Consider the following 54,172-nt stretch of genomic DNA (forward strand, 5'->3'; position numbering starts at 1 on the left):
CCATAGGTTCCATTGAACACCCACTACAAATTTGAAGATATTGATAAAGAATAATGCATAAAAGCCCCTACATTTTAGCAAATATAAGGGCTTTTTGGGAAAAAAATGTGTCTAAAATTTTGAAGACGTTGTTTCAGACTGGCTGGGTAAGTGAAGACCAGGCCTGATTCATTGACTTTTCAATGCCTTGAGCATCAAGTCCTGCCTGTTGCAGCATCTGTGCATGGGTCGCTTGCGCCATAAAGGTATCAGCAAGACCAAGATTTAAAATTGGTTTTACGATCTGCGCTTCAGCCAGATATTCATTGACTGCACTGCCCGCACCTGCCATCACTGCATGTTCTTCGACCGTCACGAACAGAGTGGTACTTTGCGAGATATTATCCAGCATTTGGGTATCCAGTGGTTTGATGAAACGCATATTCACCACACGTACTGCCACATCATGTTTTGCAGCAAAGGCTTGGGCTGCATCGATAGCGGCCTGCACTCGGCTACCAAATGCCAGTACAGAGATATAGTCATCATGCTGACCATTAAAGCTCGCTACGATTTCAGCCTGACCCATTGGTAATTCAACCATGTCTTGCTGAATCTCAACACCCAGACCACTCCCACGCGGATAACGTACTGCTGCCGGACCTTTATAGAGATACGCAGTATGTAGCATTTGGCGACATTCATTTTCGTCTTTTGGCGCCATGATCACCAGGTTTGGAATAGTACGCATATAAGCATAGTCATATGCTCCAGCATGAGTCGGACCATCTTCACCAACCAGACCAGCACGATCGATAGCAAACGTCACATCCAGATTTTGTAGCGCCACATCATGGACTAGTTGGTCATAGCCACGTTGCAAAAACGTTGAATAAATCGCTACAACTGGCTTCAGACCTTCACAGGCCATACCCGCTGCTAACGTTACCGCATGCTGTTCTGCAATCGCGACATCAAAGAAACGCTCAGGATATTGCTTAGCAAATTCTACCATGCCTGAGCCTTCACACATGGCTGGGGTAATGGCCAGCAAGCGGTCATCTTTCGCCGCTTCATCGCACAGCCACTGACCAAAGACATCAGAATATTTTGGTGCTGGATTTGCAGTAGATCCTGCATTTAAACGACTAATCGCGTGATATTTAATTTGTTCTGCTTCTGCCGGAGCAAAGCCTTTGCCTTTTTTGGTATAGACATGAATCAGGCGTGGACCTTTACGCTTTTTCAATGCATTAAACACATGCACCAATTGATTCAGATCATGGCCATCATAAGGACCAAAATAATCAAAACCAATTGCCTTAAACAGGTTATCGGCAGCATCAGTCGCAGCACAATGCAGACGTGAGTTATACACCCATTCTGGATGCGGCTGAACGAAGGCTTCACCCTCTTCAGTAATATTCACCGACTCACCACGTTCCCACAGTGCAGCGAGATGCTTGGCAAAACCACCAGTGCTGCAGGAAATCGACATGTCATTATCATTCAGCACCACCATCAGATCTGCATTGTGCGCGACGGCGTCATTCATGGCTTCAAAGGCCATACCTGCCGTCATTGCACCATCACCAATAATGGACACCACTTCACATGGATTCTTTTGATAGCGACGCGCCAAGGCCATGCCCAAGCCTGCTGAAATCGCAGTAGAAGAATGCCCTACCCCGAAAGTATCAAATTCAGATTCATCACGCGCCGGGAATGCGGCCAAGCCATCTTTAGCACGAATCGTGGTTAATTGCTCACGGCGACCAGTTAAGGCTTTATGCGGATATGCCTGATGACCTACATCCCAGATCAGGCGGTCGTCTGGGGTATTGAAGCAGTAGTGCAAAGCCACAGTCAGCTCAATCACTCCCAGATTGGCACCAAAATGCCCACCACTTTGTCCTGCAGCATACAAAATGTACTGACGTAACTCATCGGCCACCTGCTCAAGCTGATTTTGCTCAAGTGAACGCAATTGCTCTGGATGATCGATCGCATCAAGCAACGGTGTTACAGGGCGTTGAGTTGGTATTTCTGTATACAGCATAAATGGCAAAGCCTTCAAAAGCCTGGCAAATCCTAAGCTAGGTCTGTCTATGGGGAGTCCCGATCATATAGTCGAATTGTAGCAGCTTCAATTGACTAAAGCTGTTAACGGCGCAATATTAAACAATGAGCTTGATCAGGGTAAAATTTGCAGAATACGATTATCCTGAATAATCTTACTGTTTATCAACTATTATCGTTCGCTTTATACAAAAAAGAAAATGTTCTCCAGAAAATCATCTATGCAACCCTACTAATGTCCAATCATTACGCTATACTTTGAGCAATTTCAGGATTTAACGGGTTCAGCTGTGCCTATCGAGTTTGTCGCAACATCAAGATTACCTACCGCTCATGGTGAATTTAAAATTACTGTTTTTCAAGACCCTAAGACTGGCGAAGAACATGTCGCGTTATCTAAAGGACTGGAAGAATCGAGTGATGAACCCGTGCTGGTACGTGTACATTCTGAGTGTTTGACGGGTGATGCTTTTGCCTCACTGAAATGTGATTGTGGACCGCAACTTCAGGCGACACAAAAGCTGATTAATGAAGTCGGTCGTGGTGTGATTCTGTATTTGCGTCAGGAAGGCCGCGGGATTGGTTTGACCAATAAAATCCGTGCCTATGCCCTGCAGGATCAAGGTCATGACACCGTAGATGCCAACCTGATGCTGAACCTGCCAGCCGATGCACGCCAATACGATATGTGTAGCATCATGCTGGATCATTTAGGTATAAAAGCAGTACGTTTGATTACCAACAACCCTACAAAAATCAATGCACTTAAAGATTTGGGTATTAATGTGGTGGATCGTGTACCGCTGACGGTTGGTCTAAATCCATTTAATGAACAGTATCTTAAGACCAAGCATGAACGTATGGCGCATCTGTATCGGAAGGATGATTTTTGATTTTTATTTAATCTCCCCTAACCCCTCTTTGAAAAAGAGGGGGAAACTCCTTCATTTTAGTAAGAATCGGAAGCCTCCCTGAGCGAGACTTAAGTATTGCTTTAAGTCGAAGTGCAAGAAAGAGAGGTTTGGTGGGATTCTAAATCGTCATCGAAAAAATCCGATTCTCCGGCATCTTGCGCTTGAGTCTCAGGTCAAAAGCCATACAGATATTACGTACAAAAGGTTTCCCTTTCTCCAAAATTGTGACTGATGAGTCTGCAATTTTAATTAACTGATCCTGTGATATTTCTTTGAGCTGTTCTAGTACTGCGTCAATTTCAGCAAATTGCATGTGCTCATCTGCCCAGGAAGTGGTGAAACTGCACATCAGATTCAGGATATGCTTACGGATGATTAAATCTTCCTGACTTAATACATGCCCTTTAACGACTGGAATCTCATTCTGTTCCAGACATTCATAATATTCTTCAATGGTTTTTACATTCTGGGCAAAGCTGTACCAGCTATCACTGATTGATGAAATCCCTAGCCCGATCATGACTTGGGTTTTAGATGCGGTATACCCCATAAAGTTACGGTGCAAAGACCCTTCCTTAAAAGCCTGATACATGCTGTCACTTTCTAGCGCAAAATGATCCATGCCAATTTCATGGTAGCCATGTGCCAACAGTTTCTTCTTGCCTTCTTCATAGCACTGACGCTTGATTTCATCTTTAGGCACATCGGCATCTTTAAAACCGCGCTGGCCATTGCCCTTGATCCATGGCACATGGGCATAGCTATATAAGGCTAAACGGTCCGGCATTAAGGTATTGGTTTGACCAATAGTATTGAGTACATCATCTAGGCTCTGAAATGGTAAGCCAAAGACCAGATCATGCGAAATCGAGGTGTAACCTATTTCACGCGCCCATTCGGTGACCTGTTTGACATTTTCATAAGGCTGAATGCGGTGAATGGCTTTCTGCACAGTTTCATTATAGTCCTGCACGCCATAGCTGACCCGGCGAAAGCCCATGTCATATAAGCCTTGCAGATGCTCACGCGTGGTATTGTTTGGATGGCCTTCAAAGCTGAATTCATGCTCAGACGCTATTTCAGCCTTAGCCAAGATACCTTTAATCAGTTGAGTTAAGTGCTCAATCGAGAAAAAAGTCGGTGTACCACCACCAAGATGGATTTCCTTGATCATTGGCTTTTCTTCCAATAATTCACAGTACAGATCCCATTCCTTCAGCACCGCCTGAATATAGGGTTGCTCAACTTCATGCCGTTTGGTGACACGTTTATGGCATCCACAGAAAGTGCACAGGCTTTCACAAAAGGGCAGATGGATATATAGACTGATGCCTTCTTTCTGATTCGATTCAGCAAAAGAGCGCTTTAAAGTCTGTTTCCACTGTTTCAGAGAAAAGTACTGTTCTTCCCAATACGGTACAGTTGGATAACTGGTATAGCGTGGACCTGGGACATTGTATTTTTGAATGAGGGAAGTAGCCTGAACCGACATAATATCCACCTATGACCATTGAAAATTTACCCAAGCATGGGCCATCTAAAGCTATTGTGTGGGGCTCGGAAAAAGAATTCAACCTAGCATCTCGGTCGGATTTAATACGCTACCCTGCTTTAATTTACTGGAACAGAAAGTCTTTTTAGATCATCAGTATCGGCAAATACATCTTAATTTTTATGCCATTTTATGCTTTGATGTAGAAAGTCTTTCTTTCTCCCCATGAGGGCTTTGATGCAGCATCCAACTTCTGCGGATATTCAACGCGTACGCGAATTCCTCCTCGACTTACAGACGCGCATCTGTGCGGCTCTCGAACAACAAGAACGTGCTGGTAGTGGCTCAGCTGAGTTTATCATTGATGACTGGGAGCGACCTGAAGGTGGGGGTGGCCGTTCACGTGTGCTGCAAAATGGGACAGTGATTGAAAAAGGCGGGGTGATGTTCTCGCACATCAATATTTCTAAACTACCGGCTTCAGCCACTGAACGTCATCCACAAATTGCCGGGGCTAAGGCACAGGCGATGGGCGTCTCACTGGTGATCCATCCCAAAAATCCCAATGTGCCGACCTCACATGCCAATGTGCGCCTATTTGTTGCTGAAAAAGAAGGTCAAGATCCGATCTGGTGGTTTGGCGGTGGTTTTGACCTGACACCGTTCTATCCGAATGATGAAGATGTGCTTTCATGGCATCAGACGGCGCATGACCTGTGTGCGCCATTTGGCGAAAAAGTTTATGCACAGCATAAAAAATGGTGTGATGATTATTTCTACTTAAAGCACCGTGATGAACAGCGCGGTGTCGGTGGCCTGTTCTTTGATGACCTGAACCAATGGGATTTTGAAACCTGTTTTAAATACATGCAGGCGGTAGGCAATGGTTACTTAGATGCCATCATTCCGATTTTCCAGCGCAATCAGAACAAACCTTATAGCGAAGCACAGCGTGAGTTTCAACTGTATCGTCGTGGTCGTTATGTTGAATATAATCTGGTCTATGACCGTGGCACTTTGTTTGGCTTACAGACCGGTGGCCGGATCGAGTCCATTCTAGTGAGTCTGCCCCCACTCACTGGCTGGTCTTATCGTCCGGAATGGGCCGAAGGTTCACCAGAGAAACAACTCACCGATTATTATCTAAAGCCACGAGATTGGCTGCAAGAGTTAAAGAAGTAGGTGTACGCTTAACCAAAATGCTCTCACTTTGAGGGCATTTTTTATAAAACTGTTCCAATTATTTTTTGCTTACAATACCTCTAATTTTTTTCTCCTGAAAACTTCATGCAATTAATTCGTTCCCAAATTTACAAAACTAATTCTTCAAGAATATTAATTTGAACGAAAAATTTTCCTATAAACATTTAGAAACTTTTCTTTATATAAATAAGCAGAAATGTCCTCACTTCGTCACAAGCTCTGCTGTATAGTAAAATCTTAAAAAATATTGGGTAAAAATATATGCAGCTACGACATTTCAAAAGTCATGTGCTGATGATGTGGGTATTTCTGGCCGTTACAGTCAGTGCAATTACCACAACATTCTTAACCAAGGATCTTATCTTGGACAGTCTGGCAATCAGTGTCAGCATTATTATGATTATCGGTATTATCTTAAGTGGTGCCCTGCTTCTGACTGAACGCATTATTAAAACCTGTAATTCCTAAAATAAGCCCCTAGAATTAGACCTTTCAATACTTTAGTCCCTACCTGTTTTCACGTATATTGTTGAGCATTTCAGCACATGGACACTGTGAAATGAGCAAACAATTTGCTGTTGTTGGCAACCCGATTGAACAATCACGTTCTCCAGAATTGCATCATGCATTTGCCGCTAAAACCGGTATTGATCTCACCTATAGTAAACGTCTGGCTCCGCTGGATGGCTTTGAAGCCAATATTCAGGACTTCTTTGCCCAAGGCGGTATCGGTATGAATGTCACGGTCCCGTTTAAAGAACAAGCTTATGCTCAGTGTCAAGTGCTGACTGAACGCGCTCGTATTGCCGGTGCAGTAAATACACTATGGATGGAAAATGGCGTCCTGCATGGTGATAATACCGATGGTCAAGGTCTGGTTGAAGCTATTCGTGCTTTAGACTGGAACCTGGAAAATACCGATATTCTGATTATTGGCGCTGGTGGTGCGACTCGTGGCGTGATCTATCCACTGGTACAGGCAGGTGTGAAGAAAATTGTCATTGCCAATCGTACCCTCACCCGTGCCGAACAGCTGATTGCGGATTTAAAAGATGCAGTACCACAAGCTGAACTGCAAGCGATTGCCTTGACTGATCTGGCGGGTGAGTTCGATCTTATTATCAATGCAACTTCTGCCAGCTTGAGTGGTGATGCCTTAATCCTGCCGGAAGCACTGCAGTTTAAACACGCATATGAAATGGCCTATGGCAAACCATCTACTTTTCTAGATCAAGCCCGTGCGCGTGGTGTTCCTAGCGCTGAAGGTTTTGGCATGCTGGTCGGTCAAGCGATTGAATCTTTCGCGATCTGGAATGGGGTCAAGCCACAGCTCAAAGATTTCCTTTAAGCTCGTTTAAGCTTTTAATATGATTCAAGAGTCTCTACGGAGGCTCTTTTGATTTTCCGACAGAAGGCAATATACAGAGCAATAAGTGGATTTAATGACAGCACTTCTGTTTATTTTCGAACAATAACATTTGTGTACAATTCACCCAAAAAATCACCTAGACAAACAGAATAATTATCTATTAAAGTCGTTTCATATAAGTCTTTTTTATTTTTCAGCTATTTATTATTAGCCCATATCTTTAACCTGAATCACCCTAATTTTCCTATCTCCTCGATTCGCCTTTCTGACATTTTTATTTGCTTGCCTTATCAATGTATTTTTAGCCGCAATGTGAATAATCAAAGAATCGATACAGATAATCCAAAACTATTAATCAGGATTAAAACGCATGCCAGCATATAAAGCCCCGTTACGTGACATTCGCTTCCTTATGAATGAAGTGCTTGATTACCCTGCACATTACCAGACACTATCAAATGGTGAATATGCCGATGCTGATACCGTGGACATGATTCTGGAAGGTGCAGCAGATTTCTGTGAAAACGTACTTTCTCCATTGAATCAAAGTGGTGATCTGGAAGGCTGTCATTTTGAAAATGGTGAAGTCACTACGCCTAAAGGCTTCAAGGAAGCATACGAACAGTTCGTACAAGGCGGCTGGCAAGGTCTTTCTTATCCTGAAGAATTTGGCGGTCAAAACCTTCCACAATCTTTGAATCTGGTTAAGTCTGAAATGATGGGCACTGCAAACTGGTCATTCCAAATGTATCCAGGTTTAAGTGTCGGCTGTATCAATACCATTATGCAGTTTGGTTCAGATGAACAAAAAAATCTATACCTGCCTCACCTGGTAGCAGGTACATGGTCTGGCACCATGTGTTTGACTGAGCCGCAATGTGGTACCGACCTGGGGCAGGTAAAAACCAAAGCTGAGCCAAATGCAGATGGCACGTATGCCATTTCAGGTACCAAGATCTTCATCTCGGCGGGTGAACATGATCTGACTGAAAATATCATTCATATTGTACTTGCACGCCTGCCAGATGCACCTGCGGGCACTAAAGGTATTTCCCTGTTCATCGTACCGAAATTTATTCCGGCAGCTGATGGCGGCATTGGTGAACGCAATCCTGTCACTTGTGGTTCGATTGAACACAAAATGGGAATCCGTGCATCTGCAACAGCTGTACTGAACTTTGACAATGCGGTTGGTTACCTGATTGGTGAAAAGAATAAAGGTCTGCATGCAATGTTTACCTTTATGAATACGGCACGTATCGGTACTGCAATTCAGGGTATCTGCCATGCAGAACTGTCTTTCCAAGGTGCTCTGCCTTATGCCAAAGAACGTATGTCGATGCGTGCCCTTTCTGGCAAGAAAGATCCAGAAAAAGTAGCTGATGCCATCATTCACCATGCTGATGTTCGCCGTATGTTATTGACACAAAAAGCAATTGCTGAAGGCGGTCGTGCAATGATTTATCATGCAGCACAAATTGCAGACAAAATGAATGATGCTCTGGTTCGTGGCGATACAGCAGCTTTCGAGGCGCATGATGATCACTTAGGTTTCTATACCCCTATTCTGAAAGGTTTCCTGACTGAACTGGGCTATGAAGCAGCCAATCACGGTATGCAAGTCTTTGGCGGTCATGGCTATATCAAAGAATGGGGCATGGAACAGATCGTACGTGACTCGCGTATCTCTACTCTTTATGAAGGTACAACAGGTGTACAGGCACTAGATCTGATTGGCCGTAAAGTGCTGTTAACTTCTAAAGGCAAAGTGATTCGTGATTACACGGCAGAAATCCTGAAATTCTGTGGTCAGCATGCACGTAACAAATACATGCGTCTTTTTGCTTGGGACTTAACCAAACTTTGCGCACAATGGAATGCCTTGACGGTTCGTATCATGCTGGCTGCACGTAAGGACCGTGATATTGTTTCTTCTGCATCTGTAGATTTCCTGATGTTCTCAGGCTATGTGATGATGGCATACTTCTGGGCACAACAGGCTGCGGTAGCTTCCGCAAAACTGGCTGAGGGCAACGGTACTGAAGTTCCTGAGTTCTATAAGGCAAAAATCAAGACAGCTGATTTCTACTTTGAGCGCATGTTGCCGCGTACTCAAGGTCATGCTGAAGCCATGGTCAACCCATCTAAAACGATGACTTCACTGGCATCTGAGCACTTCAGTTTCGATTACTAAGTTTTCACTGACTTTGAAAGTCAAATAACAAAAAGAGAGCCACGGCGCTCTTTTTGTTAAAGCATATTAAGTCCTTGATTTTTTAATTCTGTATAATTTTTCTACAATTTTATTTTGAGTGATATCAACTGCATAAAAAATAATAGTGATATACAGCTTGAATATCTCTGAATTCAGGGTATGATGGTTGCAACTAGAAAAATTCTTGTTTTGGTTAGTCTTCTTTAAGTATCGCAGTTTTAGTCATAAACCTCCGTTTTTATAGATCAAAAGCTCCATCCAGTCTATTTTTCCAAGTTACATCTTAGTCATCCCATAGATTGACTATAAATCAATAAAACTCAATAGGTTATATTATGTCTAATACAGTTACTGGTACAGTAAAGTGGTTCAACGAAACTAAAGGTTTTGGCTTCATTCAACAAGACAACGGTCCAGACGTTTTCGCTCACTTCAGCGAAATCCAAGGTTCAGGTTTCAAAACTTTAGCTGAAGGCCAAAAGGTTTCTTTCAGCGTTGCTCAAGGTCAAAAAGGCCCTACAGCGACTAACATCACTGCAATCTAATCGTTGCTAAGATGAAAAAAAGCACTCATTAGAGTGCTTTTTTTGTGCCACACATAAATAGATACTTATCTTAGGTCCATTAATTAAGGTCTTACTTTTCTTTAATCCCTAGTCTTTCAATTCAAAATACTCTGTCTAATTTCTTCATCTGATTACAGTCATGTAAAAAATTACACTAAGTCATAATCATCACAACAGCCCATATTACAAAATATCGCCTAAGCCTCGTTAATATGAATGACTTGAAGGAAAAGTCGAAATAGAAGAAAAGCCCTAGGTAATCCATCGGGCTTTTTTATTTTTAAAAAATCAAAATGATATCAAAGGTTAATCTATTGCTTACTCTAACTTGAAACTGATATCGGCACTGTGATTATCTAAAAATACATGCTGCCGATGCCAAGCTAAAAAGTTTTGATCGGGCTGATAGCTCTTTGGCACCTGTAATCTCTGCCCCTCATACTGTTTTAAATAAATATATAAAGACTGGTCGTGTAGTGCTTTATTCGCAATACAAACTTTAAACTTTTCATCAATAGCAATAAAACCAGTATCAAAAGCTTTATCTAACAGAGAAGACAAGCAAATTCCATTCCGTGGGTTAGTTCGTTGCGCATAATTTTCTGACCAAGGAATGATATGGGAAGCTACTAGAAAATCTTTGGTTTTGATCCCTGAAATTGCACATTGATATTGATAATTGAGCTTTACTTTTAAAGCAAATTCTCTTTGTTCAACGCCTCGGATTTTGACATGGGCACGCTTATCTTCAACAAAATAATGAGCAACTTCTTGCTCTACACGAGTTTGGGATGCATTGAATTCATAAGTATTACCTTGCACCCCAATATTCAGCAATCGCCAAAAATCATCAGCATGGATTTCATTCATACCATATTGCTGGAAAAAATATTCCCAAGTTGGGCCACGGGTCTTAAAGCTCCACTAAAAATTTTCCAAATCGGATTGCAGGATGGGATTTTCAAAAGCAATGCCTTGTTCAATAGTGGCATAGACTGGCTTTTGACGAACTTTATCGGGCCCAGATTCATTCGGAACTTCAATCATCTGACCAATGCGGCCAGCACCGTAAATATAGAATTGGTTTTTTATTTCTGAAGCTTTTTGTGGTCGACGATAGAGAAAGAAATCACCTGGACGAACTTTATTAAATTTTGCCTTGTCCCAATGATATTCCTCAAAATCCAAGTCACCATACACCAAATGATCACTTTTACTATCAAAAATAAAAAAGCGTGCATCGCCTAATTCTACTTTGTAGAAATCTAATAAAGGACTCACCCGCCCCTCGCAATATTGTTATGTTATTCAAATGACTTAATATTTGAATAATCACAAAATTATTGAGAAATTAATAGAGACGAATGGAATTAAACTTTATTAAATAGAAATCCACAGGCTTATAAAAACTCTTCCAGTACTGAATTTAAGAACACATGCCCCTGCTCGGTACAAGCCAGACGTTCTGGATCTTCAACCATGAGTTTACGTTGACGCAGTGAAGTCAATAATGCATTCAGACCATTCAGACTGAGGCCAGTACGCTCTGCATACAACTTCGCTGCTACACCGTTATTTAAACGCAAGGCATTCATCATAAATTCAAACGGCATATCTTCAGCTTCAATCCGTTTAAACTGCAAATGTTCTGCTGGCACCTTCGCTAAATAGTCTTTTGGCAAACGGGTTTTCTGGAAACGATAGATCCCATCAGCTTGAGTCACTTTTCCATGCGCCCCTGCCCCAATCGACAAATAATCGCCAAACTGCCAGTAATTCAGGTTATGTGCTGACGGTAACTCTTTACGCCAAGCCGAGACTTCATAATTAATAAAGCCCTGAGCTTTTAAATAAGCCTCACCCTGTTCCTGAATATCTTCCAAGACATCATCCACAGGTAAAATAGGCTGCGTACGGAAAAATACCGTATTTGGTTCAATAGTGAGCTGATACCAGGAAATATGAGTCGCTCCATTTTCCACAGCTAATTTCAAGTCATTTAAAGCCTGTTCTAAAGTCTGTTCTGGTAATCCATGCATCAGATCAATATTAATGCGCTCAAAACCTGCCTCTTTCGCATGCGCAATTGCCGAGATCGCATCTTCATTGCTATGAATACGCCCCAGCTTTTTCAAATGCTCAGTATTAAAGCTTTGTACACCGATCGAAAGACGGTTAATACCCGCTGCCAGATAACCGGCAAATGGATCATGCTCTACTGTGCCCGGATTGGCTTCCAAGGTGATTTCACAACCTTCTTCAAAAGGAAGCAGTGCTTTTAATTGACTAAATAACCACTGATAACCTTGAGCAGAAATCAGGGATGGTGTACCCCCACCAATAAATACACTATGAATCTGACGTCCCTGAGCAAAGTCAAGCTGGGTCTTAAAGTCTTCAACCAAGGCATGCAAATATTCCTGCTCGAGATCCAGAGACAGTTTGCCATCTGGTACCGCATGCGAATTAAAATCACAATATGGACATTTACGCATACACCATGGCATATGAATATACAGGGACAAGGGAATAGCGGCAGGATTTAAATCAGTCAAGGACAGTGCTCAGAACATCAGATGAATTTTGTTGTATTTTAGCATGACAAAAGTACCCTGCTTATGAATTCTCATCCGCTTTACAGTAGACTCAGTTTAACTTAACAAAAACAAGACCCTGAGAATGAAAATATCTTCCGAGATCCTGCTGTTTATCCCTTTGGCAATGGCAATTGGTATTGGCTTAAGTTTTCAGACCGGTATCAATACCCAGCTACGGGAATATTTATATTCTCCCTTACAAGCTGCCCTTTTCTCCTTTCTGATTGGTACAATATTGCTTGCTGTGTTGGTATTTTTTCAACAGGTGGATAAACCGAGCCTCAGTACATTTACGCAATTGCCCTGGTATTTATGGCTGGGCGGTGTCATCGGTGTCTATGCAATTAGCATGAGCATCTATAGTGCACCTAAGCTTGGGCTACTGACTTTGTCTGCATTGGTGATTTTTGGACAGCTGGTCTCTTCCATGATCATTGATCATTTTGGCTGGTTCGACAGTGAAAAAATACAACTCAACTGGCAACGTCTTCTGGGTGGCGTGGTGATTTTTATTGGTGTGCTTCTCACTTTACAACGCTAAACCTTCTATCTAAGCACATGATGAAAGATGAGTATTTTTTGTGTCGAATGTTTCGTCAGCCACAACCCTAAGCTTTGAATTAAAACGACTGTTCACCTTAATGTTGCCCATTTTGATCACCCAGTTTTCCCAAGCTGGTCTTGGTCTGATTGATACCATTATGGCGGGGCATCTGTCTGCAACTGATCTGGCAGCCATTGCGGTCGGAGTCGGGTTATGGATTCCGGTGATGTTATTATTTAGTGGCATCATGATTGCTACTACTCCTTTAGTGGCTGAAGCTTACGGTGCTCGCACTCCCGAGAAAATTTCAACGATTGCCCGTCAATCCCTTTGGGTGGCTTTAGTACTCGGAGTAATCGCAGGGCTAGTTTTGCAGATTTTACCTCTAACCCTACCTTTGCTGGGTGTGCCGGAAAGCTTGCAGCCTAAGGCTGGCCTGTTCCTGCATGCCATTGGTTTTGGTATGCCAGCCGTGACTATGTATGCAGCACTGCGTGGCTATTCCGAGGCAATCGGTTATCCACGCCCAGTCACTGTAATCAGTCTATTGGCCCTGCTGGCATTAATACCACTCAACTTTATTTTTATGTATGGTTTCGGTTCAATTCCTGCATTGGGCAGTGCTGGTTGTGGTTTTGCTACAGCGATTCTGCAATGGCTGATGCTGATTACGCTCGCGATTTATATTCTAAAAAATAAGTCTTATCAGGCAACCCAACCTTTTACTCACTGGGAAAAAATTAATACTTACTGGCTCAAACGTATTCTCAAGCTAGGCTTACCGATTGGCTTGGCAATTTTCTTTGAAGTGAGCATTTTCAGTACGGCAGCGATTGTCCTGAGTCCGCTGGGTGAAACTATCGTCGCGGCACATCAAATTGCGATCTCGATTACATCGCAGCTATTTATGATTCCGATGTCTTTGGCGATTGCTTTGACGATCCGTGTTGGAACCTATTATGGCGAGAAAAACTGGGTCGCGATGCGTCAGGTGCAATGGCTGGGTTTAGTCACTGCTACGGTGCTTGCCGTATTGACCATGCTGCTGCTGTGGTTCTTTAAGCATGAAATTGTGGCGCTGTATACCTCGGAAATGCAGGTCTCCCAGATCGCAGTGTATCTGGTGCTATTTGCAATTGCCTATCAGCTGATGGATGCCTGGCAGATCAGTGCGGCAGGTTGCTTACGTGGTATGCAAGATACCAAAGGCCCGATGTGGATCACCATGATTGCCTATTGGGTGATTGCATTCCCGGTCGGTGTCTATCTGTCCAGATTTACAGATATGAGTGCGGCCGGTGTCTGGGTGGGGCTGATTGTTGGTCTGAGTGTGGCCTGTGTGTTACTACTCATGCGTCTCTATGGCAACAATAAACGTTTAATTCAGCAAGCTTAAAAAGAATTAAAAGGGATGATTTTTCAATCCTATATTCAATTAGCTCGCAAGCGACATGGATGTCGCCGTTGATCAGTCATCTTGCGCCATGCTTTAAAGCAGTGCTTAAAGCGTGCTCAGGATAGAGCATCAGATTAATAAAGGGGTTTTATTACTTTTGCCGCTGTGAAAGTAAAAACTACCTACACAATGAGATAAAAATGCGAATGAAACATTGAGGGCATGATCATTCAAAACTCTAGTTTGTTTCTAAAGCTGCTTTTAAACCCTGTGGAATCTCAGACTCATCTGCTACTTCTTTAATGACGACCTGGCCTACAATCACTTCTGTCCCATTAAAAGTCATGGTTGGTGAACCATACAGTTCATAGCCTTCATTTAATGCCTTGGTGACACGGGCACAAAAATGCACATCATCCTTACCGGTAAAATAACGATAAACTTTCATGGAATAATCTTAGCTTAAATCATGCTGACTATTCTAATCTCATCAATGCATAAAAACTCAGAATTAATGGTTAACCCAATCACTCTAAATAATGAATCAAAGCGGTATTGGCACAGTTTTTGGAAGATTATTGAAGAAATTGTGAAGTATGAGATTGGGCTAGCAACACAACCTCTACAATTAGTTATAGGCATTTACGCCTTTGTCGCCTATGATCAAAGACAGCATTAAAAAGATGATTTTGAGGAATTCCGCATGGCAAAAACGGCTAGCACACCCGGTCGTCGCTTTATGAAACTTGCCGGTATGACAGCAAGTATCGCCAGCAAAACATTATCAAATTCTATTAAAAATTTAACTGCCGACGAAGAGCAGAAAAATGCAGCGCGCAGCAAACTTTTTCAGGATATTGGTGTACAGATTGCCGACACTCTTGGGGAAATGAAAGGCGCGGTGATGAAAGTCGGTCAGATCGCTTCTCAATATAAAGATATTTTTCCGCCTGAAGTCGCACGTGCCATTTCCAAGTTGCAACGTCAGGCGCCAGCCATGCCGTTTAATGTGATTAAAGCACAGGTTGAAAAAGAGCTTGGCAAACCGCTGGAGCAGATTTTCCAGGATTTTGAACCTAAACCTTTTGCAGCTGCCTCGATTGGTCAGGTGCATAAAGCCACCTTGCCGAATGGTCAGCAAGTCGTGGTGAAAGTGCAATATCCGGGTGTGGAGGAAGCTTGTGAAAGCGACCTAAAACAGGTCCGTCTGGCGTTACGTCTGATGGGTGTATTGAAAATTGACCGTAAACTGCAAGATCAGCTGTTTAAGGAAATTCAGCACAGTCTGGACGATGAGCTGAACTATGAAATCGAAGCACAAAATTTAGAGGTTGCTCGTGCTTTCCACGAAACACTGGATAGCAAAATTGTGATTCCACAAGTCTATCCGGATTATTCGTCACGGCATATTCTGACTTTAAGTCTGGAACATGGTGAAAGTATTGAAACTGCCAGTACCTGGCCGGTAGAAATCCGTAATGATCTGGGCCGTCGCCTGTTCCGTGCCATTGGCCAGGAAATTTTCTATCTGCGTCGTTTCCATTGTGACCCGCATCCGGGTAACTTCGCCTTCCGTGAAGATGGCACAGTGATTATTTACGATTTCGGTGGTGTAAAAACTTTATCTACTGAAGTGATTGGTCATTTTAGAGAGTTAGTACATGCAGCTCGGGAACAGAATATTCCGATGATCGAGCAACAGCTAGACTCGCTTAAGTCACTTACAGAACTTGGAAAATTCCCTCAGGAACTGTATGAACAGTGGCTGGAAGTACTGTTACGCCCACTAAATGGCTATTATGATTTTGAGGAAAACTCGGCGCACCATGACGGGGTAGAGCTGATCAAGCCATCCTTGAAATATTGGGACGTATTTAAACCTTCTCCAGATACGTTGATGGTAAACCGGACCATTTCAGGACAATACTGGAACCTGATTCATTTGAAAGTTAAAGATGATCTCAGTGATGTATTTGAGGAGCTGGTGCCGAAACGTGCCTAAGCTTTAACAAGAGTTACACCAGGATACACATCGTTACCGGGCTTATATTGAAAACAATATTGTTATATTATAACATAACATTAAATCTAATCATTGTTGTTCAAGCAAGGTAAAAATATGCGTCCAGATATCCATCCAGAGTATCGTGAAGTACTATTTCATGACACCAATGCCGATGTTTATTTCGTTATTGGCAGCACCATGAATTCAAGCCAGACCCGTGAATACGAGGGCAAAACTTACCCTTATGTCACTCTCGATATTTCAAGTGCGTCTCATCCCTTCTATACTGGTGAACAGCGTCAAACCAGTAATGAAGGCCGCGTAGCAAGCTTCAATAAACGTTTTGCACGCTTTAAACGCAGCTAAACCTTAATGTCTCATTTCTAGATCCTCTATTGTCAGGAAATCTCCCTAGTTTCCTGACTTTTTTATGCCTGCGCTAAAGCCAGCTGAGTCAGATAGAAACCAATTCCCAGCAGCAGTACACCGACAATCACACTGGATACGACATAGCTGACAGCAATTGTTAGCGCTCCCTGTTTAAGCAGCTGAAAAGTTTCCAGACCAAAACTGGAAAAAGTAGTAAAACCACCCAAGATCCCCACCATAAATAACAGCCGTGCTTCATTCTGTAGAAAGCTGTATTTCTGGCTAAAGGCAAAGAAGATCCCCGCACATAAACAACCGATAATATTAATCCACCAGGTCGGCCAAGGAAATAACATCTGCGGCTTGAAAATCAGCATGCCTGTTGCATAACGCAGTGTCGCCCCGATTGCGCCGCCCATTGCCACTAAAAGCCAGTTCATGTCCTCTCCGTTATCCTTCAATCCTGAATACGTCATCAGCCCTTATATTGAGCGAGAATAATGAATAACATCATGCACCTAAAATTGCACAATGAACATGGATCTTTGCCAAAAAATTGGTATATTCGACACCATTCATATTTATTTAAGTTCTAGAGGGAAACCCCATGGCTCAGGAATTACTGGCTCAATTGGCTGCTGGCGAAGCAAAATTTGCTGATGTAATTGCATTCATTGATGCACGCTATCAGCACACACCAACAGCTTTTAAAAATGGCCAACAAGCCAATGCCGCTACTGAAAACCAGGGCAGTGCAAAAGTATTCTCTTTTGCTAAATTAAATGGTCTGGATCAGGCGCAAACCTTAAGTCTGTTTGCTGAACACTATGCCGCAGTACTGGCAACGCCTGAAGCGACCGACCACCAGAATATTCGCCAGTTCATGCTCAATGGCTGGGATGGCATTCAGTTTGAAGGCGAAGCGCTAGCTGCTAAATAAATACTCAATCAAGCTATAAAAAAACCGCTCCTTTGAGCGGTTTTTTTCTAAGATAGATTATTAATGAATGGCTACAAATAGCTACGTTGTACCTTTTCAATCCATTGAATTGAATTGACACGAAATACTTCACATGCACCATCACCTGTATCGGTCGGGGTCAATGATGAGGTCCACACCAGATCTTTATCTCGCACTTCAACCAGCTCGCCTTTCAAGCGGACCAGATCACCACGTTTGACCTGTTTAATGGCTTTGGCAATCTGCGGATTGGCAGGAATGATATGCATATTGGATACCATCTGCATGGCCTGTGCTTTAGGCACTGGAATACGGTCCATTTTCCAGTTCAGATAGCGGTCATACTGGTTTACCGTGATATGCCGGGCAATTTCCGGTTCAGCAAATAGTCCCCAACTTACTGCATAATCAATTGGAGAAAACTTGGCCTGCGGATCATTATTATAAATTTTTGAACCCAAGATCCGGAAATCACCTTTAAACGGCTGCAATACCGAAATTGACTGGCCTTTTGCCACGGGTGGCAAGCCTTTGGCAATATTATGTTCTACGGATGCCTGTGACAGCACCGGTAGCATCAGACCCAGACACAGGGCAATATGCTTCATGCTTTTCAACCTCATCTTGCTTTTATCCCAACAATCTCAGTTCATCTGTTTACCAAATATATTAGCGCGAACTTATGAAGGAAATAGTTGAAATTGGTAACAATGTGCTATGAATGAGTCGTACTAAAAATTATATTTACCGCGGAATTTTCGGTTAAGCTAAGCGCAATCCAGCAATAAATTGAACTTAAAATCATGCTGTATAAACTTTATCAAAAACATATTTTCCCGCACCTGCTAAATCAGGTCATGCAAACCGCATCACTCATGGATCTGCGCCGCGAACTGTTACTTGGGGTTTCTGGTGAAGTTCTGGAAATCGGTTTCGGTACCGGGCTGAATCTGCCCTTCTATCAAGGTATATATACTGTCTATGCCTTAGAGCCTAATCTCGAAATTTTTAAATTAGGTCAAGAGCGGATTCAGGCAGCGCCTTTTGTGGTTGAGCACATTCTTGCCAGTGCTGAAGGATTACCTTTTGATCGTGATCAGCTGGAAAATGTAGTTTCAACCTGGACTCTCTGCAGTATTCCTGATCTGCATCAAAGCCTGAAGGAGATTTACCGGGTACTGATGCCAGGTGGAACTTTGCATGTAGTAGAACATGTACTGAATCGGCAGAATCTGAACGTGCAGCGTTTACAGCATTTATTGACCCCGATTCAGAAGAAAGTCGGGGATGGCTGCCATCTTGATCGGGATATTGAAACTGCTTTACTTGAAGCTGGTTTTGAACTGGATAAAGTAAAATATGTCGATGCCGCTGGTATTCCAAGTATTGGACAGCGTATGTTGCTGGCTCGGGCACGCAAACCTGTTTCAGGCATTAAATAAAATCAATTCACCTGAATAGCATGCACTTTAAGCAACTGACATTGGGCGCGATGTTTCGACCCGATCCCTGCCTGAAAAGCCTGACCTGTAGTACCCGACTGTACAGTGACAATGTCACCCTGAAGATGAACCTGCTCTCCTGATTTCAGACGGCGAATCTGATTGGCAATATTTTCATTGGCGGCAATCAGGCTAAAATGCTGTACATGGGTTTTAATGGCTTCTTGCTGCGCTGTAGTGACCGCACCTTCAATCTGGAAGCAGCGTTTTGGCTGATCGAGCTGCAGTCTGGCCTGCATAGTGGGCAAAGGCTGAGTCGCCAGCAAGACATCAATATTGCTGACATAGGCCAGATCATTAAAACTGCCCACAAAGGGACTGGCCTGATGCAAAACCCGACGGTTTGGTTTGATGAACGATTTATCCAGCACTGTATACGTTGCTGAAACAGGCTGCACCGCTTCTACCTTAAAATTCTTAAGGACGCCGCTTTCTTCCAGATGAGGGATGGCGCGAAAATACTCTGACCAGACCCAGATCCCAAATGCGAATAGTGCTGCGGTGATCAGTAATTTATCCATATGATCTTTTCCTAATCCTCGAATTCTTCAAAATCGATACGGATGGTTTCAAAGCGTACCCGTCCTTCCTGAATTGCCCGGGCAATTGCCTGTTGCCCTTTGCTCAGCCGTGCGCCACCACTCTTGATATCGATCAGCACCACTTCAATATCTTCAGCCAGACCATCACCATCACGGAAGTCGGTATAACCATCGAAAACCACATAATCTACGGGATCACCCAAGAACTTTGCATCACTGGGTAAGTATTGAAATTCAGGCATAATCGGTGCCAACTGTTCGGCCATTTTCCCCTTGAGTACAGCACGGCTGGTATTCACACTACGCTTCTGGGCCGCGGTCAGGGCCTGCTGATGTTCTAGTTCCAGCTCGGCAATGTAGTGTTCATATTCTGCCTTGATGCGGCCATTACGGCTTTGCCCCAGAATGAGTGTGGTCAGCACAATCCCGATACACGCTCCTATTAACATTGCCATCCATATGGACATTCAATCTTCCTTAATTTTCACTTAAGTTATGGTTAGATTCGACTGAAGTCGAGGTTTTCCGCCATCTGCCGATCAAAAAAGAATGATATGCTAGCAATGTACATAAATAAATCACCCCGACTCATGAAAACAATTTTAGTTGCAAATCAGAAAGGTGGTTGTGGCAAGACAATGACTGCCATCAGCCTAGCATCAGCACTGGCCCAAAAAGGTTACAAGGTTGCGCTGGCTGATGCCGATAATCAGAAATCTGCACTGCAATGGCTAAAACATCGCCCTGAAAATGCTGCACCGATTCAGAGTCTGGACTGGCGTAGTACCAAATCTATTGGTGATGCGCCCAAGAAAATCGAATACCTGATCATTGATGCGCCAGGCGCTTTAAATGGTGAGCATGCGGAACAACTGGTCAGTGAAGCACATGCCATTATTATTCCCTTACAGCCTTCATTTTTTGATATCGATTCGACTCGTCGTTTTCTGAAACATCTTCAGGAGATCAAGCGGATTCGTAAAGGTAAAGTGCAGATCCTGCTTCTGGCAAATCGTAACAGGCCGAATGCAGCATCGAATCAGGAAATTCAGCAGTTCTTTGACCGGATTGAACAGCAGCCAGTGGCATGGATTTCTGAACGTGCACCGTATGGACGTCTGGCAATGGAAGGTCTGTCGATTTTCGATAAACCACAAAAAATGTACCGGGAAATGCAGGCACAATGGCAACCTGTATTAAATGCCATTATCGATGATCCAGCCCAATGGTTCTAAACTCGCAGCGTACGATATCTTTTTTTTGATAAAAGAATCCGTATAACTTTGTCAGTGTACATTTGCGCCCGGCTTTTTTTCAGTTAATATGCCTGACAGACCTAAGGAATGAGTCATTGAATTCAGTGCAACAATACGCGCCTACATTACAAAAAGTTTTATTGTTTGGATTATTTTTTATCCTGCTTTATTTGAGTTTTAATGTACTCAAATACTTTATTGTACCTGTAGTTTGGGCAGCCATTATTGCCTATATGACTTGGCCTCTGTATCAATCTATCAAACGCTCTGTCGGTTCAAGACCGAACCTGAGTGCGATTATCATGATGATTATGGTGACGCTGGTGGTCGGTATTCCACTGACATTTGCCATCTTCCTGCTGCAACATGAAGGTCGTAGCCTGTATTACGAATTACAGAAACAGGTCTTTTCTGGTCATCTCAATGTTCCAGACTTTATTCGTAATCTGCCCCTCGTAGGTAAGGAAATTTCCCGTACCTTACGTGATATCAATAACGACCCGAACAGCATTGTTCAGAATATTTCCATCTGGATTCAGGGGCACCTGAACTACGGTAAAGTGGTATTTAATGAAATCAGCAAAAACCTGATTAAGTTAGGTTTTGCGATGCTGTCTTTGTTCTTTTTCTACCGTGATGGCGAAATCATTCTGAAACAGGTCAGCAAAGCCTTAGAAAAAGTGATTGGCCCACGTGTGCATCATTATCTGGATACCATTTCTGATACCACGCGTGCCGTGGTCTATGGTGTCGGACTGACTGCAATTGCACAGGCCCTCCTTGCGGGTGTGAGTTACTTTGTCGCAGGTGTGCCAAACCCGATGGTTCTGACCATTATTACCTTTATTTTTGCCCTGATTCCATTTGGCCCACCTATGGCATATGGTGCAGTATCCCTCTGGCTATTTTCACAAGGTCAAACCATCGAAGCGATTGGCGTGATGGCATGGGGCGTCTGTATCGTCAGCACGGCCGATAACGTGATTCGTCCATTGGTCATTTCCGGCGCAACCCAGATTCCATTCCTGCTGATCATGTTTGGTGTACTTGGTGGTATTGCCAGCTTCGGTCTGATTGGGGTATTTATCGGTCCAGTGATTCTAGCTGTATTACTGGCGATCTGGCGTGAATGGCTGCATGAAAATGGCCAGAATGAACCGCTGATGATGCCGAAAGCCACGCTGGCCTATGATCTGGAAGAAGAAAAGAAAGATCCACCAACATCGTCACTTTAAGTGGTGTTGGCAGCGCTTATATCGCATTACAAAGCTAAAACATTTAAGTGCTTAATCCATATAGAATTGTCATAAATTCTCTGTTTCAATGAGGACACAAAATCAAAATAAGTATGGGATGCCATATCATGTCTGCATTGTTTAAGTCATCAATGTTCAAGTTATCTGCGCTGGGTATCATCAGTGCGGCCCTGTTCACTGGTTGTGCAACCTCTTCGACTCAACCAAGTATCGACAATATGAAAGCGGTTACGGTAAATGCTGTATCTCCACAAGTTGTGGGTCAGTCGATTGGTATGGTTTACCTGGCTGATAGTCCAGCGGGTCTGGTGATTCGTACCAATTTAAGCAACTTACCTGCGGGTGAACGTGGTTTCCATATCCATGAAAATGGTTCATGTGCTCCTGCTGAAAAAGACGGTAAAGTCGGCGCTGCAATTGCTGCGGGCGGTCACCTGAATACCAATCAGGCACCGAATCACGGTACGCCAATGAGTGGTCACCTCGGTGACTTGCCAGCGCTGAAAGTAGCTGCTGATGGTACTGCGAAAGTGACTGTGGTTGCACCACGCTTAAAGCTGGCTGATGTTCAAGGCCGTGCCATCATGGTTCATGCCGGTGGTGATAACTACTCTGATTCACCTAAACCACTTGGCGGTGGCGGTGACCGTATTGCCTGTGGCGTGATCTAATTCATTGACTACAGCAAAGCACCTTCCCGGAGGTGCTTTTTTATATCTTATAAATCATACAGATCATTTTACCAATATAAAAATATAGCTAAAACCAACTATACAACTCTGAATTATTTATTTTAAATACAATTACTTATAATTATAAAGCCTATTTATTCTGCTCTTTATATCGACTACACTCGTAGAGTTTCCAAATATTCTGACTTGCTTATGAACATCAAAACCCTACGCCTTGTTGGTCTGATTGAAGGTATTTCTTTCCTGCTGTTGTTATTTATTGCTATGCCAGTGAAGTACATGATGGACAATCCTGTTTTGGTGAAATATATCGGCATGGGGCATGGCGTGTTATTTATTCTTTTTCTGGTAGTACTGTTTGCGGTATGTGAAAAACAGAAATGGTCACTCAGTATGTTTATTATGGGCCTGATCGCTTCAATTCTGCCATTTGGGCCATTTATCTTTGATATGAAATTGAAGAAGCTAGAACAGCCAGCTAAAGCTTAATTTTGGGATTGCAATCATTATCAAATGGTAATGGACATTCCCACTCCTTTTAGGAGATGAGCAGCACTGCAGCGCAAGGGTGAGGTTATTTTATTAATATTACCCTCTCTCTAACTCTCTCGCAGAGGGAGAGAGAACATTCAATACATTTTATCAAAGGGATATAAAGTAAATACCTTCATTTATATGAAAATTTAAAAAGGAGGAGCTTAAAACTCCCCTCTTTCCTTTCTTTCTGCCATCAGTGTTTTTAAACATGCTCTTGGAATGCCAAACCACAGTGTAATCAGCACAGCACAAGAAATACTATAACCCCAAATAGCATAGGCTTCATAAATCACCCGAACCAGCTCAATCACAACGAAGAAGCTCAGCATCATCAGTACAGATAATGCAGCCGCTACGGTGCCCTTAGACACTTCAGAAGACATCAAAGCAAAACGGTAAATAACCGAAAAACTCAAGCCTTCACCGAAACTGATTAGAGTCATGCCAAGAATCAAGCAGTGTACAAAATAGTCTGGAATAAACAGCCCCGCGACGATGACCAATGTTCCAATAAACATCAGCGGAACGGCACGCATGACAGTGTGACCTAAGGGCATTTTGTCGATGATTTTCAGCAAGACCAGATTACCTGCAATCAGGCCGCCCAAAACTGGAATCTGGGCCAAACCATACTGCATACTGGTCAGGCCCAAATGCTCGACCAGCATGACTGGGGATAATGCAATCCACAGCATTAACGGCATGCAAATGGTAGGCAATGACATGGTTAATGTCACAAAGCGCTTATTCTTCAGTACTTCTTTGAAGTCATCCCAGATATAACTCAGCGGCTGTTTAACCCGACTGATTTGAGGGTCAGGCATTTTGGCTTTAAGACCAAACCAGCTCAAAAAAGCCAAGAAGGCAATCCCGATAAAGCCCCAATGCCAGGATACATGCTCAATCATAAAGGCACCGAGCACAGGCCCCAACAATGGTGCGAGCAAAGACACATTTGCCATGAGTGCCATGACTTTAATGGCATCACGTTCTTCAAAGGTCTCCTGAATTGCAGCATAGCCTACTGCACCAATCACGGACAGGCCAAAGCCTTGTAAAAAGCGCAGTGCAATAAAGCTTTCAATATTCGGAGCAAACAGAATTGTCAGACAAGTTATAACAAAGAAAGCGACACCACCGAGTAATACAGTTTTACGACCGAGTCGATCAGATAAGGGTCCAAGCACAGCCGCAATAAATGCCCCACCCAATAAATAAAAAGACATGGACGACGGCGCCCAGGTACTGCTCACACCAAATTCTTTGGTAATGGCGAGCATGGCGGGTTGTACCAGGTCATTGCCGATATAGACGGAGAACTCAAACAGTACCAGCGCCAATGGGAACATAATGGTGGCATGGGTGAGTTTTGTCGTTTGAATATTTTGCATGGAAGAGTTAAGGCTCATTTACTCTTTTTAGAATTTTAAAAGAGCTGAATTTAAAAAATTGAGCGAAGTGTAGCAGAGTTTATTGTTTAAAGCTTTTTGGGTTAAGTCTATCTAAATATAACTATTTAATAACTTCTATAAGTTGCGTATTTATAAATTTAAAATAAATTAAGCCATTTTTTTAAAAAAGAAAAAAGCGCATCAATTAGATACGCTTTTAACCAAATTTTGTTTAAAGAGCAAACAATATTATGGACACGGCTCTTGCTGGAATTTTTTCTTATCACTTCCCCGCAAGCATTGATAAGCTTTCTGGGTATTGACCAGCTCCCACTGACGACCATCTAACTTAAAGTGATAAATGGTTTGAATGGCTTTTACCGAATCATCTTTCAGCCCGGTTTCTGTCACTTTCACCTGACCTGCAGTAGGTGACTCTACATTATTAAAGAATTGACGTAGTTCCACTGTTGCAATGTTCTCACGCAGTTCAGGGCGCAATTTTAAAACCTGCTCTATTGGGGTATCTGGTGACTGTAATTTAAAAATTGTATCCTGCGTCGTTGCACAACCACCTGTTACAGCCACACCCAAAGTCAAAGTTGCCAATAAAATTATTCGTAGCATGGTCTTGTTTCCATTGTTGTCTTTATTATCAAAAACTATGATGCCGGGCTTTCTTTTTGCCGACTATTGAGACAATGTAAGTACGATTACACAACAATAAAAAAAGCGCACCTTTCGATGCGCTTTTGTAAATTTGACCAGATTAAAGATCGAATAATTTACCCGGGTTCATGATGCCTTTCGGATCGAACACTTTTTTCAGGGCTTTCATATATTCGATTTCTTCAGCTGAACGTGAATATTCAAGATATGGCTTTTTGGTCATACCTACACCATGTTCCGCAGAAATTGAACCGTCATATTTTTTCACGGTATCAAACACATACTTGTTTACGACTTGGCATTTGGCAAAGAATTCATCTTTAGACAAATCCGCAGGTTTTAAGATGTTTAGGTGTAAATTACCGTCACCGATATGACCGAACCAGCAGATCTCAAAGTCAGGATAGTTCTCAGAAACAATCGCATCAATTTCCTTAATAAATGCAGGAACGTGCGTGATCAGAACTGAAATGTCATTTTTGTATGGAATAAATGGCGCGATAGATTCAGAAATATCTTCGCGTAAACGCCACAAGCTTTCCACCTGATCCAGGCTCTGGCTCATCACACCGTCCAGCACCCAACCCTGTTCCATACAGTGTTCAAAGATTTCCATCGCCTTGTCCATAATCGGCTCAAATGGCGCTTCAAACTCAAGCAATACATAGAATGGGCATTCAGTTTCAAATGGGCGCTGTACATGTCCATTGGCCAGGACTTTTTGCATTGCCAGTTCACCAAAGAACTCGAACGCTGTTAAATCAATTTTTGCCTGGAAAGCGTGGAGCACTGGCATCACTGCTTCAAAGTCAGGCACACCCAGTACCATCACTTGCAGATCTTGTGGTTGACGCTCAAGCTTGATTTCCGCTTCAGTCACCAGACCCAGCGTACCTTCACCACCGATGAATAAGTGTTGTAGCGCATAACCGGTCGCGTTCTTGATCATGCCTTTGTTCAAGCGCAGGATATCCCCTTTACCTGTCACGACAGTCAGGCCAAGTACCCAGTTACGGGTCATGCCATATTTGATCACTTTAATGCCGCCAGCATTGGTCCCGATGTTACCGCCAATTTGCGATGAACCCGCAGACGCAAAATCTACCGGGTAGTACATCCCCTGTTCTTCAGCATAGTTTTGCAACTGTTCAGTCACGACACCTGCCTGCACGCGTACCATACGGTCTGCCGGGAAGAATTCCAGAATCTGGTTCATCTTGTCCATGCTGACTACGATCTCGCCATTGGCTGCAACTGCACCTGCAGAAAGGCCGGTACGACCACCCGATGGAGTCACGGCAACGTTAAATTGGTTCGCCAATTTTACGATGTCTTGAACCTGCTCAGTGGTTGATGGGAAAACGATGACTGACGGGTTTGGATCAAAGTGCTTAGTATGATCGCGACCCCAATTCTGGAGGCTGTCCGTATCGATTTTAATACGGTTTTCACCCACAATTGCAGTCAATTGGGTCAATAACTCAGGGGTTAAAGCGACTGGAGCATTCATCGTTTGCAGACCTAGCATGAAGTAAACAAGAGAGAGGTCGTCTGTTCATTTGCATATTTTTCAGGCATCAAGGCCTGTATGAAATTCAGACGATACATGACCATTAAAGCATCAAAACGGGCTGCTTTAAAAGCATGGCGCAATATTATAAGCTATTTTTAGGCGATTCCCTGAAAAAATGACAATTTAGCTAATATACCTTTGAAAATGATAGTTTAATTCAACCAGAATCATCATTTCCACCAATATCACTTGCAAAAATACCTGATATTCACGTCATGAAGGAAATGTAAATCGGGTACTTTCCTATGCTATTATACTGCGACTAAATTTGGCCTTTGTAGCGGAGCCGTAATGAGCCAACATCTATCTCTACCTAAAGATAAAATCCGTTTTCTATTGCTAGAAGGCGTTCACCAGAACGCAATCGACACATTGAATGCAGCTGGATATACCAACATCGACTATCGCAAAACAGCGCTTGAGGGTGAAGCACTGAAAGAAGCGATCAAAGATGCGCACTTTATTGGTATCCGTTCCCGTACTCAGCTCACTGAAGAAGTGTTTGAAGCTGCGAACAAACTGATCGCGGTAGGATGTTTCTGTATCGGTACCAACCAGGTAAATCTGGATGCAGCAATGCGTCGTGGTATTCCGGTATTCAACGCACCATATTCAAATACTCGTTCGGTTGCTGAACTTGTACTTGCTGAAGCAATTCTTCTTCTTCGCCGTGTACCTGAAAAATCGACAGATACACATGCAGGCGGCTGGAACAAATCTGCTGTAGGTTCATTCGAAACGCGTGGTAAGACTTTAGGTATCGTAGGTTACGGTTCAATCGGCTCACAACTTTCTGTGCTTGCTGAAAGCATGGGTATGAAAGTCATCTACTTCGATACAGTGACTAAATTACCTTTAGGTAATGCACGTCAGGTCGGTTCATTAGGTGAACTTTTGGCAAATGCTGACGTGGTATCTCTACACGTGCCAGATGTTCCGTCTACACGTAACTTCATGACCAAAGACCAGTTCGCGCAAATGAAAGAAGGTTCTATCTTCATTAACGCGGCACGTGGTACCTGTGTTGTGATCGAAGACCTGGCGGATGCACTGAAATCAGGTCACCTTGCAGGTGCCGCGGTTGACGTATTCCCGAAAGAGCCGAAAGCGAACGGTGAAGAATTCGTTTCTCCACTGCGTAACATTCCAAACGTGATTCTGACTCCACACGTGGGCGGTTCTACTATGGAAGCTCAGGCGAATATTGGTCTGGAAGTTGCCGAAAAATTCGTGGCTTATTCTGACAAAGGTATGACACTTTCTGCGGTGAACTTCCCAGAAATTGCGCTTCCATTGACTGAAGGCAAACACCGTCTGCTTCACATCCACAAAAACATCCCGGGTGTTCTGTCTAAGATTAACAATCTGTTTGCTGAACACGGCATCAACATCTCTGGTCAGTCTTTAATGACCAAAGGTGATGTCGGTTACCTCGTGATGGATGTAGATGCGACTGCATCTAAAGAAGCACTTGATACGCTACACGAAGTTGAAGGCACGATTCGCGTACGCGTATTGTTCTAATTCAACTACTGAAAAAACCGCAGGCTTCGGTCTGCGGTTTTTTTTATTTTTTAGGGATTTATTTTCCCTGAGTACAGTCCGCTCCTGTGCGCAGTATTCGATTACTTCGAAGCCAAATTTAATCATGCCAGATTTTAAAATTGCACCGATGGTGCAAGCGCCACTGATTTTGCTGATCGCCATGATCAGCATGCAAAGCAGTGGCTCCTTTGCCAAATATCTGTTTGGCCAGTTTCCAATTCTGACGGTTTCCGCAATGCGCCTATTCTTAGGTGCAGCCGTGTTGGCGTTGATTTTTAAGATCTGGCAAATCAATTTCCGTCAGGTGAAATGGTCAGCGATTATCAGTTATGGCTTAGCTCTGGCTGGCATGAATATGCTGTTCTATCTGGCGATTGATCGCCTGCCACTCGGTATTGCAGTTTCTTTTGAATTTATTGGGCCACTCAGTGTGGCGCTATTTCATGCCCGGCAGAAATTTGATTTTATCTGGGTCGGGCTGGCAATTCTGGGACTGGTGCTGCTGTTTCCCTTTGATCAGGCCGCACAGCCACTTGATCCGATTGGTATTCTATTTGCCTTGAGTGCAGGTGCCTGCTGGGCACTGTATATCGTCGCGGGACAGAAGCCTTCCGGGGTTTCCGGCAACCATACCGTGTGCTTAGGCATGTTTGTCGGTATGCTGGTACTGATGCCAATTGCACTCTTTGCAGGAATGCCAGCTCATACTTTTGAACCAATCAGCCTGATGTACTTTTTAGCTCTGGCAATATTGGCCAGTGCACTGCCCTTTACCCTGGAAATGATTGCACTTAGAAATTTAACCGCTTTGAGTTTTGGAACCTTGATGAGTCTGGAACCTGCAATTGCAGCATTTTCCGGTTTTATCTTTTTGGGTGAAACTTTATTATGGACCGAATGGCTGGCATTAGGCACAATCATTAGCGCTTCAATTAGCTGTACGGTGACCATGCAAAAGCGCAAAAATAAAAATATTTAAATCATTGATCATTTTCTACTGTAGGAATTTTTAAATTCAAAGTTTTGCGCAGTGATTTTTACACTTTGAATTTAAAATTTTCTGGTCATTTATGGAGCTTAAAAATTTAAATTCATTTGCTTTAAATTTAAGGCAACTGTTCACAAAATATTCTCTCCGCCTACTCATCAAAAATTAACCAGTTTGCTATAATCTGCCTTTCTCCCTGACCTGAATTCTGTGCCTGCCTGGCATATCAAACTCCCATGCCAAACGCCCAACTCCTTGCTGTGTTGTACATGGTTTTATCCATGACTTCATACCAGATCAGTGCATCCTTTGCGAAGCAATTATTTACTGTACTGGACCCGCTGACAGTAACCATTTTGCGTCTATGTTTTGCCGCCATTATTGTCTGTGTGATGTTCCGTTCCTGGAAAATTATCTCGCGACTGCCCTATCTCAAATGGAAAGATTTACTCTGCTACAGCGCGGCACTTGGCCTGATGAATATCCTGTTTTATATGTCACTGGGCAGACTGCCTCAAGGGATTGCAGTCGGCCTGGAATTTGTAGGACCGCTAGGGCTGGCACTGTTATCGATTAAAAATCGCAGTGATTATATCTGGGTAATTCTGGCAATTTTAGGAATCGCATTGATGGTGCCATGGGGACAAGCTGCCAATCATCAGTTTGACCTGCTGGGTGCTGCCTGTGCATTAGGTGCTGGTCTATGCTGGGCCTTCTATATTTTCTTTGGTCAGCGTGTGGTACAGCAGAATATGGGTATGCATGCCCTGACCATTGCCATCAGTATTTCTGCGCTATGTTTACTTCCATTCGGACTATATCACAATGCTGCAGCAGTCCTCGATACCCAGCATTGGGGCAAAGCCATTACCATTGCAATTCTGGCAACAGCAATTCCCTATGCACTGGATCTGAAAGCACTTAAACAGCTGAACAAGATGAGCTATGGCACCCTGTCCAGCCTTTCTCCTGCGCTGGCAGCCTTAACCGGTTTTATCCTGCTTGGTGAACGTACCGGCGTATTACAATGGATTGCTTTGGCCTGTATTATGCTGGCTTCCGTCGGGGTCACATTGCGTGCTGCACGTCAGGCCAGAAAGGCAAAAACAGCTTAAATATCTCTTAAAAAAGATGGCTGAACAGCCATCTTTTTTTGCAATACAGTTTTTGAATTTAAAACTTAACTTTGTACCAGCATGTCTTTTTTCATGTCTTTATAACGCTGATATTCATTCTTGTACTGCACAGCTAAAGCGGTCTTTTGCTCTTCTCCAAGAATTTTACCTGCCTGCTGAAAGAAGCCATGTTCTTCTTCTTTTAAGTGATGATGAACCTTTTCTGAAAGTCTTTTGGCAATCGCAATCCAGCCCGGATTACTAAATTCGGTTGCAGTCAGCTCTTCAATCATCTCATCCATTTCATGATGTTCTGCCAAGGCATGACGGGTAATATTCAATCCCGAATCAGTCATCATCAATGGAATATAGAAATAGCGGTCTTCTGCAGTTTCATGGGCAAAGAGTTCGTTTTTAAGCTGCTTGAACAACTCACGGCGTTCTGCCGTATCCCCGGAAGTTTGTAATAGTTTTTCAGCGAGATCACGCTGAATTTCATGACTTTCCCTGAGTGCTTCAAAAATGGTGGTCATGTAATTTTTCTCCTGTTTTTGTCATGCCTTTTTGCATCATAAAGAGGAAATGGCAAGGGTTCAGGAGGTTTTATAAGTAGAAATTGTATAAAAAACTTTAATATCGAGAATGGTTTACATCTATTTTTAAATCAAAAACATCTGATAAGCCATCCGGCAGATCAGCAAACTGACCAATATGAGAAACAGAATCCGGATAAAACCACTGCCATATTTAAAGGCCAGTTTCACCCCAACAATCGAGCCTGCAATATTCGCCACCGCCATCATGGCACCGATCATAAACAGCACATGACCTGTTGGAATAAAGAAACTCAGTGCAGCCAGATTCGTAGTGAAATTGGCAATTTTCGAAAGTGCTGACGCATGTAAAAAATCCACGCTCAGATAACGGATAAAGAAAAATATAAAGAAACTGCCCGTGCCCGGACCAAAAATTCCGTCATAAAACCCGATCATCAAGCTACCAATGGCAGCGAACATCAGCATTTTCCGTGTCAATTTTTGCTCGACATGTACCCGGCCGAACTGTTTTTTCATGAAAGTATAGACCGCGATCACGATCAGCATGACCAGCACAAAAGGCTTGAGAATATCGACCGGAATTAGCGTGACGCTGGCCGCGCCAGCAAAAGAACTGATATAGCTACACAAGGCAACCACGCCGAGCAAAGCCCACGGCAATTTCACCTGTCGCAAATAGGAAAGTGCCGCGGAGGCTGTGCCGAAAATGGAAGCCAGCTTATTGGTACCGAACACGGTCGCTGGCTGCAGATACGGTAGGCTGCTCATAATCGCTGGAATCTGGATTAGACCACCACCACCGACGGCGGCATCAATTGCCCCTGCCATAAAGGCAAAGCCAATCAGACTGATGATGATCTCGATGTCCATATCAACTTTCTCTTAATATTTACTAGAGATTTAACACACGCTTCGGCACCAGACGCTTACGATCAGTAATTTCTGCCAGGCCCAGACATTTCTCACCCTCAAATACCAGCACTTGTGGCTCTGCCGGATGGTCAATATTACTTTCCATACCACGGCTAAAATATTCAGCACGGCCTTCTGGCGCTTGAACCTGCGGAAAATGCTGCACGGGCGCATAAGCCGGTAGCAATAAAGCTTCACGCTCTTCTTCGCTCAGGCTTTCCAGATATTCAATGGTATAACTTGGAATGATGTCAAAATGACCCGTTTGCGTACGATGCAAATAAGTCAGATGACCATAAGTACCCAATGCCTTGGCAATATCTTCACCCAGTACACGGATATACGTGCCTTTAGAACAGGTCACGTTCAGCGTGATGCTATTTTCAGTAAAAGATAAAAGTTCGATGGCATAAATGGTAATTGGACGCGCTTCACGCTCAATTTCAATACCTTTACGCGCCAGCTCATACAGCGGACGACCTTCTTTTTTCAGTGCTGAATACATCGGTGGTACTTGCTGGATTTCACCAACAAATTGGGCAATCGTATCCTTGATTAGCTGTTCATTCAGTTCAGGAACAGCTTGTTCAAGCAGGATTTCCCCCTCGACATCACCGGTAGTCGTGCTATGACCTAGAAAAATAGTCGTTTGATAACGCTTGGTTGAATCCAGCAGATAATGCGAAAACTTGGTCGCCTCTCCCAGACAGACTGGCAGTAAACCAGATGCCAGTGGATCCAGCGCACCTGTGTGTCCGGCTTTTTGCGCACGATATAGCCAGCGTACTTTTTGCAGTGCAGCATTTGAGCTGATGCCTAGAGGCTTATTTAACAGGAACACACCGCTGATATGACGACGCTGAATTTTAGGAGATGAAGATTTCATGGCAAAAAATCAGACAATTTTTAAGTTGGCGCAATGGTAAAACCCTGGTCAATGTTTTACAACTTTTCTATGCTATTCAATCTGTATTTATGGCATATTGAGCCGATTCATTTCTTGATAATAATTGAAGAAAAACAAAATAAAGGTGCATAGGACATGCAGAAATATAAAATATGGATCATTGTTGCTTTAGTGATCCTGTGTCTGGTCACGCTGTTACTGTGGCTTTCTCCTCAGGATGAAAAGCAGACTGCGAATGAACCAGGTAGTGCTCAGCCAGCCCTACTAGATACGGAAGCAAACGCCCTGAATATCAGTGCTCAGAACAATACTTTTTTTGCCAGCGCCAGCCAGCAGGATACCGAAATCAACTGTCAGATGCAGCTGGATAGCAGTAATCGCCTGATCGTGAATGAACAGACCCGCAACTGTTTTGAATATTTCATTACCCAGTACGGTGAAAAAACCATTGAACAGATTCAGCAGGACTTTAAGACCTATATTTCTCAGAACCACAAAGAGCCTGCCCTGTCCCAGATTCTGGATCTATGGGATCGCTATATGCAGTATCGTCAAAGTCTTGGTGAAATAACCCCACCAGCTGGTCTGGATCAGGAAGATCCTGCCTATTACCGCAGTATCTATACCAGCACCCAGAATCTGCGTAAACGATTTTTCTCTAATTATGAAATTGAAGGACTGTTTGGTACCGAAGATACTTATCATGAATATACACTGGACCGTATGGCAGTTCTGGCAGATAAGAACTTAAGTGAAGCTGAAAAAGCACAGAAACTGAAAGAACTGTTTCAGCAGCTTCCAGAAGATTGGCAGGAAAATCTGGAGCAGCTCAATAAGCTGGAAGATCTACGCAAACTAACCGCAGATATTAAAGCACGCGGCGGTTCTGCTGCTGAAATTCGCCAAATGCGTTTAAATTTGGTTGGTCCTGAAGCCACGCAGCGTTTAGAACAACTCGATGGGCAACGCAGTCAATGGAAATCACGAGTCGAAGAATATTTAAATGCACGCGATCAAATCATACAAAGTGGGATGAATGATCAAGCCAAGCAACAAGCCGTGAAGCAATTACGCGGGCAGCATTTTCAAAATCCACAAGAGCAATTGCGTTTAGAAACCTTTGAACAGGTACATGATCAGGGCGGAAAACTCCCCTTTGCCGATTAACATATTGCAAAGAACAATTGGGGTATTCAATGTGCCCCCTTTTTTATGTATGAAAAGCTGTTTTGAATCCACTTACCACAAAACTATAATATACAAATGTCTATAAATATTAAATAGATATCAAGATGCATGTAGATTTACAAATCTCTGGTGCAATACGCAATAACTGTCCCCAAATGATATGTTTTTTCTAAATTACGCATGAAAAAATAACTAAACGTACAAAAATTAGTCGAGGATGACTCACAATAACATGCCGTAAGCAACGGCAATTTACATATCTGAGCTTTCAGGAGGGAAGCGTCACTTCACTTGTAATAAAAATAAAGAACACAGGATTGTTTTATGACCATCATCTCTAATACACGGACAATTTCATTAGCTATCATTGGCTGCTTACTTGGCCAATCGGTGTGACTCAAGCGGCTCCAAGCGTTTTGCCTATTCAGGAACAGGCCAAATCTGACTATACCAAAACCAAATATCCATTGCTCATGGTGCATGGTTGGCTGGGCTGGTCACGCATTGGCAATTTGGATAACGATGGCATGGTCGCACGTTATAGCACTCACATTACTAGACGATCTATGTATGCTTGAAATTCAAGTGCATAAAGACCTTTTAAACTGACTGATATTTCAACAACCATTCATCATTCGGAACTTGCAATATTGCAAATCTCCTGAATAATGACAATTGACAATAAAAATCGTCATGCTAGGAAAGCACAATAAAATAGAGGATATTATATGAAATATGGATTATTCATTGCAGGCTTAATTGCGGCCAGTACGATTAGTACCTCGCACGCATCCAATGCAGAACAGGTCAAATCTAACTTCGTCATCTCCAGTTATGCCAAAACCAAATATCCCCTCGTGTTCGCACATGGGATGGGAGGCTGGATTCGTGCAGGTACAGATGAACTTGGTGTGGATTATTGGTATCAAATATTACCCGATTTAGCACGTAACGGCGCCAATGCATGGGCAACCCGTGTTTCCCCATTCAACAGCTCTGAGGTTCGCGGTGAGCAACTGCTACAACAAGTCGATGAGATTTTAGCGATTACGGGGGCAAACAAAGTCAATTTACTGGGGCACAGTCATGGTGGACACAGCATTGCCTATGTTTCCAATATCGCGCCAGCTAAAGTCGCTTCTGCCACCGCCATTTCAAGCCCACTCAAAGGCTCACCTGTTGCTGATCTAATTCTCTCAGCTCAAGGCACACCCCTTGAACAACCCTTGGTCAGTCTGATAAATTTCGGTTCTCAGGCCATTGTCTGGGCACAGCAACAGGACCCAAACTCCCTACCGCATGATGCACTGGCAGCGGGCATCAGCTTGAGTCAGGCAGGTTCTAAAACCTTTGCCCAAAAATATACACTCGGTATGCCTGAATCGGCTTGTGGTGAAGGGGCTGCAATCGACAATGGCATTTACTTCTATTCGTTCTCTGGTAATTCAACCTTAACCAATATTCTCGATCCAGACTCGGTATTGGCTGCTACAGGATTACTGATGCAAGCGCCGAATGACAATGATGGCTTGGTCTCACGTTGTAGTGCCAAATATGGCAAGACCATTCGTGACAATTACAACTGGAATCATTTAGATGTGATCAATCAGTTCTTCGCCTTACGTTCAGTCTTTTCTCCTGATCCTGTCGATATCTATCGTCAACATGCCAACCGCTTAAAACTACAAGGACTATAAAGTCATCAGCAAAAAAATGCGCCAAACGGCGCATTTTTTTCACTCAAATAAAACTGATTAAGCTTCAGTTTTACGAGCTGGTAACTTTTCACGAATACGTGCAGCTTTACCAGACAATTCACGTAGGTAGTAAAGTTTAGCACGACGAACGTCACCACGACGTTTCACTTCGATTTTAGCAACGATTGGAGAGTGAGTTTGGAATACACGCTCAACGCCAACACCGCTAGAAATTTTACGTACTGTGAACGCAGAGTTCAGACCACGGTTTTTCTTAGCGATTACAACACCTTCAAACGCCTGTAGACGTTCACGGTCGCCTTCTTTTACTTTTACTTGGACAACTACTGTGTCACCTGGTGCAAAAGCTGGGATGTCTTGTTTAAGCTGAGCATTTTCAACAGCTTGAACTAAAGGATGCTTACCACTCATGGGGTATCTCCAATATGTGTGGGTCAGAAGAGGTCTGAGATCCACTGGGGCTAGAGGCTAAAGCGCATAGACCCGATTGACTTTCCCTTTATGCTTGACCGCTTCAAGACATAAAGAGCCTATTTAAGTACTTAATTTACATTAAGCAGTTTAGTTTGCTCGAAGCATAGCTTCTCGCCTTGCGCTCGGGTAAAGCAATGCTTTACTTACCCTCGCTCATCTTTTAGCCATTTCTTTTGCTGCTTGGTCAGTTCCGCCTGTTCAACCAGTTCAGGTCGACGCTCAAGTGTACGCTGATAACGCTGCAAAAACCGCCATTTTTCAATATTTGCATGATGACCTGATTTCAATACCTCAGGCACATCCAAACCTTCAAAATGGTCAGGCTTTGTATATTGCGGGCAGTCTAACAGACCATCCACAAATGAGTCTTGCACATGGGATTGCTCATCAGACATTGCACCCGGAAGTCTCCGGATAATACTGTCCAACAACACCATCGCAGGCAGTTCACCGCCCGATAACACGTAATCTCCAATCGACCATTCCTGATCGACATATTTCTGGATTAAACGTTCATCGACACCTTCATAACGGCCACACAGCACAATTAATCCGTCATATTGAACAAATTCTTGTACAGCGGGTTCATTTAAGATTTTACCTTGTGGTGACATATACACCACCGGTACGTTGACCGCACCTGCTTCATGAGCAAGTTCTTTGGCACGGCGGATTGCTTTTGCCAGTGGCTCAGCCATCATTACCATACCGGGACCACCACCAAATGGACGTTCATCCACTCGTTTGTAGTTACCCTCAGCATAATCGCGAGGATTAATGCAATGAATTTGCATCAGATTACGTTGTGCTGCGCGCCCGCTAATACCAAAACGTGTAATCGCCTCAAACATTTCAGGAAAAAGTGTAATGACTGCAAAAAACACCGCAGACTCCCGTGTTTCCAAAAATGTTAGTAGTCTACGCCCCAATTGACATAGATACGACCCGCTTCGAGATCAACGCGTTGTACCACATCTTTATGCCATGGAATCATACGCTCTTCACCATCGACGCTATCGGCAGTTGCGCGAACCACCATCACGTCATTGGCACCTGTTTCAAACAGTTCATGGATTTGACCGAGATTAACTTCCTGTTCCTCATCATCCAGACCTAATACCGTTAGACCTTTTAAATCAGACCAGTAATACTCGTCCACACCTGCTTGAGGCAGTTGCGCTTTTGAAATCCAGATATTTGCGCCAACCAAGTTGTCTGCTGCGGTACGATCACTCACACCTTTTAAGCTGACCACCAGGCCTTTGCCATGTGGTTTCCAACGCTTTACATCGACCATTTGCCATCCTGCTTTGGTTTCAATGTACCAAGGCAGGTAGTCAAACATGTTGCTCATAGGTTCTGTATTGGAATAGACCCAGAGCCACCCATTTAATCCATAAGCTGAACGTAGCTGTCCAATCTGAATACGATCTTCGGGTACATTCTGTGTTGGTGTCATGGGCTACCTACGACTTAATTTGCAAAAATTATGCAGCAGCTGCAGCTTTCTTCGCTTGAGCAGCTAAAGAAGCAACACGTTCAGAAGGTTGAGCACCTTGCGCTACCCAGTGTGCAAAACGGTCAGCATCCAAACGAAGTTTTTCTGCTTTACCTTGCGCTGTTGGGTTGAAGAAACCAATACGTTCGATGAAACGACCGTCACGCGCATTGCGGCTGTCAGTTACAACGATTTGATAGAATGGACGCTTTTTAGCACCACCACGAGTAAGACGAATAACTACCATGATACAACCTTATAGTTTTTACGGATTATCCCTGCACCGACCATCGATACATTTCAAACCCCTTTCATAGAGGGCAGTATTTTACGTGAATTTCGCCCTGAATGAAAGATCAAATTTTAGGTTATCAACAGTTAGAATTTATTTATCGGACCAAGCGGAACAAGTATCTGTTGTTACTGGTGAATCCTTACCTTTAAACCAGCATTGGCGGCCTGTCTGATCTAAACTTAAGGCACCATTCCCTTTTTGTGCAGCTGTTGAAATAGGCAAAGCTGACAAGGTATATGCTTGATTAGATGCATCAATTGCCAAATTAATATTGTATAAAGCTTGATGGCTTGGAAATGTACTACTTCCTCCAATACTCGCCAATGTTGCATTTCGATAACTATGATTCATCGCCTTATAACTTTGCAAACGCTGTGCGAGTTGCATCAGCTCCGTTTGAACCTCTACACGATTGGCACGGACTTTATAACTGGTATAGGATGGCATCGCAATTGCAGCCAAAATAGCAATAACAGCCACCACAATCATGAGTTCAATCAGTGTAAATCCGCGCTCTTGATTACCAGTTTTCATTATTTGTAGTCCCACAAGTATATGTTGATACCATATCAGGAGTCCGAGTTTGACAACGTACACCTTCACTAGTCAACAATAAATCGTAATTACGTGGTTGTTTTAAGGTTGTACCTGTTTTAGCACGTTCCACCCGTATCACCCAGTTTAAACCACGTACAGAACTTGAATCTGCGGTTTCATTACCATCTGCGTCTCTTTGTATAGATAAAGGCTTCTTGGTGGCTAAATCCAATAAAGTAAGGGTAAATTTAGTATCTGAACCATCTACAGGAATTGCTAAAGTGCCTGTGGATGGTGCATAGCCTGTATATAAGTAGGTTGCATCAAAACCTTTATAGCTGAAGTTTTTAGCTTTGAATTTTTCTAGCTCTGTCGCTATTCGCAATGCTTCCTGCTTTGCTAAAGCAAGATCTTTACGCTCAATATATGCGGCATAACTCGGAATCGCGATGGCTGCAATGATTGCGATCACAACGACCACAATCATTAGCTCAATTAGGGTAAAGCCTTTCTTGAATTGCATACTCCCCCCCTTAACGCGACTCATACCAGCGCATTTGCTTGAGTTTTACCTGTGTATTAAACAGCTGGCATTGAGGTAAGTTTTTATTGGCAGGTAAGGTACAATCCAGTGCAGATGGCTCATCACGATTCACTACTAAACTCACTGTATTTTCCTTATTTCCATAACCCTGGCCCAAACCTGTACCCAAAATACCTGCACCAAGTTTTACCCGACCTGGTTTGTTTCCAGTGCCTGAGTAGAAACTACACTTCCCTGTAGGTAAACAATATTGATACAGATAAGAGTCACCCGCTACACCTGCACCACAATTTCCGCCAATACCAGTACCATCTCGGTCATACACATTGACATAGAGCATGCCATCTAGAGCATACAGGTCATTCATACCTTTATAACGGCCTGCTTTTGCACTATCAAAATAAGCTTTCCAACCACCATTGAATATATTATTTTGCCCACGGCGTGCTACACCACTATCAAAGTTAAGTTGGGTTAAGCTTTCATCTTCGGTATTTAGTGTGATGCCTGTTTTATACAAGTCCTGACGTGCTACATCATTGTCATACACTACAAATACGGCATCATTAGCACTGTCTGTAGAGTTTAAACCTGCTAATGGCGAACTACGGTTACCCGAACTAAAGGCAACTGCTGCAAAGTAACTCCCATCATCTTGATGAATAGAAACACTCGGCATTTCATAGAAACGAGGACTCAGACCAGAACCCTGATGCTCAGTAAACAAACGAACCGCACGAGTTGCAAAGTTTGCTGTATCTGTTGCTCGATTATTAAAGTCAACACGGAATGCTTGCCCACCTAAATCACCAAAATAAATATGATCTGTTAAACCATCTCCATCACGGTCAATCGCATTAATTTGCGAAACAACACTGTATTTTAGCTCATTGTTCTGAGTAAATCGGCTGGCACCTGTTTTTTCACTATCACTCGCCCACCAGAGTAAATCGCCATTGTGTGCATCAAACATATACACACCATTACCTTTGGTCGAGCTTGGGTTTGCATTATGAGTTTCATATATAGGGTCGTAACCACCACCTACAAACATTACAAGCTTGCGCGTATCGCCCCAATTCACATAAGCGAGAGTCGGTTTTGACCAACTTTGCCCCATTTGTTTGAGTGCAGCAGAAGCATTATCTGCATCTGGATTGATATGGAATTTCAATTCAGGCTTTTCAATGTCAGTTAAGTCCAGTGCATAGTAACTCTTTCCACCCATCCGCAAACCGCCATACACCCACTGCATACCAATCAGATTCTGCGCATTTTCTTCATCGCTCGCTTTACGCCCAGAATCTTTCACTGTTAATGTTCCATCACTTTTTGAAACATATTGGGTGTGTGCAACCCAAGGACCGTCTACACCATAAAATAAGTCGTTCTTACCCGAACCTTCATATTTGCCACTACCTATAAATGCATTTTTTTGTTTTTCCATCATTTCATGCGGTACAAAAGCAAATACTTCCTTGCCTTCGTCATCTACCACATGCAACGCACCTTGCGTAGAACCAAACATCAGGTAATCTTTACGACCCGTTGTAGTTAACTTACCATCTACAACCGTAATTTTTCCTTCTTGGGTCAGCATGACTGGCGTGGAGTGCATCACACTTCCAAGCTCTCGGTACTCTTCTTTACTGGTTAAATCAGCTAAACTCGCAATGCTCTCTGTAATACCTACATCATAACCTAGGAAATTTAACCAATAGTTTTTATGGTCATCATACTTAAATTTGGCAATTTCATTATTCTCTGCAAATAAACTCAATAAACTCACTTGTGCCAAACGATCACCTGAAACAGCAGTTTTATCCTGTTTAATCACTCGATTGGTGAATACTTTACGTTTTGAATTTTGCTCGCCATTTGCGGCAACTAAAGTGCCCAGTGGTAATTGACCTTTAACACCATTGGTCCATAAACCTACGGCATCTTTATTGAGCGCACCTGTACTTAAAATTAAACGTTGTAAGTTTTTATCCACCAATTCGCCTTTTATTACATTATATTTATTTAAATTCCCAGCCCAAAGTTGAGTTTTTTCGCTTGGCTTTGGCTTAAATTCTGCATAATAACCATAGGGTTGTAATTGAATTGGGTTTAAACTATCTATAGGAATGGTCGGACTACCCGTTGTAACAGGTTCAATATTTGGATCAACATCATCTAGAAATTTCACCACACTATTTACCACATCATTAATGGATTGGGCTGAATAAAAACCACCATTACCATATCCACCAACGCTGCTTGGGATTTGACTACGATCCGCTGCTATAATATCAGATTGCGGTTTTGCCCCCCAATTACAGGTATTGATTAGATCTTGTCTATTACTTTTTTCTTGGTCACTAATTCCTGACGCATTTGGATTAGGAAGTTTAGAGCAATCGTAGTAGGTTGAGGGTTTATTTCTAGTATTTGTTAAGGTTTTGACATAAGTGGGATCATTTGGAAATAAACTACCAAAACCCACTACCGCTGTTTTAATATATTTTTCATTACGTAATAACTTAGCAAATTTACCTATTTCTGGCCACCCTTGAGTTGGATCATTACCGCTCGGGGAGCTTCCAGTTAAACCTGTACCAGATAAATTTTCACCCAATACCTCTTCCATCATTGTTTGAGTCGCTGTATAGGAGTTATTAGCAAATCCATCCGTTAAAAAATAAATCCCCTGTCCATTACATTGACTTGAGGTATCAATTCCAGTCAATGGAGAAACATATCCGTTATTAGCATTACGAATTTTTGGGGTTGTATTGGCATCGGAATAAGCATAGCCACTATTGGTCATACCAGAAGTATTCGCTCCCAATAAGTATGCTGCAGATTCAGCATAAGCCATAGCTGATGGTGTGCCATTATAAACATCCAAACTTACAATTTTTTCTAATAACTTTTCGCGGTTTGCTGCCGTCAATTCAACAGCTGGATAAAGAATTTTAGCGCTTTTACCATCATGTGAAAACTGATCGCTATTCACTGGCGATGAAAATTGACCAATCCCAATTCGAGTGGTGTTGAGTATTTGATCCCCAGTTAATAATTTGATCATTGCCATTTTCAAACGGGATATTCGATCATAGCAAACATAAGGAAAGCCCCCCCCTGTCTTCTCACATTCTTTTTCAATTCTACTTTTGTAAGTTGAGTTTAAATTATTAAATGTAGATTGATTCACAGAACAATAGGTTGGATAAAATGATTTAGTTGTCCCATTTCCCACTTTGTAATCTATTTTTTTGTCCGTTTTTGTATTATCACTATATGTATAACCATTCCGTATATTCCAATCATAGCTCCATTTACATATATTATAGTCTTCCACCAAACTACTAGTACTATTACGTACATCTACTGTATCTGAACCATGTGCAATCCCCAACAAATTACGAGCCCAATAGCCATCACCATGCCCCATACTTCCTGATGTATCAAACATCATAAACAAAGTAACTTTACCCGCAGCTGCGTCCTTATAAATCTCAATATCACTCGCAACCGAAGTTTGAATACTTCCACACACTGCCCATGTCATCATCATTGACACAGTGGCAGAAAGAACTTTTTTATTAAACTGTTTCATTTGTTAATCCTCACTGATGCTGTTCAACTACGACACAAGCTTTGGCTGACCACCTACCACATAGTCTGCGCGCTGGGTGTTATAGGGAATATTTAAATCTTCAAAACAGCGTGATACATTTGCCGCACGCTCTTTAAAGCAACCTTCTATTTCTGCTGTACTTGCACTAGAAAAACTTGGCAAGACTGAAATCACGGTAACGCTAATACTGTTCGACACCACAGGCAAGCTGCTTGAGCCAATACTGGTGTTTTGAGCTACGTGTGCAAATGGCACCACATTGTCTATATTTTTCTTTAAATAGACTTGCGCCAATACCGCTGAACGCCCTGTCGCAAACTGATTGGCTTTACAATAACCTGTTACCCCAATTTTGGTTTTTGAACCTGTACGGGAAATTGCACTGGCTTGACTCATAGAAAAAAATGTACTTTGCGATGCACGGTAGCAAAACACCAATTCATCTTCTGCATTAGCAGCGGAGTTAAAATAGCTATACATACCATCTTGGGCTAATTGGCGCTCAACTTGGTTCGGGTTTTCCAAATTAAATAATGCCGCATTGCTATTTTCTAAAAGTAGCGCTTGCACCTGACTATTTGTTGCCAGCCTTAAACCTAGAATGCCCGAACGAACGGCTAATGTGCCCACCAAGGTAATTAAAATCAGAATAACCAAGACCACAATTAAGGTCGCACCTTTTTGCTGATTCATTACGATGCTCCCAATGTATTACGCAAACCAACCACTTGAGTGACCAGTTGACGTATGTATTTTTTATTCAAATTCGCATCACCATCGAACACCACTGCAGTAGTGGTACCTGGGAGGGTAATAGTTTGATTATTTAAACCAGCATCAGCCCCAATATTGGTCGCAGATCGCGCTATTACAGACACCTGCAAGGAAATCACCTGTAGATAATCTTTTTCAGCGGTAATTGAAGACATTAAATTTTTGTATTCATCTATGGTGACATAACGCAATTGGTTATTTTGTGGATTTTTCACGCCCAAAAGCACCTTAAACGCATCAATATTTTGCATGAGTAACTGTGCATTATTATTTAAGCCCGTAATACTGCTATCACCTTCTTTATAATGCCCTGCATCACAGTACAACCCGTAACGATCCAAACCATCACTGCCCTGCTGTGAGGTTGGTAATTTTGCTACATAGTAACGCTGCACCATGGTTGGGCGGATTGCTTGGGTATCCTCATTGGCTTTGGCGGTTGTAAATCCAATTCTATTGCCTTCGCAATCATACATATCTGTATTGCTTAATAATCTTTCATTGATTTTCTTGGTAGCATCATTTGGGTCAACATCTGATGCTTCTTCAATTTGATACTGTGGCACAAACTGAATCACAATTTGATCACTTTTACCTGTGGTTGCATCTTCTTGTAAATTCTGCTGACTTAAAGCAACATCATCAATCAAATTCGCATGTAAGCTTGATGGATAGTTTTCTTGGGCAAAAATTACGCCAGAACCCACCATCTTATTATTAACTTTTTGGTTAGACGGTGTGTTTAGATTGGCGTGTCGTAAGTCATGAGTCAGCATTGCCAAACCAAAATTTGAGTTTTGCTGCACATCACCCATACCCAACTGAAATCCTAAAGATCGTTGTGCGCTGAGAAAAATAGCAGTTGCTGCACTGACCACCAACAAACCAATTGCCAAGCTAATCATCAGCTCAAGTAAAGTAAAACCTTTCTGAAGCTTAGTCATAGTTATAAGCCTCCATAATTATGCATTGTGCGTTTGGGTTATACGCTGTCCCATTGGTACAGTGATTACCTCCACTTCCATTTGTTGCAGTGGTTGTATCCCAAGCCACATATACACATTTTCTTTTCAGGATCGAACCTTGGCAGTCGTTCACAGCAATAGACATGCCTAAATTTTCTGCACGCAACTGAACTTGTTTAAAGTCATAGGCTGCCATTTGATCACTGGTACAAAAATTTGCAGCACAATCTATCACGGTTGCATTTGCCTTATATTCATTTAATCCATCACGATTCATACGGATACGTTCAGATAAATCTCGTGCAATATTCATAGCTTGAATGTTTTGACCTGCGTCTGCACTGGCAGCAACCGCCCGAATTTGCAAAGCAGTAAAGCCTAGCACTGCAATTCCAAGCAGCACCAATGCCACCAAAACCTCGACCAAGCCAACACCACGTTGATTTCTTATCATTGTTTTACCCTCATCCTATTAATTTGGGCATGTGCTATTTGAGCGTTCATATCGAATCGAACCATTTTTATAAAACTCGATGACTGCTTTTTTTGAACTATCTTTTTGATGCTGCAAAATAAAACACTCACGATCATTCGCTGAAACTAAAAAGCCAAACATATTGTAGGTCAGGCTATTGACTGGTTTGGTTGCCCAACTGGTATGTTGCTCTGGCAACCACTTGAACTTGCCGTCTGTTACCGAGGCGTCTAGTGCCAACTTCTGTTCTTTCTTAGTAAATACAGCTTCGGAACGTGCCATTGTTGCCAATTCAACAATAGCTCTTGCATCGCTATGCAATTGGTTCTTACGAATCATGCTGGTCATTGAAGGAGCCGCCATCATCGCGATAATCGCCAACACCGCAATGGTCACCATCAATTCAATTAAGGTGAACCCGTTTTCTTTTCTTTGCATACTCCCCCCAAGACACAGACTTTGCCCTATTAAAAATAATAACCAAGAACTTTACAAAATCCTTACACTTCAGGATAAAAGGCATAAAAAAACAGATAACCGTCATTCAACGGTTATCTACCTATTTTTAATCAGTTTTTTAAGTGCTATATGCTTCGCGGTTTAAGCCTGTGTTACAGGAATACGTAACTCTTTGGGCAAACTAAAGGTAATGTTTTCTTCACGGCCTGCCAGCTCTTCAGGGGCGGTTGCACCCCATTCTTGCAAACGCTGAATCACTTGTTTGATTAAAATTTCTGGTGCAGATGCGCCTGCAGTGACACCAATTTTTGTATTCGGTTGAAACCATGCTTGTTCCAACTCGTCTGCATTATCCACCAAATAGGCGCGTTTCCCCATGCGTTCGGCTAACTCGCGTAAACGGTTAGAGTTAGATGAGTTTGGTGAACCGACCACCAACACCACATCACACTGACTGGCCAAGTCACGCACTGCATCCTGACGGTTTTGAGTGGCATAACAAATATCGTCTTTACGCGGTCCTTGAATGTTCGGATATTTTTGGCGCAAGGCATCAATCACTTTGGCAGTATCATCAATCGACAAAGTAGTTTGCGTCACAAAAGCCACTTTATCTGGATGCTGAACCGCAAGTGCAGCCACATCATCCTCATCTTCCACCAAATAAATGTCGCCGCCATTTTTCTTGTCGTACTGACCCATCGTCCCTTCAACTTCGGGATGTCCTTCGTGACCAATTAAAATCGCCTCTGTGCCTTCACGGGCATATTTGGTGACTTCAATATGTACTTTAGTGACCAGCGGACAAGTGGCATCAAACACTTTTAAGCCGCGACGCTCCGCCTCTTGTTGCACTGCTTTAGATACGCCATGCGCACTAAAAATCACAATATTGTCATCGGGCACTTCATCTAGCTCATCGACAAAAATTGCCCCGCGCTGACGCAAGTCATCTACCACAAATTTATTGTGTACCACTTCGTGACGTACATATATAGGTGGGTTAAAACACTCAAGGGCACGATTTACAATCGCAATTGCTCGGTCTACACCTGCACAAAAACCACGTGGATTCGCCAATACAATTTCCATAGAACCCTCTATGTTGAAGTTAAATAGGTGGGATGTTTAAAAATTTATGCCAACAAAAGCCATCTTGGCTATTTTGTTTAAGGGGCGTCTACTCTAAAATAGAGAAGATATTTTATCATATCAGGAAAAATATCATGTCGGGTCTATTGTTTGTCGTTTCTGCCGCTTCAGGAACAGGCAAAACATCCCTCGTTAAAGCCCTGCTTGAGCGTGTGAATAATTTACACGTTTCAGTTTCTCACACAACACGCGGTCAACGTCCCGGCGAACTCGATGGTGTGCATTATCACTTCACACAAAAACAAGATTTTATCGACTTGGTAAAACAAGGCGGTTTTATTGAGTATGCTGAAGTCTTTGGCAATTATTACGGCACCGCGCAAGCAACGGTTAAAGAGCAGTTAGCCAAAGGTCACGATGTGTTACTTGAAATTGACTGGCAAGGCGCTCAACAAGTACGCAATCTTTTTCCTGAATCGAAGCAAATTTTTATTCTTCCACCCAGTCAGTTTGATTTACGTGAGCGCTTGTCTAACCGTGGCACCGATGCAGTCGATGTGATTGAGCATCGTTTGGGCTGCGCAGTAGAAGACATGCAGCAATATGTCAATTTTGACTATCTGATTATTAATGATGACTTTAATAAAGCCTTGCACGATTTAGAAGCAGTGATTATTGCCAATCGTTTGGTGACAGCGCAGCAGGCACATCGTCATCAAGCCTTGATTCAAAAGTTAATTAGCCCACCCAGCGCGTGATTAAAACTTGAGTCTATAGGCAAAGCACCTTATACTGCACAGTCTGTTTAAATTTACTATTCGAACGAGAATTCTTATGGCACGCGTTACCGTTGAAGATTGTTTAGACCATGTAGACAACCGCTTTGAGCTTGTACTAGTGGCAAGCAAGCGCGCGCGTCAATTGGCACGTCAAGGCATTGAGCCAACTGTAGAGTGGGACAATGATAAGCCAACTGTAGTGGCATTACGTGAAATTGCTGTGGGTCATGTGTCTAAAGATATTTTGAAACAACGTGATCAAGACTATCAAACTTCGAGTCTTGACCTTGCACTTTCTGCAAATAACTTGAATTTAGATGGTTTTTCTTTCCAATAAGAACCACTTTCTGAAAAAGCCTAGTATTTTACTAGGCTTTTTTGTTGTCTGAACTTTAATCTTGCGCTAAAAACCGTTATAACATAAGGATTAAGACCCTCTTTATTAGTGCCAAATTTATCACTATTTTGGCATGAAAAAAATTGACAAGTCATGCAATATGCTTTTCATTATTAAGGTCTAACTGTAGATTCGTTATCACTTGTATTTTAAAGGGTGTTATATGCCAGGCACGATGGTCAGCCAAGCCAAACAACAGCTTCAAGCCATGATCGAACCTTACCTTAGCGTAAGTGAAGTCGAACAGGTGCTTACGGCTTGCGATTATGCTGAGCATGCGCATGATGGCGTTACCCGTAAAAGTGGTGAACCGTATGTGTTACACCCGATTGCGGTGAGTTGTATTTTGGCACACATGCGTTTGGATGCCGACACGCTCATTGCTGCGCTATTGCACGATGTCATAGAAGATACCGACTACAGCAAAGATGACATCACAGAAAAATTCGGACGTACCGTTGCCGAACTGGTCGATGGTGTAACTAAGCTTAGCCATTCGAGCGACAAGGAATACAACAAAGCCGCTTCGTTCCGTAAAATTCTGCAAGCAACCTTACAGGATCCACGTGTCATTATTGTGAAACTGGCAGACCGTTATCACAACATGACCACATTAGATGCGCTGCGACCAGACAAACGTGCCCGTATCGCTCAAGAAACTTTTGATGTGTTTGTACCTATGGCACGTATCGTGGGTATGAATGAAATGGCGGATAATCTTGAACATCTGTGTTATCAAAACCTAGATTTAGATATGTATAACGATGTGCAAGCCGCCCTTTTGCAAACCAAGCCAAAACGCTGCGAATACCAGTCTAAATGGGAACAAAACCTTGCCGACCTGCTACAAGACAATCAAATTGCAGGTCGTATTAAAAAGAAAAATAACAATATTGAATTACTGCGCCACTTTGTAAAGAACGATATTGATCTACAAGAACTGACCCACAGCCACGCCTTTGAAATTATTTTACAAAGCATTGCTGACTGTGACCGTTTGGCTGATATTTTACGTGACAGCTTTCAGGTCTTGCATTATGAAGATCATATCCGTCGCCCACTGCCAGGCGGCAACCAATCGCTCATGATGCGTCTAAAAGGTGAACAAACCACCTTATCACTTACCATTCAAACTGAATTGATGCGTAAAGCCGCACGTTTTGGTGTAGTGTTGGGTGAAAACGCACCGCAAGCCTGCCGTTCTGCCATTCAAGCCTCTATGCAAAGCTTGAACGTGTTGATTGATGGTGAATGCGCTAAAACTACATTTAGCGATTTACTGGATTATCTGCACCAAGAGAAAATTCATGTTTATACCCCGCACGGACATTTACATGAATTGCCGCAAGGCGCCACCGCGGTTGATTTTGCCTATGCAGCCAGTTTATTCTTAGGTAACCACGCCGTCGGTACAAAAATTAATGGTGAAAGCAAACCACTTTCCACACCACTCATCAGCGGGCAAGTGGTCGAAATCATCACCGATGTTTTAGCCACACCCAACCCAGATTGGTTGAGCTTCATTAATACCCAAAAAGCCCGTCGTGCTTTACAAAATATTCTGCGTGATCAGGATATTGAAGAACAGCGTTTGGTGGGTCAGCAAGCGCTTAACCGAGCACTGAAATTATTTAATCACTCGATTCAAGACTTAACCGAAGCCGATTGGTTAAATGTGTTGCAATGGCGCCACATTGACTCTAAAGACCGTTTATTTGAGCAAATTGCAGTCGGTGATTTATTGCCACAGTTGGTTGCAAATCACATTTACGCACTCGATCACGACAGCAGCGAACACTCTGACCGTCTGATTCAGGGTACAGAAGGTATTGACGTGAAATATGCGCACTGTTGCAACCCTGTACTGGGCGATCCGATTCAGGGTAACTTGTCACGCCGTGGCTTGATTGTGCATCGTGCGCGTTGCAACAACTTACTGCATGAGCAACATCAACATCCTGAAAATATCATGCCGCTACAATGGACTTCAGAAGATGTCGATGACGTGAGTTTTACGGCTTATCTCAGCATTGATATGGATATGAATGACGAACAAATTTCCGATTTGATCTATCAATGTCGTAAGGCCAAAACCGGAGTAGAAATGGTACGTAGCCACGATGGCAAAACCTATGTGAATATTGTGGTGAATAACCGTAAGCAAATTGCCAAAATTATTCGTGATTTACGTATGCGCTTCGGTTTCCCACGAATTAGCCGTTTAGCGAGCCCCATCAGCATAGCAGAAGAAGCCAAAGCTTGTTAATTCAATGCGCTGCATGGTGATATTGCCGCACATTCAATCGCTTTTGCATAACTGACTCATCAGGCTACTGAAAGGTGGTCGAATAGTCTATGATGTTCGTACATTATTTTAGGAGAAATCAATGTCTCGCCAAGTCATCCATACTGAAAATGCACCTGCAGCAATTGGTACTTACTCTCAAGCCATTTTAGTGGGCAATACTGTTTATTTATCTGGTCAAATTGGTTTAGACCCATACAGCATGGAATTGGTAGAAGGCATTGAAGCGCAAATTCGCCGCGTGTTTGATAATTTAAAAGCCGTTTGTGAAGCTGCGGGCGGTTCTTTGGCCGATATTGCCAAGCTGAATATTTTCCTGACGGATTTATCACACTTTCAATTAGTCAATCAGATTATGGGCGAATACTTTGCACAACCATACCCTGCGCGTGCAGCCTTAGGTGTGGCTAGCTTGCCTAAAGGTGCTTTAGTTGAAATGGATGGTGTGGTGATTATCAATTCATAAGTCATTATTATTCATATACTTAAACAACATTAAACGATGCCACCTATTGAGTGGCATTTTTTTATTCAAAAACCCAATTACGATAAATGACTTTTCAAATGATTTTTATTGACAAACGATAATAATTATCAATAATAACTCTTATCTTATTTCAATTATTGTGGTTGCATTCATGTACGTATGCTTATGCCGTGGTATTACAGATCAAGACATTAAAGAAGCCGTTGCCAATGGTGCAGAGAGCTATCGTGAAATTCGCGATATGTTTGACTTGGGCACGTGTTGTGGTCGCTGTGCACCTGAAACTCGCGCCATCATTAGCGATGAAATTGCACAAATTGCGTCTCGTCTTGCCGTTGCTGCCTAAAGCTGACGTTTTATTGTTCTCCCGCATTTAAATATTATAATTTTTACTCGGTGTTTCCTCTCCCGCTTTCGACTACAGCGGGTTTTTCTTGGCTTACATTTCTTCACACCACCTAGCTAATTGTTTTTGATTGCGATTTTCATTCGCCGTTCGATAAATCACTCGCCATTTTGCCCAGTCTTGTTTAAGATAGAAATATAGATTGCCTTAAGCGGTTTAAGGCAGAAATTGTTGATGGAGTGCTGCAATGAAAGGCAATCGTGATGTGATTAATCAACTCAACCAAGTTTTGTATCATCACCTGACTGCAATTAACCAATATTTTTTGCATTCACGTATGTTTAATGATTGGGGCATTGAACAACTCGGCTCGGCTGAATATAAAGAATCAATTCGTCAAATGAAGCATGCCGATAAAATTATTGAGCGTATTTTATTTTTAGAAGGGCTGCCAAATTTACAACATTTAGGCAAATTATATATCGGTCAGCATACGGCTGAAGTGTTGAAATGTGATGTGCGTAAAGTCCAAGAAAATATTGAAGCGATTCAAAAAGCGGTGGTTTTGGCAGAACAACAACTGGACTATGTAACTCGTGATTTGGTTCAGGAAATTCTAGAGAAAGAAGAAGAGTACTTAGACTGGGCAACGACACAGCTTGATTTGGTTGAAACTGTAGGCATTGAAAACTATATTCAAAGCCAACTCTAAGATTCATCTCGCTTCAATCGCACAAAAGACTGGTTTTTCCAGTCTTTTGTTTTTAGGGTTTGGTAGAGGTTTTTAGTTCATCTTAGGTCATGATTGAATCATGCTTTTAAAGTAAGAGATAAAGATTCATCCGCTGGGATTCTTTGAACTTATGATATTTGCTGGAACGTCAATTTTAAACCCAATGCATTTGCCACTTTACTCACCGTCACAAAACTAGGATTTCCCTGTTTTCCAAAAGACTTATATAGCCCTTCGCGGCTTAAACCCGTTTCTTGTGCAAGTTTAGTCATGCCATACGATTTAGCAATATCACCCAAAATATGCGCAATATATACAGGATCATCCCCCGCCTCTTCTAAAGCCGCTTCAAGATAAGCCTGTCTATCTTCATCAGTTTTAAGATGATCCTGTATGTCCCATTTTTTTAACTCAACAATCATGCTTCACCTCGTATTTCTTTTGCCAGTTTCAGTGCTGTACGAATATCATTTTGCTGTGTAGATTTATCTCCACCTGCGAGCAAGAGCAAAATTTCACTCCCATGCTGCATGAAATAAATACGGTAGCCAGGACCAAAGAAAAATCTCAATTCAGATACATAATCACCAACAGGTGAAGTATCACCCAAATTTCCCAGTTCTACCCGACGCAAACGAGCATTAATACGTGCCTTCGCTTGCGTGTCTTTTAATGAGTCAAACCATGCAGCATAAGATTGAGTGGTTATAATTTTATACATTTAATTGTAATCTATAGTTTACAGTTTAAGAAGTTTATTTTTGTTGTCTAGCTCAATAGAGCTTAGCTAATTGCAAAAATGCGCAACGCTTCACATAAAAATACGCTATTGATACTTCTGCTTCACTTGAGCCGCGATATCTTTTAGGCTGAGTGTACTTTCGCCACTATTCTCGCCTGCTTCAATCGCTCGCTTCAAAGCTACAGTTTGATTTTCTTGCTGTTCCAATAATCTTAATGCAGATCGCATCACTTCGCTGGTTGAACCATAACATCCAGATTCAATCAGTTTGCTCATAAAGTTATCGAGTTGTGGGTCAATTGTTACACTCGTAGTTCTCGCCATTAGCATGCCTTATTGTATAAATAGATCATACAGTTCTAACATAAATGCCTTTATCTGAGCAAAATTTCAACGCTACTTCAATTTCACACATGAAATCAATTTCATAATGAATACCCCTCTCTTTTTTAAAGAGAGCTTGGGAGAGATTTTCAACATTGGTATCTTCAACCTTAGCGATGCCTTAGTCAATTGACGATATTTAACGCGCTTGTTAATATAATTTTTGTATAGTCGTCAGGCTGAGTTCTTCTTATAAGTCTGCATGAGCTTGGTAATATCTATATTTCAAGAAAATAAATAAAAACAATGTAAAACAAATATTTATACAAAAAAATCAACCATTTACCACAGCAAGATGATTCAAAATCAGGCTGAGTTGAAATTGTCTTTTATCTAACACAACAACATTCCATCAATGGAATATAAAGAGTATAATAAATCATGTGGGATGTCGAATATACCGATGAGTTTGAACAATGGTGGGAAACTCTGACAGAGCAAGAGCAAATATCAATTGCTGCTTCAGTAGAACTTCTTGAAACTTTTGGTCCAAATCTAAAATTCCCACATAGCAGTGGAATTCATGGTACGCAAAAGTACGATCACCTGAGAGAATTAAGAACGCAACATCAAGGTCGCCCACTTCGTACCTTGTACGCTTTTGACCCAAGACGTACCGCAATTTTACTGATTGCTGGTGATAAAACTGGCGATGACCGTTGGTATGAGATCAATATCCCTATTGCAGAGCGTCTATATGATGATCATCTTAATCAATTGAAAAAAGAGGGTTTAATCTAATGGCAAAAAAATTTACTGCTCTACGTGCAAAAATGTCTGCCGACTCCCAACAACAAGCACACCAACTTGCTCAACAGCACATGAGTGAAATGCCTTTGCAAGAGTTACGTCAAGCACGCGGGCTATCACAAAAAGTCATGGCCGATTTACTTAACGTTCAACAACCTGCAATTGCAAAATTAGAAAAGCGTACCGATATGTATGTTTCTACTTTACGCAGCCATATTGAAGCAATGGGAGGTCAATTAGAAGTGATTGCACGCTTTCCCGATGGCACAGTAAAAATCACGAATTTTTCAGAAATTTAGTTTATGCTCTGAACTCTCATCTACAAGAAGGACTTCTCCTTGAGGCATGAGTTTTTGAATCCGCCTCCTTGCACCATACATGGCTCACCTTTTTCAAATCCCCCTCAATCCCCCTCAATCCCCCTCAATCCCCCTCAATCCCCCTCAATCCCCCTCAATCCCCCTCAATCCCCCT

The 54,172-nt window shown here is 42.6% G+C and carries 62 protein-coding genes (1 of these 62 cut by a window edge); 30 read left to right on the forward strand and 32 right to left on the reverse strand.

Annotated features, from left to right (window positions below; translation table 11 throughout):
- On the reverse strand, positions 1-13 hold the 5' portion of the coding sequence (locus HADU_RS01790) for an inositol monophosphatase family protein (protein ID WP_004809859.1). 818 nt of this gene lie to the left of the window's left edge; the window shows 13 of its 831 coding nt (coding positions 1-13); the start codon lies at positions 11-13; its stop codon lies off the left edge, out of view.
- A 120-nt stretch (positions 14-133) separates the two neighbouring features.
- Positions 134-2,038, reverse strand: coding sequence for a 1-deoxy-D-xylulose-5-phosphate synthase (gene dxs / locus HADU_RS01795; RefSeq protein ID WP_008303030.1), 1,905 nt, complete (start codon positions 2,036-2,038; stop codon positions 134-136).
- A gap of 310 nt (positions 2,039-2,348) precedes the next feature.
- On the opposite strand from dxs, the gene ribA reads away from it, so the two are divergent.
- Positions 2,349-2,951, forward strand: a complete 603-nt coding sequence (gene ribA / locus HADU_RS01800; RefSeq protein WP_004809863.1) for a GTP cyclohydrolase II — start codon at positions 2,349-2,351, stop codon at positions 2,949-2,951.
- Between the two features lie 139 nt (positions 2,952-3,090).
- Here ribA and hemN read toward each other — a convergent pair whose 3' ends face one another.
- Positions 3,091-4,464 (reverse strand): oxygen-independent coproporphyrinogen III oxidase, encoded by a 1,374-nt coding sequence (hemN, locus tag HADU_RS01805; protein WP_008303032.1) that lies wholly within the window; start codon positions 4,462-4,464, stop codon positions 3,091-3,093.
- Between the two features lie 237 nt (positions 4,465-4,701).
- Here hemN and hemF point away from each other — a divergent pair, with 237 nt between their 5' ends.
- The 5 genes from hemF (at position 4,702) to HADU_RS01830 (ending at position 9,796) form a co-directional block, all read left to right on the forward strand.
- Positions 4,702-5,646 carry an oxygen-dependent coproporphyrinogen oxidase gene (hemF, locus tag HADU_RS01810; RefSeq protein ID WP_008303034.1) on the forward strand — a complete coding sequence of 315 codons (945 nt, stop codon included), beginning with the start codon at positions 4,702-4,704 and terminating at the stop codon, positions 5,644-5,646.
- 282 nt (positions 5,647-5,928) lie between these two features.
- A complete protein-coding gene (locus HADU_RS01815; protein WP_004809869.1) occupies positions 5,929-6,135 on the forward strand; it encodes a hypothetical protein in 207 nt (68 codons plus the stop codon).
- A gap of 91 nt (positions 6,136-6,226) precedes the next feature.
- The gene (gene aroE / locus HADU_RS01820) at positions 6,227-7,015 is read left to right on the forward strand and encodes a shikimate dehydrogenase (protein ID WP_008303037.1); all 789 of its coding nucleotides are present in this window, start codon (positions 6,227-6,229) and stop codon (positions 7,013-7,015) included.
- A gap of 391 nt (positions 7,016-7,406) precedes the next feature.
- Positions 7,407-9,230 (forward strand): acyl-CoA dehydrogenase C-terminal domain-containing protein, encoded by a 1,824-nt coding sequence (locus tag HADU_RS01825; RefSeq protein WP_008303040.1) that lies wholly within the window; start codon positions 7,407-7,409, stop codon positions 9,228-9,230.
- 356 nt (positions 9,231-9,586) lie between these two features.
- Complete coding sequence (locus tag HADU_RS01830; RefSeq protein WP_004786992.1) at positions 9,587-9,796, forward strand: cold-shock protein; 210 nt, start codon at positions 9,587-9,589, stop codon at positions 9,794-9,796.
- A 339-nt stretch (positions 9,797-10,135) separates the two neighbouring features.
- On the opposite strand, the gene HADU_RS15760 is transcribed toward HADU_RS01830, so the two are convergent.
- The 3 genes from HADU_RS15760 to hemW all read right to left on the reverse strand — a co-directional run bounded on the left by HADU_RS15760 (position 10,136) and on the right by hemW (position 12,372).
- Positions 10,136-10,687 (reverse strand): HNH endonuclease, encoded by a 552-nt coding sequence (locus HADU_RS15760; RefSeq protein WP_004809877.1) that lies wholly within the window; start codon positions 10,685-10,687, stop codon positions 10,136-10,138.
- Positions 10,688-10,741: 54 nt separating this feature from the next.
- A complete protein-coding gene (locus HADU_RS15765; protein ID WP_004809879.1) occupies positions 10,742-11,098 on the reverse strand; it encodes a hypothetical protein in 357 nt (118 codons plus the stop codon).
- A 119-nt stretch (positions 11,099-11,217) separates the two neighbouring features.
- Positions 11,218-12,372, reverse strand: a complete 1,155-nt coding sequence (gene hemW / locus HADU_RS01840) for a radical SAM family heme chaperone HemW (RefSeq protein ID WP_008303044.1) — start codon at positions 12,370-12,372, stop codon at positions 11,218-11,220.
- Positions 12,373-12,496: 124 nt separating this feature from the next.
- Here hemW and HADU_RS01845 point away from each other — a divergent pair, with 124 nt between their 5' ends.
- Together HADU_RS01845 and HADU_RS01850 are read left to right on the forward strand one after the other, a co-directional pair.
- A complete protein-coding gene (locus tag HADU_RS01845) occupies positions 12,497-12,955 on the forward strand; it encodes a DMT family transporter (RefSeq protein ID WP_004809881.1) in 459 nt (152 codons plus the stop codon).
- Between the two features lie 40 nt (positions 12,956-12,995).
- Positions 12,996-14,354, forward strand: a complete 1,359-nt coding sequence (locus HADU_RS01850) for an MATE family efflux transporter (protein ID WP_005223401.1) — start codon at positions 12,996-12,998, stop codon at positions 14,352-14,354.
- 238 nt (positions 14,355-14,592) lie between these two features.
- On the opposite strand, the gene HADU_RS01855 is transcribed toward HADU_RS01850, so the two are convergent.
- Positions 14,593-14,802: a DUF1737 domain-containing protein gene (locus HADU_RS01855; protein ID WP_005223403.1), complete on the reverse strand. Its 210-nt coding sequence runs from the start codon at positions 14,800-14,802 to the stop codon at positions 14,593-14,595.
- A 255-nt stretch (positions 14,803-15,057) separates the two neighbouring features.
- Here HADU_RS01855 and HADU_RS01865 point away from each other — a divergent pair, with 255 nt between their 5' ends.
- Complete coding sequence (locus tag HADU_RS01865) at positions 15,058-16,356, forward strand: ABC1 kinase family protein (protein ID WP_004809887.1); 1,299 nt, start codon at positions 15,058-15,060, stop codon at positions 16,354-16,356.
- A gap of 117 nt (positions 16,357-16,473) precedes the next feature.
- A complete protein-coding gene (locus HADU_RS01870; RefSeq protein WP_004809889.1) occupies positions 16,474-16,725 on the forward strand; it encodes a type B 50S ribosomal protein L31 in 252 nt (83 codons plus the stop codon).
- Between the two features lie 62 nt (positions 16,726-16,787).
- On the opposite strand, the gene crcB is transcribed toward HADU_RS01870, so the two are convergent.
- Positions 16,788-17,168, reverse strand: coding sequence for a fluoride efflux transporter CrcB (crcB, locus tag HADU_RS01875; protein ID WP_008303056.1), 381 nt, complete (start codon positions 17,166-17,168; stop codon positions 16,788-16,790).
- A 167-nt stretch (positions 17,169-17,335) separates the two neighbouring features.
- Here crcB and HADU_RS01880 point away from each other — a divergent pair, with 167 nt between their 5' ends.
- Positions 17,336-17,668, forward strand: coding sequence for a HopJ type III effector protein (locus HADU_RS01880; RefSeq protein ID WP_004896192.1), 333 nt, complete (start codon positions 17,336-17,338; stop codon positions 17,666-17,668).
- Between the two features lie 71 nt (positions 17,669-17,739).
- Here the strand turns inward: HADU_RS01880 and HADU_RS01885 are convergent, their stop codons facing one another.
- Positions 17,740-18,297 carry a hypothetical protein gene (locus HADU_RS01885; protein ID WP_008303059.1) on the reverse strand — a complete coding sequence of 186 codons (558 nt, stop codon included), beginning with the start codon at positions 18,295-18,297 and terminating at the stop codon, positions 17,740-17,742.
- A 195-nt stretch (positions 18,298-18,492) separates the two neighbouring features.
- On the opposite strand from HADU_RS01885, the gene HADU_RS01890 reads away from it, so the two are divergent.
- On the forward strand, positions 18,493-19,131 hold the full coding sequence (locus tag HADU_RS01890; protein ID WP_008303061.1) for a class I SAM-dependent methyltransferase: 639 nt from the start codon (positions 18,493-18,495) through the stop codon (positions 19,129-19,131).
- Between the two features lie 2 nt (positions 19,132-19,133).
- On the opposite strand, the gene HADU_RS01895 is transcribed toward HADU_RS01890, so the two are convergent.
- Both HADU_RS01895 and HADU_RS01900 read right to left on the reverse strand, forming a co-directional pair.
- Positions 19,134-19,712, reverse strand: coding sequence for a hypothetical protein (locus HADU_RS01895; RefSeq protein WP_008303063.1), 579 nt, complete (start codon positions 19,710-19,712; stop codon positions 19,134-19,136).
- 11 nt (positions 19,713-19,723) lie between these two features.
- Positions 19,724-20,200: a Holliday junction resolvase-like protein gene (locus HADU_RS01900; protein ID WP_034592066.1), complete on the reverse strand. Its 477-nt coding sequence runs from the start codon at positions 20,198-20,200 to the stop codon at positions 19,724-19,726.
- 123 nt (positions 20,201-20,323) lie between these two features.
- On the opposite strand from HADU_RS01900, the gene HADU_RS01905 reads away from it, so the two are divergent.
- The 4 genes from HADU_RS01905 to HADU_RS01920 all read left to right on the forward strand — a co-directional run bounded on the left by HADU_RS01905 (position 20,324) and on the right by HADU_RS01920 (position 23,426).
- Positions 20,324-20,968 (forward strand): ParA family protein, encoded by a 645-nt coding sequence (locus HADU_RS01905; protein WP_004809903.1) that lies wholly within the window; start codon positions 20,324-20,326, stop codon positions 20,966-20,968.
- A 116-nt stretch (positions 20,969-21,084) separates the two neighbouring features.
- Positions 21,085-22,224: an AI-2E family transporter gene (locus tag HADU_RS01910; RefSeq protein ID WP_004896196.1), complete on the forward strand. Its 1,140-nt coding sequence runs from the start codon at positions 21,085-21,087 to the stop codon at positions 22,222-22,224.
- A 128-nt stretch (positions 22,225-22,352) separates the two neighbouring features.
- Positions 22,353-22,916, forward strand: a complete 564-nt coding sequence (sodC, locus tag HADU_RS01915) for a superoxide dismutase family protein (RefSeq protein WP_008303070.1) — start codon at positions 22,353-22,355, stop codon at positions 22,914-22,916.
- Positions 22,917-23,129: 213 nt separating this feature from the next.
- Positions 23,130-23,426, forward strand: coding sequence for a DUF3817 domain-containing protein (locus HADU_RS01920; RefSeq protein ID WP_008303072.1), 297 nt, complete (start codon positions 23,130-23,132; stop codon positions 23,424-23,426).
- 209 nt (positions 23,427-23,635) lie between these two features.
- On the opposite strand, the gene HADU_RS01925 is transcribed toward HADU_RS01920, so the two are convergent.
- From HADU_RS01925 to HADU_RS01935, 3 genes are all read right to left on the reverse strand, one after another.
- Complete coding sequence (locus tag HADU_RS01925; RefSeq protein ID WP_008303074.1) at positions 23,636-24,865, reverse strand: MFS transporter; 1,230 nt, start codon at positions 24,863-24,865, stop codon at positions 23,636-23,638.
- 249 nt (positions 24,866-25,114) lie between these two features.
- Positions 25,115-25,492, reverse strand: a complete 378-nt coding sequence (locus HADU_RS01930; RefSeq protein WP_008303076.1) for a hypothetical protein — start codon at positions 25,490-25,492, stop codon at positions 25,115-25,117.
- Between the two features lie 142 nt (positions 25,493-25,634).
- Entirely contained in the window at positions 25,635-27,044 is a 1,410-nt protein-coding gene (locus HADU_RS01935) for an FAD-binding oxidoreductase (protein ID WP_004809916.1), read from the reverse strand.
- Between the two features lie 354 nt (positions 27,045-27,398).
- Here HADU_RS01935 and serA point away from each other — a divergent pair, with 354 nt between their 5' ends.
- The 3 genes from serA (at position 27,399) to HADU_RS01950 (ending at position 30,755) form a co-directional block, all read left to right on the forward strand.
- On the forward strand, positions 27,399-28,631 hold the full coding sequence (serA, locus tag HADU_RS01940) for a phosphoglycerate dehydrogenase (protein WP_004809918.1): 1,233 nt from the start codon (positions 27,399-27,401) through the stop codon (positions 28,629-28,631).
- A 124-nt stretch (positions 28,632-28,755) separates the two neighbouring features.
- On the forward strand, positions 28,756-29,631 hold the full coding sequence (locus HADU_RS01945) for an EamA family transporter (protein WP_004896205.1): 876 nt from the start codon (positions 28,756-28,758) through the stop codon (positions 29,629-29,631).
- A gap of 245 nt (positions 29,632-29,876) precedes the next feature.
- Entirely contained in the window at positions 29,877-30,755 is an 879-nt protein-coding gene (locus tag HADU_RS01950) for an EamA family transporter (protein ID WP_004896206.1), read from the forward strand.
- A gap of 65 nt (positions 30,756-30,820) precedes the next feature.
- Here HADU_RS01950 and HADU_RS01955 read toward each other — a convergent pair whose 3' ends face one another.
- From HADU_RS01955 to truB, 3 genes are all read right to left on the reverse strand, one after another.
- Entirely contained in the window at positions 30,821-31,288 is a 468-nt protein-coding gene (locus HADU_RS01955; protein WP_004809925.1) for a hemerythrin domain-containing protein, read from the reverse strand.
- Positions 31,289-31,414: 126 nt separating this feature from the next.
- Positions 31,415-32,182 (reverse strand): sulfite exporter TauE/SafE family protein, encoded by a 768-nt coding sequence (locus HADU_RS01960; RefSeq protein ID WP_004896209.1) that lies wholly within the window; start codon positions 32,180-32,182, stop codon positions 31,415-31,417.
- 22 nt (positions 32,183-32,204) lie between these two features.
- Positions 32,205-33,110, reverse strand: coding sequence for a tRNA pseudouridine(55) synthase TruB (gene truB, locus HADU_RS01965; RefSeq protein ID WP_004896210.1), 906 nt, complete (start codon positions 33,108-33,110; stop codon positions 32,205-32,207).
- Between the two features lie 156 nt (positions 33,111-33,266).
- On the opposite strand from truB, the gene HADU_RS01970 reads away from it, so the two are divergent.
- The 3 genes from HADU_RS01970 to HADU_RS01980 all read left to right on the forward strand — a co-directional run bounded on the left by HADU_RS01970 (position 33,267) and on the right by HADU_RS01980 (position 36,016).
- Positions 33,267-34,298 carry a lipase secretion chaperone gene (locus HADU_RS01970; protein ID WP_008303084.1) on the forward strand — a complete coding sequence of 344 codons (1,032 nt, stop codon included), beginning with the start codon at positions 33,267-33,269 and terminating at the stop codon, positions 34,296-34,298.
- A gap of 413 nt (positions 34,299-34,711) precedes the next feature.
- The gene (locus HADU_RS01975) at positions 34,712-34,897 is read left to right on the forward strand and encodes a hypothetical protein (RefSeq protein WP_008303086.1); all 186 of its coding nucleotides are present in this window, start codon (positions 34,712-34,714) and stop codon (positions 34,895-34,897) included.
- 150 nt (positions 34,898-35,047) lie between these two features.
- A complete protein-coding gene (locus HADU_RS01980; protein ID WP_008303088.1) occupies positions 35,048-36,016 on the forward strand; it encodes an esterase/lipase family protein in 969 nt (322 codons plus the stop codon).
- Between the two features lie 57 nt (positions 36,017-36,073).
- On the opposite strand, the gene rplS is transcribed toward HADU_RS01980, so the two are convergent.
- The 12 genes from rplS to ispH form a co-directional block, all read right to left on the reverse strand.
- The gene (rplS, locus tag HADU_RS01985) at positions 36,074-36,448 is read right to left on the reverse strand and encodes a 50S ribosomal protein L19 (protein WP_003792460.1); all 375 of its coding nucleotides are present in this window, start codon (positions 36,446-36,448) and stop codon (positions 36,074-36,076) included.
- Positions 36,449-36,654: 206 nt separating this feature from the next.
- Entirely contained in the window at positions 36,655-37,395 is a 741-nt protein-coding gene (gene trmD, locus HADU_RS01990; protein WP_008303094.1) for a tRNA (guanosine(37)-N1)-methyltransferase TrmD, read from the reverse strand.
- 26 nt (positions 37,396-37,421) lie between these two features.
- On the reverse strand, positions 37,422-37,970 hold the full coding sequence (gene rimM / locus HADU_RS01995; protein WP_008303096.1) for a ribosome maturation factor RimM: 549 nt from the start codon (positions 37,968-37,970) through the stop codon (positions 37,422-37,424).
- A 28-nt stretch (positions 37,971-37,998) separates the two neighbouring features.
- Complete coding sequence (gene rpsP / locus HADU_RS02000) at positions 37,999-38,256, reverse strand: 30S ribosomal protein S16 (protein WP_004974526.1); 258 nt, start codon at positions 38,254-38,256, stop codon at positions 37,999-38,001.
- 138 nt (positions 38,257-38,394) lie between these two features.
- A complete protein-coding gene (locus HADU_RS02005) occupies positions 38,395-38,838 on the reverse strand; it encodes a type IV pilin protein (protein ID WP_008303099.1) in 444 nt (147 codons plus the stop codon).
- Positions 38,825-39,364, reverse strand: coding sequence for a type IV pilin protein (locus HADU_RS02010; protein WP_008303101.1), 540 nt, complete (start codon positions 39,362-39,364; stop codon positions 38,825-38,827). Before HADU_RS02010 ends, HADU_RS02005 begins: the two co-directional genes overlap by 14 nt.
- Before the next feature lie 10 nt (positions 39,365-39,374).
- A complete protein-coding gene (locus HADU_RS02015) occupies positions 39,375-42,989 on the reverse strand; it encodes a pilus assembly protein (RefSeq protein ID WP_008303103.1) in 3,615 nt (1,204 codons plus the stop codon).
- 27 nt (positions 42,990-43,016) lie between these two features.
- Positions 43,017-43,703: a hypothetical protein gene (locus HADU_RS02020; RefSeq protein WP_008303105.1), complete on the reverse strand. Its 687-nt coding sequence runs from the start codon at positions 43,701-43,703 to the stop codon at positions 43,017-43,019.
- Positions 43,703-44,728: a PilW family protein gene (locus tag HADU_RS02025; RefSeq protein WP_008303107.1), complete on the reverse strand. Its 1,026-nt coding sequence runs from the start codon at positions 44,726-44,728 to the stop codon at positions 43,703-43,705. The genes HADU_RS02020 and HADU_RS02025 overlap by 1 nt, the downstream gene beginning before the upstream one ends.
- Complete coding sequence (pilV, locus tag HADU_RS02030) at positions 44,721-45,203, reverse strand: type IV pilus modification protein PilV (protein WP_008303109.1); 483 nt, start codon at positions 45,201-45,203, stop codon at positions 44,721-44,723. The genes HADU_RS02025 and pilV overlap by 8 nt, the downstream gene beginning before the upstream one ends.
- Positions 45,204-45,221: 18 nt before the next feature.
- Positions 45,222-45,662 (reverse strand): Tfp pilus assembly protein FimT/FimU, encoded by a 441-nt coding sequence (locus HADU_RS02035; RefSeq protein ID WP_008303112.1) that lies wholly within the window; start codon positions 45,660-45,662, stop codon positions 45,222-45,224.
- A gap of 162 nt (positions 45,663-45,824) precedes the next feature.
- Complete coding sequence (gene ispH, locus HADU_RS02040; protein WP_008303113.1) at positions 45,825-46,775, reverse strand: 4-hydroxy-3-methylbut-2-enyl diphosphate reductase; 951 nt, start codon at positions 46,773-46,775, stop codon at positions 45,825-45,827.
- A gap of 134 nt (positions 46,776-46,909) precedes the next feature.
- On the opposite strand from ispH, the gene gmk reads away from it, so the two are divergent.
- The 6 genes from gmk to bfr all read left to right on the forward strand — a co-directional run bounded on the left by gmk (position 46,910) and on the right by bfr (position 51,801).
- A complete protein-coding gene (gene gmk / locus HADU_RS02045; RefSeq protein ID WP_008303116.1) occupies positions 46,910-47,533 on the forward strand; it encodes a guanylate kinase in 624 nt (207 codons plus the stop codon).
- 76 nt (positions 47,534-47,609) lie between these two features.
- Entirely contained in the window at positions 47,610-47,891 is a 282-nt protein-coding gene (gene rpoZ, locus HADU_RS02050; RefSeq protein ID WP_004896248.1) for a DNA-directed RNA polymerase subunit omega, read from the forward strand.
- 223 nt (positions 47,892-48,114) lie between these two features.
- Complete coding sequence (locus HADU_RS02055; RefSeq protein WP_008303120.1) at positions 48,115-50,217, forward strand: RelA/SpoT family protein; 2,103 nt, start codon at positions 48,115-48,117, stop codon at positions 50,215-50,217.
- Between the two features lie 121 nt (positions 50,218-50,338).
- On the forward strand, positions 50,339-50,722 hold the full coding sequence (locus HADU_RS02060) for a RidA family protein (protein WP_004809961.1): 384 nt from the start codon (positions 50,339-50,341) through the stop codon (positions 50,720-50,722).
- A 172-nt stretch (positions 50,723-50,894) separates the two neighbouring features.
- Positions 50,895-51,089 carry a bacterioferritin-associated ferredoxin gene (locus HADU_RS02065; protein WP_004809963.1) on the forward strand — a complete coding sequence of 65 codons (195 nt, stop codon included), beginning with the start codon at positions 50,895-50,897 and terminating at the stop codon, positions 51,087-51,089.
- A gap of 247 nt (positions 51,090-51,336) precedes the next feature.
- Positions 51,337-51,801, forward strand: a complete 465-nt coding sequence (gene bfr / locus HADU_RS02070; RefSeq protein WP_004809965.1) for a heteropolymeric bacterioferritin subunit Bfr — start codon at positions 51,337-51,339, stop codon at positions 51,799-51,801.
- Between the two features lie 149 nt (positions 51,802-51,950).
- Here bfr and HADU_RS02075 read toward each other — a convergent pair whose 3' ends face one another.
- The 3 genes from HADU_RS02075 to HADU_RS02085 form a co-directional block, all read right to left on the reverse strand.
- Complete coding sequence (locus HADU_RS02075) at positions 51,951-52,244, reverse strand: addiction module antidote protein (RefSeq protein WP_004809966.1); 294 nt, start codon at positions 52,242-52,244, stop codon at positions 51,951-51,953.
- The gene (locus HADU_RS02080; RefSeq protein WP_004809969.1) at positions 52,241-52,543 is read right to left on the reverse strand and encodes a type II toxin-antitoxin system RelE/ParE family toxin; all 303 of its coding nucleotides are present in this window, start codon (positions 52,541-52,543) and stop codon (positions 52,241-52,243) included. The genes HADU_RS02075 and HADU_RS02080 overlap by 4 nt, the downstream gene beginning before the upstream one ends.
- A 105-nt stretch (positions 52,544-52,648) precedes the next feature.
- Entirely contained in the window at positions 52,649-52,888 is a 240-nt protein-coding gene (locus HADU_RS02085) for a type II toxin-antitoxin system ParD family antitoxin (RefSeq protein WP_008303125.1), read from the reverse strand.
- Between the two features lie 441 nt (positions 52,889-53,329).
- Between HADU_RS02085 and HADU_RS02090 the strand changes: the two genes are divergently transcribed.
- Together HADU_RS02090 and HADU_RS02095 are read left to right on the forward strand one after the other, a co-directional pair.
- Positions 53,330-53,689, forward strand: a complete 360-nt coding sequence (locus tag HADU_RS02090; protein ID WP_004809973.1) for a type II toxin-antitoxin system RelE/ParE family toxin — start codon at positions 53,330-53,332, stop codon at positions 53,687-53,689.
- A 32-nt stretch (positions 53,690-53,721) separates the two neighbouring features.
- Positions 53,722-53,997 carry an XRE family transcriptional regulator gene (locus HADU_RS02095; RefSeq protein WP_228156502.1) on the forward strand — a complete coding sequence of 92 codons (276 nt, stop codon included), beginning with the start codon at positions 53,722-53,724 and terminating at the stop codon, positions 53,995-53,997.
- The last annotated feature ends 175 nt before the right edge of the window (positions 53,998-54,172 follow it).

The sequence above is a fragment of the Acinetobacter sp. HA genome (genome assembly GCF_000264725.1).
Classification (GTDB): Bacteria; Pseudomonadota; Gammaproteobacteria; order Pseudomonadales; family Moraxellaceae; genus Acinetobacter; species Acinetobacter schindleri.

What these genes read in the sequence shown, in the direction of transcription:
- dxs (WP_008303030.1), bottom strand. Translation starts at nt 2,038, where the DNA reads ATGCTGTATACAGAAATACCAACTCAACGCCCTGTAACACCGTTGCTT.
- hemN (WP_008303032.1), bottom strand. Translation starts at nt 4,464, where the DNA reads ATGTCGGTTCAGGCTACTTCCCTCATTCAAAAATACAATGTCCCAGGT.
- hemF (WP_008303034.1), top strand. Translation starts at nt 4,702, where the DNA reads ATGCAGCATCCAACTTCTGCGGATATTCAACGCGTACGCGAATTCCTC.
- HADU_RS01815 (WP_004809869.1), top strand. Translation starts at nt 5,929, where the DNA reads ATGCAGCTACGACATTTCAAAAGTCATGTGCTGATGATGTGGGTATTT.
- aroE (WP_008303037.1), top strand. Translation starts at nt 6,227, where the DNA reads ATGAGCAAACAATTTGCTGTTGTTGGCAACCCGATTGAACAATCACGT.
- HADU_RS01825 (WP_008303040.1), top strand. Translation starts at nt 7,407, where the DNA reads ATGCCAGCATATAAAGCCCCGTTACGTGACATTCGCTTCCTTATGAAT.
- HADU_RS01830 (WP_004786992.1), top strand. Translation starts at nt 9,587, where the DNA reads ATGTCTAATACAGTTACTGGTACAGTAAAGTGGTTCAACGAAACTAAA.
- HADU_RS15760 (WP_004809877.1), bottom strand. Translation starts at nt 10,687, where the DNA reads ATGAATGAAATCCATGCTGATGATTTTTGGCGATTGCTGAATATTGGG.
- HADU_RS01845 (WP_004809881.1), top strand. Translation starts at nt 12,497, where the DNA reads ATGAAAATATCTTCCGAGATCCTGCTGTTTATCCCTTTGGCAATGGCA.
- HADU_RS01855 (WP_005223403.1), bottom strand. Translation starts at nt 14,802, where the DNA reads ATGAAAGTTTATCGTTATTTTACCGGTAAGGATGATGTGCATTTTTGT.
- HADU_RS01865 (WP_004809887.1), top strand. Translation starts at nt 15,058, where the DNA reads ATGGCAAAAACGGCTAGCACACCCGGTCGTCGCTTTATGAAACTTGCC.
- HADU_RS01870 (WP_004809889.1), top strand. Translation starts at nt 16,474, where the DNA reads ATGCGTCCAGATATCCATCCAGAGTATCGTGAAGTACTATTTCATGAC.
- crcB (WP_008303056.1), bottom strand. Translation starts at nt 17,168, where the DNA reads ATGAACTGGCTTTTAGTGGCAATGGGCGGCGCAATCGGGGCGACACTG.
- HADU_RS01880 (WP_004896192.1), top strand. Translation starts at nt 17,336, where the DNA reads ATGGCTCAGGAATTACTGGCTCAATTGGCTGCTGGCGAAGCAAAATTT.
- HADU_RS01885 (WP_008303059.1), bottom strand. Translation starts at nt 18,297, where the DNA reads ATGAAGCATATTGCCCTGTGTCTGGGTCTGATGCTACCGGTGCTGTCA.
- HADU_RS01890 (WP_008303061.1), top strand. Translation starts at nt 18,493, where the DNA reads ATGCTGTATAAACTTTATCAAAAACATATTTTCCCGCACCTGCTAAAT.
- HADU_RS01895 (WP_008303063.1), bottom strand. Translation starts at nt 19,712, where the DNA reads ATGGATAAATTACTGATCACCGCAGCACTATTCGCATTTGGGATCTGG.
- HADU_RS01900 (WP_034592066.1), bottom strand. Translation starts at nt 20,200, where the DNA reads ATGTCCATATGGATGGCAATGTTAATAGGAGCGTGTATCGGGATTGTG.
- HADU_RS01905 (WP_004809903.1), top strand. Translation starts at nt 20,324, where the DNA reads ATGAAAACAATTTTAGTTGCAAATCAGAAAGGTGGTTGTGGCAAGACA.
- sodC (WP_008303070.1), top strand. Translation starts at nt 22,353, where the DNA reads ATGTCTGCATTGTTTAAGTCATCAATGTTCAAGTTATCTGCGCTGGGT.
- HADU_RS01920 (WP_008303072.1), top strand. Translation starts at nt 23,130, where the DNA reads ATGAACATCAAAACCCTACGCCTTGTTGGTCTGATTGAAGGTATTTCT.
- HADU_RS01925 (WP_008303074.1), bottom strand. Translation starts at nt 24,865, where the DNA reads ATGCAAAATATTCAAACGACAAAACTCACCCATGCCACCATTATGTTC.
- HADU_RS01930 (WP_008303076.1), bottom strand. Translation starts at nt 25,492, where the DNA reads ATGCTACGAATAATTTTATTGGCAACTTTGACTTTGGGTGTGGCTGTA.
- HADU_RS01935 (WP_004809916.1), bottom strand. Translation starts at nt 27,044, where the DNA reads ATGAATGCTCCAGTCGCTTTAACCCCTGAGTTATTGACCCAATTGACT.
- serA (WP_004809918.1), top strand. Translation starts at nt 27,399, where the DNA reads ATGAGCCAACATCTATCTCTACCTAAAGATAAAATCCGTTTTCTATTG.
- HADU_RS01945 (WP_004896205.1), top strand. Translation starts at nt 28,756, where the DNA reads ATGCCAGATTTTAAAATTGCACCGATGGTGCAAGCGCCACTGATTTTG.
- HADU_RS01950 (WP_004896206.1), top strand. Translation starts at nt 29,877, where the DNA reads ATGCCAAACGCCCAACTCCTTGCTGTGTTGTACATGGTTTTATCCATG.
- HADU_RS01955 (WP_004809925.1), bottom strand. Translation starts at nt 31,288, where the DNA reads ATGACCACCATTTTTGAAGCACTCAGGGAAAGTCATGAAATTCAGCGT.
- HADU_RS01960 (WP_004896209.1), bottom strand. Translation starts at nt 32,182, where the DNA reads ATGGACATCGAGATCATCATCAGTCTGATTGGCTTTGCCTTTATGGCA.
- truB (WP_004896210.1), bottom strand. Translation starts at nt 33,110, where the DNA reads ATGAAATCTTCATCTCCTAAAATTCAGCGTCGTCATATCAGCGGTGTG.
- HADU_RS01970 (WP_008303084.1), top strand. Translation starts at nt 33,267, where the DNA reads ATGCAGAAATATAAAATATGGATCATTGTTGCTTTAGTGATCCTGTGT.
- HADU_RS01980 (WP_008303088.1), top strand. Translation starts at nt 35,048, where the DNA reads ATGAAATATGGATTATTCATTGCAGGCTTAATTGCGGCCAGTACGATT.
- rplS (WP_003792460.1), bottom strand. Translation starts at nt 36,448, where the DNA reads ATGAGTGGTAAGCATCCTTTAGTTCAAGCTGTTGAAAATGCTCAGCTT.
- rimM (WP_008303096.1), bottom strand. Translation starts at nt 37,970, where the DNA reads ATGACACCAACACAGAATGTACCCGAAGATCGTATTCAGATTGGACAG.
- rpsP (WP_004974526.1), bottom strand. Translation starts at nt 38,256, where the DNA reads ATGGTAGTTATTCGTCTTACTCGTGGTGGTGCTAAAAAGCGTCCATTC.
- HADU_RS02005 (WP_008303099.1), bottom strand. Translation starts at nt 38,838, where the DNA reads ATGAAAACTGGTAATCAAGAGCGCGGATTTACACTGATTGAACTCATG.
- HADU_RS02010 (WP_008303101.1), bottom strand. Translation starts at nt 39,364, where the DNA reads ATGCAATTCAAGAAAGGCTTTACCCTAATTGAGCTAATGATTGTGGTC.
- HADU_RS02015 (WP_008303103.1), bottom strand. Translation starts at nt 42,989, where the DNA reads ATGAAACAGTTTAATAAAAAAGTTCTTTCTGCCACTGTGTCAATGATG.
- HADU_RS02020 (WP_008303105.1), bottom strand. Translation starts at nt 43,703, where the DNA reads ATGAATCAGCAAAAAGGTGCGACCTTAATTGTGGTCTTGGTTATTCTG.
- HADU_RS02025 (WP_008303107.1), bottom strand. Translation starts at nt 44,728, where the DNA reads ATGACTAAGCTTCAGAAAGGTTTTACTTTACTTGAGCTGATGATTAGC.
- pilV (WP_008303109.1), bottom strand. Translation starts at nt 45,203, where the DNA reads ATGATAAGAAATCAACGTGGTGTTGGCTTGGTCGAGGTTTTGGTGGCA.
- HADU_RS02035 (WP_008303112.1), bottom strand. Translation starts at nt 45,662, where the DNA reads ATGCAAAGAAAAGAAAACGGGTTCACCTTAATTGAATTGATGGTGACC.
- ispH (WP_008303113.1), bottom strand. Translation starts at nt 46,775, where the DNA reads ATGGAAATTGTATTGGCGAATCCACGTGGTTTTTGTGCAGGTGTAGAC.
- gmk (WP_008303116.1), top strand. Translation starts at nt 46,910, where the DNA reads ATGTCGGGTCTATTGTTTGTCGTTTCTGCCGCTTCAGGAACAGGCAAA.
- rpoZ (WP_004896248.1), top strand. Translation starts at nt 47,610, where the DNA reads ATGGCACGCGTTACCGTTGAAGATTGTTTAGACCATGTAGACAACCGC.
- HADU_RS02055 (WP_008303120.1), top strand. Translation starts at nt 48,115, where the DNA reads ATGCCAGGCACGATGGTCAGCCAAGCCAAACAACAGCTTCAAGCCATG.
- HADU_RS02060 (WP_004809961.1), top strand. Translation starts at nt 50,339, where the DNA reads ATGTCTCGCCAAGTCATCCATACTGAAAATGCACCTGCAGCAATTGGT.
- HADU_RS02065 (WP_004809963.1), top strand. Translation starts at nt 50,895, where the DNA reads ATGTACGTATGCTTATGCCGTGGTATTACAGATCAAGACATTAAAGAA.
- bfr (WP_004809965.1), top strand. Translation starts at nt 51,337, where the DNA reads ATGAAAGGCAATCGTGATGTGATTAATCAACTCAACCAAGTTTTGTAT.
- HADU_RS02075 (WP_004809966.1), bottom strand. Translation starts at nt 52,244, where the DNA reads ATGATTGTTGAGTTAAAAAAATGGGACATACAGGATCATCTTAAAACT.
- HADU_RS02080 (WP_004809969.1), bottom strand. Translation starts at nt 52,543, where the DNA reads ATGTATAAAATTATAACCACTCAATCTTATGCTGCATGGTTTGACTCA.
- HADU_RS02085 (WP_008303125.1), bottom strand. Translation starts at nt 52,888, where the DNA reads ATGGCGAGAACTACGAGTGTAACAATTGACCCACAACTCGATAACTTT.
- HADU_RS02090 (WP_004809973.1), top strand. Translation starts at nt 53,330, where the DNA reads ATGTGGGATGTCGAATATACCGATGAGTTTGAACAATGGTGGGAAACT.
- HADU_RS02095 (WP_228156502.1), top strand. Translation starts at nt 53,722, where the DNA reads ATGTCTGCCGACTCCCAACAACAAGCACACCAACTTGCTCAACAGCAC.